The 57671-nt window shown below is 74.3% G+C and carries 28 protein-coding genes (2 of these 28 running past the window's edge); 15 read left to right on the top strand and 13 right to left on the bottom strand.

Features of this window, described 5'->3' with window-relative positions:
• The 7 genes from ACZ60J_RS05755 to ACZ60J_RS05785 form a co-directional block, all read left to right on the top strand.
• Window positions 1-499: the 3' portion of a DUF6286 domain-containing protein gene (locus tag ACZ60J_RS05755; protein ID WP_469679179.1), read on the top strand. It extends 20 nt beyond the left edge of the window; only the last 499 of its 519 coding nucleotides appear in the window; the start codon falls outside the window, past its left edge; its stop codon occupies window positions 497-499.
• Window positions 492-1016, top strand: coding sequence for a hypothetical protein (locus ACZ60J_RS05760; protein ID WP_469679180.1), 525 nt, complete (start codon window positions 492-494; stop codon window positions 1014-1016). The genes ACZ60J_RS05755 and ACZ60J_RS05760 overlap by 8 nt, the downstream gene beginning before the upstream one ends.
• 442 nt (window positions 1017-1458) lie before the next feature.
• Window positions 1459-2304 carry an SAM hydroxide adenosyltransferase gene (locus tag ACZ60J_RS05765; protein ID WP_469679181.1) on the top strand — a complete coding sequence of 282 codons (846 nt, stop codon included), beginning with the start codon at window positions 1459-1461 and terminating at the stop codon, window positions 2302-2304.
• A 220-nt stretch (window positions 2305-2524) separates the two neighbouring features.
• Window positions 2525-3403: an ABC transporter substrate-binding protein gene (locus tag ACZ60J_RS05770; RefSeq protein ID WP_469679182.1), complete on the top strand. Its 879-nt coding sequence runs from the start codon at window positions 2525-2527 to the stop codon at window positions 3401-3403.
• Window positions 3404-3413: 10 nt separating this feature from the next.
• Window positions 3414-4316 carry an amino acid ABC transporter permease gene (locus ACZ60J_RS05775; RefSeq protein ID WP_469679183.1) on the top strand — a complete coding sequence of 301 codons (903 nt, stop codon included), beginning with the start codon at window positions 3414-3416 and terminating at the stop codon, window positions 4314-4316.
• Window positions 4313-5056 (top strand): amino acid ABC transporter ATP-binding protein, encoded by a 744-nt coding sequence (locus tag ACZ60J_RS05780; protein ID WP_469679184.1) that lies wholly within the window; start codon window positions 4313-4315, stop codon window positions 5054-5056. The genes ACZ60J_RS05775 and ACZ60J_RS05780 overlap by 4 nt, the downstream gene beginning before the upstream one ends.
• Before the next feature lie 1049 nt (window positions 5057-6105).
• Entirely contained in the window at window positions 6106-7551 is a 1446-nt protein-coding gene (locus ACZ60J_RS05785) for a hypothetical protein (protein WP_469679185.1), read from the top strand.
• A 72-nt stretch (window positions 7552-7623) separates the two neighbouring features.
• On the opposite strand, the gene ACZ60J_RS05790 is transcribed toward ACZ60J_RS05785, so the two are convergent.
• Window positions 7624-9087: a zinc-dependent metalloprotease family protein gene (locus tag ACZ60J_RS05790; protein ID WP_469679186.1), complete on the bottom strand. Its 1464-nt coding sequence runs from the start codon at window positions 9085-9087 to the stop codon at window positions 7624-7626.
• 417 nt (window positions 9088-9504) lie between these two features.
• Between ACZ60J_RS05790 and ACZ60J_RS05795 the strand changes: the two genes are divergently transcribed.
• From ACZ60J_RS05795 to ACZ60J_RS05825, 7 genes are all read left to right on the top strand, one after another.
• A complete protein-coding gene (locus tag ACZ60J_RS05795) occupies window positions 9505-9678 on the top strand; it encodes a CsbD family protein (protein WP_469677549.1) in 174 nt (57 codons plus the stop codon).
• 380 nt (window positions 9679-10058) lie between these two features.
• Window positions 10059-10982, top strand: a complete 924-nt coding sequence (locus tag ACZ60J_RS05800) for an aminoglycoside phosphotransferase family protein (protein WP_469679187.1) — start codon at window positions 10059-10061, stop codon at window positions 10980-10982.
• A 217-nt stretch (window positions 10983-11199) separates the two neighbouring features.
• Window positions 11200-19050, top strand: a complete 7851-nt coding sequence (locus tag ACZ60J_RS05805; protein WP_469679188.1) for an amino acid adenylation domain-containing protein — start codon at window positions 11200-11202, stop codon at window positions 19048-19050.
• A complete protein-coding gene (locus ACZ60J_RS05810) occupies window positions 19047-29561 on the top strand; it encodes a non-ribosomal peptide synthetase (RefSeq protein ID WP_469679189.1) in 10515 nt (3504 codons plus the stop codon). Before ACZ60J_RS05805 ends, ACZ60J_RS05810 begins: the two co-directional genes overlap by 4 nt.
• Window positions 29562-29633: 72 nt before the next feature.
• On the top strand, window positions 29634-29834 hold the full coding sequence (locus ACZ60J_RS05815; RefSeq protein ID WP_469679190.1) for an MbtH family protein: 201 nt from the start codon (window positions 29634-29636) through the stop codon (window positions 29832-29834).
• An 84-nt stretch (window positions 29835-29918) separates the two neighbouring features.
• Window positions 29919-31241 (top strand): MFS transporter, encoded by a 1323-nt coding sequence (locus tag ACZ60J_RS05820; protein ID WP_469679191.1) that lies wholly within the window; start codon window positions 29919-29921, stop codon window positions 31239-31241.
• Between the two features lie 175 nt (window positions 31242-31416).
• A complete protein-coding gene (locus ACZ60J_RS05825) occupies window positions 31417-31665 on the top strand; it encodes a hypothetical protein (RefSeq protein ID WP_469679192.1) in 249 nt (82 codons plus the stop codon).
• A gap of 92 nt (window positions 31666-31757) precedes the next feature.
• On the opposite strand, the gene ACZ60J_RS05830 is transcribed toward ACZ60J_RS05825, so the two are convergent.
• Window positions 31758-32366 (bottom strand): hypothetical protein, encoded by a 609-nt coding sequence (locus ACZ60J_RS05830; protein WP_469679193.1) that lies wholly within the window; start codon window positions 32364-32366, stop codon window positions 31758-31760.
• Between the two features lie 97 nt (window positions 32367-32463).
• A complete protein-coding gene (locus tag ACZ60J_RS05835) occupies window positions 32464-33498 on the bottom strand; it encodes a LuxR C-terminal-related transcriptional regulator (protein WP_469679194.1) in 1035 nt (344 codons plus the stop codon).
• A gap of 260 nt (window positions 33499-33758) precedes the next feature.
• On the opposite strand from ACZ60J_RS05835, the gene ACZ60J_RS05840 reads away from it, so the two are divergent.
• Window positions 33759-33986: a response regulator transcription factor gene (locus tag ACZ60J_RS05840; protein ID WP_469679195.1), complete on the top strand. Its 228-nt coding sequence runs from the start codon at window positions 33759-33761 to the stop codon at window positions 33984-33986.
• Here ACZ60J_RS05840 and ACZ60J_RS05845 read toward each other — a convergent pair.
• The 10 genes from ACZ60J_RS05845 to ACZ60J_RS05890 form a co-directional block, all read right to left on the bottom strand.
• Entirely contained in the window at window positions 33980-35287 is a 1308-nt protein-coding gene (locus tag ACZ60J_RS05845) for an MFS transporter (protein WP_469679196.1), read from the bottom strand. The genes ACZ60J_RS05840 and ACZ60J_RS05845 overlap by 7 nt on opposite strands.
• Window positions 35288-35334: 47 nt before the next feature.
• Window positions 35335-36873: an amino acid adenylation domain-containing protein gene (locus tag ACZ60J_RS05850; RefSeq protein ID WP_469679197.1), complete on the bottom strand. Its 1539-nt coding sequence runs from the start codon at window positions 36871-36873 to the stop codon at window positions 35335-35337.
• Window positions 36874-36980: 107 nt separating this feature from the next.
• A complete protein-coding gene (locus ACZ60J_RS05855; RefSeq protein ID WP_469679198.1) occupies window positions 36981-40232 on the bottom strand; it encodes a non-ribosomal peptide synthetase in 3252 nt (1083 codons plus the stop codon).
• A 19-nt stretch (window positions 40233-40251) separates the two neighbouring features.
• Entirely contained in the window at window positions 40252-43461 is a 3210-nt protein-coding gene (locus ACZ60J_RS05860; protein WP_469679199.1) for a non-ribosomal peptide synthetase, read from the bottom strand.
• Window positions 43458-45284, bottom strand: a complete 1827-nt coding sequence (locus ACZ60J_RS05865; protein WP_469679200.1) for a condensation domain-containing protein — start codon at window positions 45282-45284, stop codon at window positions 43458-43460. Before ACZ60J_RS05865 ends, ACZ60J_RS05860 begins: the two co-directional genes overlap by 4 nt.
• A complete protein-coding gene (locus tag ACZ60J_RS05870) occupies window positions 45277-45501 on the bottom strand; it encodes an MbtH family protein (protein WP_469679201.1) in 225 nt (74 codons plus the stop codon). The genes ACZ60J_RS05865 and ACZ60J_RS05870 overlap by 8 nt, the downstream gene beginning before the upstream one ends.
• Window positions 45502-45612: 111 nt before the next feature.
• Window positions 45613-47880: a pyridoxal-phosphate dependent enzyme gene (locus tag ACZ60J_RS05875; protein WP_469679202.1), complete on the bottom strand. Its 2268-nt coding sequence runs from the start codon at window positions 47878-47880 to the stop codon at window positions 45613-45615.
• A 2-nt stretch (window positions 47881-47882) separates the two neighbouring features.
• A complete protein-coding gene (locus ACZ60J_RS05880; protein ID WP_469679203.1) occupies window positions 47883-48863 on the bottom strand; it encodes a GHMP family kinase ATP-binding protein in 981 nt (326 codons plus the stop codon).
• On the bottom strand, window positions 48829-50397 hold the full coding sequence (locus tag ACZ60J_RS05885) for a lyase family protein (protein ID WP_469679204.1): 1569 nt from the start codon (window positions 50395-50397) through the stop codon (window positions 48829-48831). Before ACZ60J_RS05885 ends, ACZ60J_RS05880 begins: the two co-directional genes overlap by 35 nt.
• Before the next feature lie 187 nt (window positions 50398-50584).
• Window positions 50585-57671 carry the 3' portion of an amino acid adenylation domain-containing protein gene (locus ACZ60J_RS05890; RefSeq protein WP_469679205.1) on the bottom strand. It continues 281 nt past the right edge of the window, so 7087 of the gene's 7368 nt are visible here — the last part of the coding sequence; its start codon lies beyond the right edge, outside the window — the gene reads right to left on this strand; it ends in the stop codon at window positions 50585-50587.

Consider the following 57671-nt stretch of genomic DNA (forward strand, 5'->3'; position numbering starts at 1 on the left):
GTTGCTGTGGACCGTCCTGCGGCAGCACACACCGGGGAACGCCGCGCCGCCCTGGCGGCAGGTTGCCGAATGGACGCCGGGATTCGGCAAGCGGTCCCCCGTGCGCCTGGCGGCGCCGGCGGCCGCCGCCGGGGTATGGCTCATCCTCCTGGCGCTCACCCCCGGCCACCGCCGTGTACTGGCCTTGGGCTGCCCGCCACAGGCCCGTGCACGGACCACACGCACCCATGCCGCACGGCTGGTACGTGCCGCCCTCTCCGACGTACCCGGACTGCGGGCGCGTGCCGTCCGCTTCACGGCCCGCCAGGTCACCGTGCACGCGGAAGCAGCCTTCGGAACTCCGCAGGACATCCGTGACAAGGCAACCGAAGCCATCGAACGCACCGTGGAGAGCATGGCTCTGAGGCGGAAACCGAAGGTGCGGCTCACCCTGCGCGACAACCCCGATCCACGGGCCGCCGCGCCACGGGGGCCGGCTGAGGAGAGTGCGGATGCGTAGCCGTGCCGTGGCCAACAGGATGGTGCTCGCCCTCGCCGGACTCGCCCTCCTCGCCGTCGGCGTGGCCGCAGCCCGGTGGGGCGAGGGCCAGGTCGTCCACGCTTGCCTCGGACGCCTCGAGGAAGCAGAACACGGCCTGCTGCTCGCCGCGGGTTGTACGGGCCTTGTCTGCTCGCTGGCCCTCCTCACCGCGCAGATCTCGCGCAGGGCGCCGCGCCGCCTGAGCCTTGCCACCCCGCGATGCCTGCTCGACAGCCGGGCTGTCCGCCACGCTGTCCGAGCGGGATGCTCCGCCGTGCCGGGGGTCGTAGGGGTGCGCTGCCGTCTGAGCGGCCGGGGGCACACGATGAGCCTGGTCATCGCTCTCACCATGGACGGTGCGGCACGTCCGGGTGATGTCCTGACGGCGGTGTCGGATGGTGTCCTCCCGCAGATCGCGCCCCTGCTCACTCCCCGGCGGCTCCAGACCCAGATCCGCCTGCGCGTCCCACGCCGCCGTCAGCAGCGAGCCCTCTGAAGGATGCCCCGTCCGGCCTCCGGCAGCCCGTCCCGGGACGGGAGCCTGGAGGCCGGCGGCGCGCAGGGCGGAGCAGACCCGGCAGCCCCGTAGAACCATGCGAGGGCTGCGGCTCCGTGTGCGAGTCGTGCACCGGCACCCGGAAGGTCGTACGGGAAACTGCTCGTGGCCGGAGCTCTGAGCGGCCTGGGGCCGAGCCGCCGTTTCGCATTCTGGACGGCTGTTCCAGGATGCAAGCCCGCACTGCTAGGGTCGCGGCCATGCAGCACACCTTCCACCTCGCCATGATGCGAATGATGCCCCCGCCTTCGGAGGCGCTTCGCTAGCGAAGCCGTGTGCGCACGAGATGCGACGGACCCTCCGGAAACGGAGGGTCCTTTTTTGTTGCCCGGATCCGTCGTCCGGCACCCCAACAGACCTCGACAGAAGGCGAACAACCGCCATGACCCGTGTACCGGTCGTCTCCCTCACCGACTGCGCGGACCCCAACGCGCTGGCCCGGCAGTCCGCGCGGATCGCCGCGCTCTTCGGGGCCACTCCCACCGTCGTCCCGCTGGACGGGCCCGACCCGGAGGGCGCCGCCGCCCTCACCCTGCTGGACCTGCTCCGCTCCACGGACCTGACCGGCGGGCCGACGCAGCCCCTGGTGGTGCTGGTCAACATCGCCCCGCGTGACGGCCACTGGCCCAACGGCGTGCCGTTCTGCTTCTTCCGCCACGGGCAGCACCTGATCATCTCCACACTCAACCACCGGGTCCTCGCCCCGCTCGCGAGCTACCTGGGGCTGACGGAGGTCCAGGTCACCGATGTGCGCGAGGTGCTCGAGGCGGGCGCCGCCGGATGGGCCGAGCTGGCTCCGGCCGAGGTGGAGGAGATGGTGCGGACCCAGTTCCGCAGCCTCTGGTACGTGCCGCTGCTGGCCCGCTGGCTGGCGGACGGCCGCCCGGTTCCCTCCGAGCCGGCACCGGTGCGGGCCCTCGCCGCGCAGGAGGTGCGGGTCGCCGTCGTGGACAACTTCGGCAACTGCAAGCTGGACCGCCCCGCTGCCGAGTTGCCGGGCTACGGCGGGGTCGGCGCCACGGCCGGCCTGACCGTTCACAATCGGCGCGCGGGCCGCGCCGTCACGGTCCGCTGCTACGACAGGCTCCCGGACGTCCCGCTGGGCGAGCCCGGGATCACCGTCGGGAGCTCCGGTGTCGGTTTCGCCGAACTGGTGGTTCGGGGCGGTTCCGCGGCCGAGCTGTTCGGGCTGAGCCAGGGGGACCGGGTTTTCCACCTCACCACCTGACGTAGCGTCACACACCCTGTCCAGCAGTCGCCCCGGAAACACGGGCCGCATTGACACCGATACCCACGACCCGGAATACTGAATACATGTTCGGAAATATTCCCCTGGTACGCCGCCGCCACGTGGACAACGTGCGCTGTGCCGCCGACCTGTGTCGTTGACACGCGACGCCTCCACTTCCCCGTACCCATTTTCCGAACATTTTCCCGAAGGACCTCAGATGTCCCGCACTCGTATAGCCCTGGTGTTCTCCGCTGCCGTCGTGCTGACGGCGGGCGCCTGCGCGCCGCAGCCCGGAAGCACCGCCTCCGGGGCCCCTTCCTCCGACAGCTCCACCGCTCCCACCTGCACCGTTGAGGGACTCGCGGTCCACGAGAAGGGCAAGCTGACGGTCGCGACGGATTCCCCGGCCTACGCCCCCTGGTTCGAGGACAACACCCCCGCCAACGGAAAGGGATTCGAAAGTGCCGTCGCCTATGCAGTGGCCGATAAACTCGGATTCCAGAAGGATCAGGTGAAGTGGGTCGTCGAACCCTTCGCCCATTCCTACGCACCCGGCGCAAAGAACTTCGATTTCGACATCAACCAGATTTCCATCACCCCGCAGCGGGCGCAGGCCGTCGATTTCTCCAGCAGCTACTACAAGGCCGACCAGGCCATCCTGACACTGGACAAGTCGAAATTCGCGAACGCCACCTCGCTGGCCGCACTCAAGGACGCCAAGATCGGCGTGCAGGTGGCCACCACCAGCTACCAGGCCGTGCTCGACCAGCTGAAGCCGTCCCAGCAGCCGAGCGTCTTCAACACCACCAACGACGAGGTCAACGCGCTGAAGAACGGCCAGATCGACGCGATCGTCACCGACCTGCCGACCGTGTTCTACCTGGCCGGCGCAGAGCTGAACAACGCAAAGATCGTCGGCCAGTTCGGGTACGCGGGCGGCACCCCGGAGGAATTCGGACTGCTCCTGTCCAAGGGCAGCAAGCTCACCCCGTGCGTGAACAAGGCCCTGGACGCCCTCAAGGCCGACGGGACCCTCGCCAAGCTGACCTCGCAGTGGCTGTCCGCCTCGGCGAACGTTCCTGCGCTGAAGCCGTAGCGGGCCCGCCGTGGACCTCACGAAGACGAGCGCACCGCAGGAAGCGGACGCCGCCCCCGCTGACGACACCTACCTGCCCAGCGAGCGCGAACTGGAGCGCCGCCGCTTCCGCCGAGCCCGCAAGCGGCGGCACACCTGGATCTCCGCCGCATGCACCCTGCTCTTCCTGATCGCGGTGGGAGCAGCCACGGTCTCCTCGCCCGGCTGGGAGCGCGTCGACTCCCTCTTCCTGGACGGCGCCGAACTGCGCGACGCCTTCCCCGACCTGCTGCGCGGATTCTGGCTCAACATCCGGATGTTCGTGATCGCCGAGGTGCTGATCCTGCTGCTCGGGCTGCTGATCGCCTTGGTGCGCGTGACCCGAGCGCCGGGCCTCCAGCCCCTGAGGCTGGCCGCGACGATCTACGTCGACGTCTTCCGCGGCATACCGACGCTGCTGCTGGTGTTCCTGGTCGGATTCGGTCTGCCCGCGCTTCAGTTGCAGGGCACCCCCTCCGAGCCCTGGGTGCTCGGCGTGATCGCCCTGGTCCTCTCCTACGGCGCGTACGTCGGCGAGGTCCTGCGGGCCGGGCTGAACTCCGTCCACCCCTCGCAGCGCTCCGCCGCGCGTGCGCTGGGGCTCAGCGAACGCCAGACCCTGCGGCACGTGGTGCTGCCGCAGGCGGTGCGCAACGTGGTCCCGCCGCTCCTCAACGACTTCATCGCGCTGCAGAAGGACACCGCGCTGGTGGCGGTCCTCGGCCCGCTGGAGGCGCTGCGGCAGGCGCAGATCAAGGCCGACTACGACTTCAACTACACCCCGTACCTGGGAGCAGCCCTCTTGTTCATCGCCGTGACCATCCCGCTCACCCGCTTCGCCGACCGGCTCCAGAAGCGGGCGGCGCAGCGCACCTGGGCGGAGGCCGGCCGATGAGCGAGCCCCTGCTGCGGGTCCGGGGCCTGCGCAAGCAGTACGGGCCGCGGGTGGTCCTGCGCTCCATCGACCTGGACGTCTCCGAGCACCAGGTCGTCTGCCTCATCGGCGGTTCGGGATCGGGCAAGTCCACCCTGCTGCGGTGCGTGGACATGCTGGACGTCGTCGACGACGGCACCATCCACCTGGCCGGGAGCGAGCTGACCGACCCCAGGCTGGACACCGATGCCGCCCGCAAGCGGATCGGCATCGTCTTCCAGGCCTACAACCTGTTCCCCCACCTGAGCGTGCTGGACAACATCACCCTGGCGCCCCGCCGGGTCCACGGTGTCCCCCGCAGGCAGGCGGAGGAAACGGCCCGCGAGCTGCTGGCCCGGTTCGGGCTCGCGGACAAGGCCCGCGAGCACCCCGACCGGCTGTCCGGCGGCCAGCAGCAGCGCGCCGCCATCGCCCGCGCGCTCGCCACCGACCCGGAACTGCTGCTCTTCGACGAGATCACCTCGGCCCTCGACCCCGAGCTGGTCGGCGAGGTACTGGACGTGGTCGCGGACCTCAAGCAGCGCGGCCTGACCATCCTGATGGCCACGCACGAGATGGACTTCGCCCGCCAGGTCGCCGATCAGGTCTGCTTCCTGGAGAACGGCGTGATCGTCGAACAGGGCACCGCTGAGCAGGTCTTCACCGCCCCCCGGGAACAGGCCACACGGCGCTTCCTGTCCCGGGTCCTCAACCTCCCGTGACAGGACGCGACGGAAGCGGGCTCGTGCGCGCTGCCGCCGGCGCCTGATGTCCTGGCCTGACGGTTCGGCGTTGCCCCTCCACGATCACTCGCTCGAGGACGAGGCGGATCTTCGGCGACGCCGCCGACCTCCCGCACCCAGGAAACCGCGCCGGCCATCCGAGTGGGTGCGCGGGTTCGCTCGGAGCTGGTCGGACATGGTTGCGGGTACCTTTCCGGTCGGGTCTCGCGTGGAAGTCGGTTGTGGTGGTCAGGTGAATTGGGGGCGGCCGAAGAGGAGGTGGTAGACGGGTGGGAGCCGGAGCAGGATCTCCCCGGTGAGGGTGTCGCCGCCGAACTCGCCGAACGCATCGACGCCATGACCCGCCGCACCGACCAACTCCGCCGGGACACCCGCGACCAATGCAGCACATGACCCCCAACCCGGCACCGTGGCGGCCTGTCCCGAAAGCGCGTCCCGGTTCACCGTGACCGCCCTGCGTTCCGGGACTATCCCCCGATCCCTGGCCGAAAACGCCGCCGCCACAGTCTCGTTGAGAGTCCCCGCACTCACACAACGGCCTGAACCACTCCTGTAACCATGGAAAGGGCGCGGGGTCGCTGCGCCCGACATCAGGCGGCCATCCACCGGATTCGTCACAGAGCGGTCCGGCCGCGGGACCGGGCTGGGTGGTGGAGCCTGCGGTGGAACTGACCAGGGGCCCCGGCACGCGTTACCGGGCCCGCGGCGGCCGACAGCGACACCGTCGGAGGCGCGTTCGCCCCCGCCGCACGTTGCCCGCATGCTGCGGGAACGTGAACTGCGTGAACATGCTGTAGCCGGCCGCCACAGAAGGATCAGTACCGCGGGAAGAGCGGATAGTGTCCCGGTCAGAGCCGTTCCGGGGAGCAACCGCCACACGGAAGCACGGGCCGGGCCGCACCATCGGCAGCCGCCCGCAGGCCGTTCTCACTGCGTCGGCCGACCCCTTGGTGCCCCGGCACCCGGAACGGCCGCCGGCCTCTCGGTCCGCGGCCGTCGACTCCCCCTCCAGTCACGAGGAACACCTGATGCCTTTCTCCCTGCCCGCGGGCGGGCGCCTCGCCGTGCTCGCCCTCTCCCTCACCATGGCGCTCGGCAGCGCCCCTGCCTCAGCCGACCCGTCTTCGCCGTTCGGCCCGCAGTCGCCGCAGAACCCGGCCACCGCGGCCAACGGCGCCGCGACCATGCACGGCGACAGTGCCTCGAGCGGTACCACGCCCCACCCCGGGCCCGGTACGTCCCCCATCGACTACTCCCGCACCGCACTGGCTTCCGCCTGCCCTACGGTGGTCGTGGGCAGCGACGGCTACGTGATCGCCCTTTGCACCACCATTTTCGGCCAGACGCCGACCGTGCACCTCCTCGACCCCGTCTCCGGGGCCGACCTCGCCTCTTTGACGCTACCCAAGGGCAGCCTCTTCGGCGGCGTGTACGCCTACCTCGACAACGGCGACCGACTGGTCGTCGTCGACGGCAACAACAACCTCGTGCGCATAGGCCACCGCCGGTCCGGCTCCGAATGGGCTCTCCAGATCGAGCAGTCCACCCCGCTCGGCAACGCCGTCCCCTCCGGGGACAACATCGTCGGCCTGACCCCCGACTGGCAGGGCCGGGTCTGGTTCGCCACCAGCGGCGGTGTGATCGGCACCGTGGACACCAGCACCGGGGCCGTGCGCAGCATCACCACCGGCGAGGGCGTCCAGAACAGCATCTCCACCATCCCCGGCCGGACCGCCGTCGCCACCGACCACGCGCTCTACCTCCTGTCGGCCGGCCCGGACGGTACCCCCGTGGTGGACTGGCGGGCGCCGTACGACCGGGGCCCGGCCCGCAAGCCCGGCCAGCTCAGCTGGGGCACCGGTACGACCCCGAGCTTCTTCGGACCGGGCAGCGGCACCGAATACGTCGCCATCGTCGACAACGCCGCCCCGCACGGGAACCTGCTCGTCTACCGGGCGGCCGGTGGACCGGACCCGATCTGCCGGATCCCCGTGCTCACCCAGTACGCCCGCAGCGGCACCGAGGACGCTGTCATCGCCTCTGGGCGCAGCATCTTCGTCACCAACACGTACGGCTACCCCTACCCGGCCCTGCCCGCGGGTGCTCCCGCGAGCCAGCCCGCCTCCGCGAACTTCGAGGGCGGCCTCAGCCGCATCGACGTCAACACCGAAGGCACGGGCTGCTCGGTGGTGTGGAACAGCCCGGTGAAGTCCGCCGCACTGCCCCGGCTGTCCCTGGCCGACGGGAAGATCTACACCGTTTCGGTGACAGGACCGACGGGCAGCGCCGGGCTCAACACCTTCGCCCAGTACCACCACTCGGTCATCGACCCTGCCACGGGCGCCCAGCTCACCAGTTCCTTCCTGGGCATCGGGCTGGTCTACAACCCGCTCCAGATGCGGGGGACGGCCACTGCGGACGGCACCCTCTACCAGGGCACCGAAACCGGAGTGGTCCGCGTCTCCAAGCGCTGAGACGGGGAACCGCGTCCCTGACGGGACCCTCGGGACCGCGCGTCGCGCTGTCGGGGCAGTGCGGCCCCTTGGTCACGCCTTGGGGGTGCGGTAGGCGGCGATGACGGGTGCGGTCTGGTTCAGGGCGGCGGCCGCGTCCGCGCTGTTGCGTTCCCCGAGGGGGGTGCTGCCGGCGCTGAGGCGGGGCGTGGAGTAGGTGTTGGTGTACTGGCAGCTGGGGTCTTCGGTGTTGATCTGCTGGGCGTACGGCTGGCAGGTGATCTTGTAGGCCATCGTGGTGAACCACTTGGCGTCGGGAGTGATGTAGCCCTGGCCGCCGGGGACCGCGGGGATGTTCAGGTAGCGCTTGACGTAGTCGACGGAGACGTCGTTGGCGTCGGCGATCGACTTCAGCTGGCCGTACATGGTGCGTTCGTCGTGCATGAGGCCGAGGTTGTGCCCGAGTTCGTGGGCGAAGCCCGGTTCGCCGTCGATGGCGCTGAAGACGTCGATGCTGCTGTAGGCGGCGTTGCTGGTGCGTGCGGAGGGGGAGGTGTAGGAGCCGTCGTCGTTCTGGGGGAGGTCGCCCTGGCCGGCGGTGTATTCGCCGTCGCCCTTGGTGACGTTGGTCAGGACGGAGACGAGGTCGGCTCCGGACTGGTCGCGGACCTGGCGGGCGAGGCGGCCGATGGGGCCGGTGCCGGAGTCCATCTGCTTGAGGGCCTCGCCGGGGTCCTCGCTGCCGTAGAAGGCCGGGATCTCGAAGATGCGTACGAGACGGACCTCGGCGTTGACGTCGCTGACGGCGAAGGCGCGGTTCATCTGGGCGACCGTGGCACGGATCTCGTCGGCGACCTGGCGGGGGCGCCAGTACCAGGACGGGTAGCCGGACCCTTCGCCGGTCTGCAGGCCCCGCTTGGCCGACTGCGTGTAGCCGACCGCCACGTCGATCACGGCCCGGGTGGCGGCCTTGCCGGTGGGCATCGCCGAGCGGGCAGCGGGCGGCGTGGCGGGCAGGGTCTGGGGGAGGTTGAGGGAGTCGGGCTGCGGGGCCGGGAGCGCGTCGGGGTCGACGTCGGTGACGGTGACCTGGGTGTGGTCGTGGGGATCGGTGCCGATCAGGTACTTGTGACCGGGCACCCGCAGGAAGCCCTGCACGCGGGCATCCGAGGAGGGTGCGCAGGCGCCCTTGACGGTGAGGTACGTCGTGGAGCCGGGTGAGCCGACGACCTCCCCGGCCCAGGCCAGCGTCCGGTCGGCGGTCTCCTGCACCGGCGCGACCTGTCCGGTGATCCGCAGGGAGGCGGTGTACGCGCGTGTTCCCGCGGCCGTCGGCTTCAGGTCCATGGTCAGCACCCTCGCCAGGGCCCGTGCCCCCTTCGGCGCCGGTGCGCAGAAGTCCTCGAAGTCGGCTGCCGCCAGCCGCGCGGTGCCCTGCCCCAGGACGACCGGGCGCCCTGGAGCGGCCGGATCCGGTGTGTCGGCGACAGCGGCGGTGGGCAGCGCCGTCGCGGCGAGTGCCGTGGCGATCGCGACGTTGCGGAAGAGATGGCGCACGTAGGTCTCCCAGTACGGGGTGGTGTGGACGCGGCCGGTGGTCCGACCGCGGACCGGGGACCGCAGGCCTGGTCCCGGAACAAACAGAAGATCGCCTCCTGCGATCAGAAGATCACCGGATGTGATGCCCTTTCACCTGGCCGCGCCTGCGAAGACCCCGAACGGCGCGTACGACTCGCCGACATGCGACACCGTCAGGTAGGGCGGAACCTCCAGCCGTCTCGGGGCGCCTGGACCTGGGACCGATGGATGGCCCGGCCGGCGGGCCCGAGCCCGTGACGGTTCCTGCGGTCGGGGCGACAACGTGCGGCTGGTTGCCCTTGAGGAGGTGGAAAGTCGTGGGCAGTGGGGTTTGAGGTCCGAGATCGGGAGCAGTAGCGGGCTACGACCAATCCGGTACATCACGAGGAGGTCCCGATGTCGGGCACGGAGAAGACCAAGGCCACCGTCGAACAGGCCAAGGGCAAGGCCAAGGAAGCCATGGGCCGCATCGCCGGCAGCAGGCGAATGACCGCCGAAGGCCACGCCGACCAGGTCAAGGGCAAGACCCGGCAGACCAAGGAAGACATCAAGGACACCCTCCGCCCCTGAAAAGCCCGCGCACGGCCAACGGCCGTCGCACCCCATGCTGGGCCCCGACCTACCCCCCAGGTCGGGGCCCAGCCACATTCCGCACCTCCGACCCGACCGGCAGTTGAACTGTCGCGTCGGAGCCTGCCCCTCGACCGGGAGTGCCGGCTGCGCGACCGCGGCTACGGTCCTGGCGCCATGGGCGGCGAGCTGGGGACCAGCAGCTGGAGGGCTGCGCAGGGGTTCCTCAACTCCCCTGGCCGCCATGCCGGAACCGTCGACGGTGAGGCCGGTCCGGCCGACGGAGACGGCCCGCCGTCCTCGTCCTGCGTGCGGCAGGCGGTTCGCCGGCCTTCGGTAGGTTGCGGCAGGAGCCGGATTCCCCGCGTAGGAGGTCTGATGTGAGCACGTTACGAGCGGACGAGGTCCCGGAGCGTCTGGCCGCGTCGTACGCCACCGGCTTCGGCGACGAGGGGAGGGCCTGGCTCGCCGGTCTGCCCGCGCTCGCCGCGGACCTGCTGGAACGCTGGGAGCTGGAACGGGACGGTCCTGCGGCCGCCGGAGAAGCCTCCCTGGTCCTGCCGGTGCTGCGCCGGGACGCCACACCCGCGGTCCTCAGGCTCCAACTGCCCCGGCAGGAGACCACCGCCGCCCTGATCGGCCTGCGTACCTGGAACGGCAGGGGCACGGTGCGCCTGCTCGATCACGATCCCGTGAGCAGCAGCATGCTCCTGGAGCGCCTGGACGGAACCCACACGCTGGCCTCGGTCGAGGACGACGACACGGCGATGAGCATCCTCGCCGGGCTTCAGGCGCGGCTGGTCGCCGTACCCGCACCACCGGGGCTGCGAGGTCTCGGCGACGTCGCCGCCGAGATGCTGCAGCAGGCCCCTTGGGCGGTCACGCGGCTGGCCGACCCGGCCGACCGCCGTGTCCTGCGTACCTGGGCGTCGGCGGTCGCCGAACTGGCCGGCGAGCCCGGGGACCGGATGCTGCACTGGGACCTGCACTACGGCAATGTCCTGGCGGCGCGGCGCGAGCCGTGGATCGCCATCGACCCCGAACCGCTCGCCGGTGACCCGGGCTTCGATCTGTGGCCCGCCCTGGACAGCAGGTGGGAGGACCTCGTCGCGAAGGGCGACACCCGGCGCATCGTGCAGCGGCGCTTCGACCTGCTCACCGAAGTCCTCGGCCTGGACCGTGCACGCGCGACCGGCTGGACGCTGGGGCGGCTGCTGCAGAACGCGCTCTGGGACATCGAGGACGGCGCGACCCGCCTCGCTCCGTCCTCCCTCACGCTCGCGCGGTCACTGCGCACGGTGTGACACGGGGGCCCTCGGCCGGCCGCACCCGCTCGGGGCGCGCCGGCCGCAGCGGCCCCCATCCGCCTGTCACGGAACCGCGGTACCGGGCTTTTCTCCCGATGGATCGGGCCTCGTCAAGAGGCGAATAGGTGGGACTTCCGGGACCGTCCGGCCGTCGCGGACAGTGGCCTCACGTCGTCGTTGATCGACCGATCCGACTGAGGAGACTGACCACCGCATGGCCACTCACGACCGCGGGCCGCTGCCCCTGACCCCGCCGCAGAACGGCGTCTGGTTCGCGCAGCAGCTCGACCCCACCCGCCTCGACTACACCATCGCCGAGTACCTGGAGATCCGCGGGGCGGTGGATCCGGAGCTGCTCGCCCAGGCGGTGCGCACGACGGTGGCCGGAACCGAGACGCTGTGCGTCCGCTTCGCCGAGACGGACGGCGTGGTGCACCAGATACCCGCCGGTCCGCCCGCGCTGCGGATGGAGACGGTCGACGTCAGCGACCACCCGGACCCGGACGCCGAGTCCGAGCGGCTGATGCGCGCCGAGCTCGCCCGGCCGACGGACCTGGCGTCCGGGGACGTGTGCCGGCACCTGCTGGTGCGGACCGGTCCGGCGACCTACCGCTGGATGCAGGGCTACCACCACCTCGTCGCGGACGGGGTCACCGGCTCGATCCTGGCCCGGCGTACCGCGCAGGTCTACTCGGCGCTGGTCGCGGGCGAGCCCGTGCCGGCCTTCGAGGGCGCGCCGTGGCAGCGGATCGTGGCCGAGGAGGAGGAGTACGCGGGCTCCGAACGGTGCGCGGCCGACGGGGAGTTCTGGCGGGCCCGGCTGGACGGCGCCCCCGAGCCCGTCTCCTTCACCGGCAGCCTTCCGGCGCCCGCCTCGGGTGCGACGGTGCGGGTGAGCGGCGACCTCGACCCCGCCGACGCCCGCACCCTGCGGGAGGCGGCGCGCCGGCACGGTACGCGTTGGTCGGCGCTGGTGATGGCCGCGGCCGCCGCCCACCTGCACCGGGCGGGCGGGACCGAGGACGTGGTCCTGGGGCTGCCGGTCACCGGCCGCACCACCCCGGACGCCCGTCGGACGCCGGGCATGTTCTCCAAGGTGCTGCCGCTGCGGCTGACGGTCACGGCGGACACGACGGTCGGCGAGCTGGTGCGCACCACCTCGGCCGGCATCAAGGACGCCCTGCGCCACCAGCGCTACCGCATAGAGGAGTTCACCGGGACCGGCCCCCGGCTGTGGGACGCCGCCGTCAACCTCATGTCCTTCGACTACGAGCTGTCCTTCGCCGGTGCTCCCGCCTCCGCGCACAACCTCTCGGTCGGCCCCGTCGAGCACGCCTCCCTCAACGTCTACGACCGCGGCGGCGACAGCCCGCTGACCGTGCAGGCCGAGGGTGACGCCGCCGACCTCGGCTGGGACGAACTCGACGCGCTGCGGGTGCGGTTCACCCGCTTCCTCGTCGCCCTCGCCTCGGCCGAGGCCACGGCGCCGGTCGGCTCGCTGCCCTTCCTGACCGCCGAGGACGAGGAGCGGCTCGCCGTCCTCGCCGAGGGAGGCGCCGGCCCCGTGGCAGGGGACGCGTCGCTGCACGCGCTCTTCGAGGAGGCGGCGGCGCGCACCCCCGAGCGGACCGCCGTGATCTGTGCGGGCCAGGAGGTCACCTACCGTGAGCTCGATGCCTGGGCCGAGGGCATCGCGGACCGGCTGCGGCCGGACGTCGAACCGGGCACCCCCGTCGGTGTGTGCGTGGAGCGCTCCCCGGCCATGGTCGCGGCCCTGCTGGGCGTCCTGAAGGCGGGCGGCTGCTACGTACCGCTCGACCCCGGACTGCCGGCCGAGCGCATCGCGTACATCGTGGGGGACGCCGGACTGCGCACGGTCGTCGCCGGGCCGGGCGACCGCGATCGGCTGCCGCTCGACCTGACGGACGTGGTCGACGCGAGCGCGCCGGCCGACGGCTCCCGCTCCGGCCGGAGATCCGTACCGGTGCCGGGCGCGTCCGCCGCGTACCTGCTGTACACCTCGGGCAGTACGGGCGAGCCGAAGGGCGTCGTCGTCCCGCACGCGGCGGCCGTCGACTTCGTACGCGGCCACCTCGCGCTGTGCGGCGCGGGTGACGGCCCCGGGGCCGGTGACCGGGGCGGATGCGGAGGCACCGAGCGGTTCCTCGGATTCGCCTCGCTGTCGTTCGACGTGTCGGTCCTGGACCTGTTCGGTGCCCTGCTGAGCGGTTCGACCCTGGTCCTCGCCACCGACAGCGAACGGGTCGACGTCGACCGGCTCCAGGCATTGCTCGCCGAGCACGCGGTGACGGTCGCCGACCTGCCGCCGGCGCTCCTGCCGCTGCTGGACCCCGCGGGGCTCCCGGCGCTGCGGTTCCTGTCCACGGGTGGTGAGGCCCCGTCCGGGGACGCCGTGGACCGCTGGGCCACGGGCGGCCGCGAGGTCTGGAACGCGTACGGGCCCACCGAGGCGGCCGTGTCCGTGACCATGCACCGGGTGGTTCCGCCCTCGCACGGCCGGATCCCGCCGATCGGGCGCCCGATGGTCAACCACCGTGCGTACGTGGTCGACCGGGGGCTGCGGCTGCTGCCGCCGGGTGCGACCGGCGAGCTGTGCGTGGCCGGTGCGGGTCTCGCCCAGGGGTACGCGGGGCGCGCGGCCATGACCGCCGACCGTTTCGTGCCGGATCCCTTCTCCGGCGTACCCGGCGCGCGGATGTACCGGACGGGCGACCTCGTGCGCTGGACGGCAGGGGGCGAACTGGAGTTCCTGGGGCGGGTGGACCGCCAGGTCAAGATCAACGGCCACCGGATCGAACTGGGCGAGATCGAGGCGGTGCTCGGCCGGCAGCCCTCGGTCGGGCAGGCCGCGGTCGTCGTGCACTCCCCCGCGGACGGGGCCCGCCGACTCGTCGCCTTCGTGGCACCGCCGGCCGACGGCGGACCGGCGCCCGAACCGGACGTGCTGACGGCCGAGTTGGGCCGGGTCCTGCCGGGCTACATGGTGCCCCGCACCTTCGTGGCGGTGGACCGGCTGCCCCTCACCCCGGGCGGCAAGGTCGACCGCGCGCGGCTGCACGTGCCCGAGGTCGCGGCGCGCACGGAGCACCCCGTGCGTGCGTACGGCGCCACCGAGCTGGCGCTCGCGGAGCTGTTCTCCGAGGCCCTCGGCACCCCCGCCACCCCGGACGACAACTTCTTCGAGCTCGGCGGCGACAGCATCACCGCCCTCGGCCTCACCAGCCGGGCACGGGCCCGGGGCTTCTCCTTCACCCTGCGCGAGGTGTTCGCGCACAAGACACCGGCCGCCCTCGCCGCGGCCGTCGGCGAGCCCGGCCACGGGGCCGCCGCGGACGCCACCGGTCCGGCCGTCGAGGCGTGCGGTCCGCTCCCCGCGACTCCGGTCATGCGCTGGCTCCTCGACGGGCCGGGCACCATCGGACGGTTCAGCCAGTCCATGGTGCTGACCCTGCCCGAGGGCGCGGACGACGCGACGCTCGTACGGGTCCTGCAGTCGGTCGTGGACCGGCACGGGGCGCTGCGCCTCGGGGTGACCGCCGGGCCCGAGGGCCGGCGGTGCACGGTCGGCGAGCCGGGTTCGGTCGACGTGGCCGGGCTGTACCGCACCGTCGACGTGGCCGGGTCGGACGGATCCGCCCGCGCCGCGGTCATGGCGGAGGCGGCCGGAGAGGCCGCCGGACAGCTGGACCCCGCGGCCTCGGTGATGCTGCGGGCCGTGCGCTTCACCACCGGTGGGGCGGTGCCGGACCGGCTGCTGCTGTGCGTGCACCATCTGGCGGTGGACGGGGTGTCGTGGCGCATCCTGACGGCCGACCTGGCCGCGGCCTGGGAGGCCGCCGCCGCCGGCCTGCCGCTTCCGGCCGCGGACGGGGAGGTCTCGTTCCGCGCGTGGGCCCACCACCTCGAACTCCAGGCCGTCTCCCCGGACGTGCAGGCCGAGCTCCCGTTCTGGCGCTCGACGCTGGAGGACGCCGGGGACGCCGCGGGCCGGCCGGAGCCGTGGCAGCGGATCCCCGACCCGGTGCGGGACACCGCCGGGGCCACGCGCACGCTGACGCTCGGCCTGCCTGCCGAGGTCGCCGGCCCGCTGCTGGCCCGGGTGCCCGGCGTGCTGCGCACCGGTCCGGCCGAGGTGCTGCTCGCGGGACTGGTCCTCGCGGCCCACCGCCTGCGCTCCCCCGGCAGCGCCCCGGGGTCGCTGCTGGTCGACCTGGAGGGCCACGGCCGCGTCGACCGGACCGGCCGGCACGACCTGGCGCGCACCGTGGGCTGGTTCACCACCCAGTACCCGGTCCGCTTCGACCTCGCCGGGATCGACCTGGACGCGGCGGCGAGGGGCGGCGACGCGCTCGCCGAGCTGGTCGCGCGGATCCACGGGACGGTCGCCTCCGTACCGGACCACGGCACCGGCTTCGGGCTGCTGAGCCGGCTCGATCCGCGGACCGCGGCGGAGCTGTCCGGACTCCCGCGCCCCCGGATCCTGTTCAACTACCTGGGCAGGTTCGCCGGCGGGGGTGAGGCGGCGTGGGGCCCCGCCCCGGAGGCGGGCGGCCTGCGGGCCGAGCTGGATCCGGCGATGCCCGTCGAGCACGCCCTGCAGATCGACGCCATGGCGGTGGACGGGGCCGCCGGTCCCGTCTTCACCGCGGTCGTCACCCATCCCGCGGACCTGGTGACCGAGGCGGAGGCGGATGCCCTGGTGGCGGCCTGGGGCGAGGCCCTGCGCCTGTTGGCCGGCTGGACGGGCGCCCCCCGACCGCGCCGTCTCACCCCCCGTGACCTGCCGCTGGTCCGGCTGACGCAGCCGGAGACGGACGCCCTGGCCGCGCGCTACGCCGGGCTCTGCGACGTGCTGCCGCTCTCGCCGCTCCAGGAGGGGCTCTTCTTCCACTCCGCCTTCGACACGGGCGCGATGGACGCCTACACCGGCCAGATCGTCCTCACTCTGGAGGGCGCCGTGGACGAGGACACCCTGCGGGCTTCCTGCGACCGGCTGCTGCGTCGCCACACCGCGCTGCGCTCCGCCTTCACCGACCAGGGTCTGGACGGTCCGGCCCAAGTCGTCGTCGAGTCCGTCGAGGTGCCGTGGGAGGCCGTGGACCTGGGCGGACTCGGTGCCGCGGACCGGGAGCGGGAGTGGCAGCGGCTGCTCGCGGCCGACCGGGCCCGCCGCTTCGACCTGGAGCGCCCGCCGCTGGTGCGCTTCACCCTGGTCCGGTTCGGGGCCGCCGAACACCGCCTCGTCATGACGAACCACCACATCGTCTGGGACGGCTGGTCCTCGGCCGTCCTGCTGCGCGAACTCCTCACCGGATACGCGGAGTGCGGCGCCCCCGGAAACCCCGACGGCCCGGGCGCGACCCGTCCCGCCGCCGAAGGGGTCCCGTACCGCTCGCACCTGGACTGGCTGGCCCGCCAGGACGACACAGCCGCCGAGACCGCGTGGAGCACCGCGCTGGCCGGGCTGGAGGAGCCGACCCTGCTGGGCGCGGCCGATCCGAACCGGATCGACGCGCTGCCCGGGCGGGTCCCGGTGGAGCTGTCGGCCGAGCTGACGGCCCGGCTCACCGCTCGGGCCCGTTCCGCGGGCGTGACCCTCAACAGCGTGGTCCAGGGTGTCTGGGCGATGCTGCTGGGGCGGGTGACCGGGCGGGACGACGTGGTGTTCGGCGGGACCGTCTCCGGGCGGACCGCGGACGTCGCGGGCATCGAGGACATGGTCGGCCTGCTGATCAACACCCTGCCCGTGCGGTTCCGGATCCGCGAGGACGAACCGCTGCTGGCCGCGCTCGCCCGGTTCCAGGACGAGCAGGCGGAGCTGATGGACCACCAGCACGTCGGGCTCGCCGGCATCCAGCGGGCGGCCGGGCTGGGCGCCCTCTTCGACACCACGGTCGTCGTCGAGAACTACCCGCTGGACCTCGAGTCGATGCGGGAGCTGGCCGGCGGACCGCGGCTGACCGGGGTGGAGGGCTCCGACGCCACCCACTACACCGTCAACCTCATCGTGCTGCCCGGGGAGCGGCTGCGGCTGCACCTCGACCACCGTACGGACGTCCTCGACGTGCGGACGGCGCGCAGCCTGGGCGAGGCGCTGGAGCGGCTGCTCACGGCCGTCGCCGACGCCCCCGCCACCGCGGTCGGCACGGTGGACCTGCTGTCGGCCGAGCAGCACCGCCTGATCCGGGAGTGGAACGCCACCGCCGTGCCCGTCCCGGACACCACGCTGGTGGAGCTGTTCGAGCAGCAGGTGGCCAGGACGCCCGAGGCCCCGGCGACCGTCTTCCGCGGGGAGCGCCTGACGTACGGCGAACTCGACGCCCGGGCCGAACGGTTGGCGCGCGCTCTGCGCGCCCGGGGCGCCGGTCCGGAGGAGATCGTCGCGGTCGCCCTGCACCGTTCCACCGAGATGGTGGTCTCGCTGCTGGCCGTACTGAAGTCGGGGGCGGCCTACCTGCCCGTGGACCCCTCGCTGCCGGCGGACCGGATCGCCTACCTGCTGTCCGACGCCGCACCGGTGCTGCTGCTCGCCGACGACGAGGCGGCTGCGGCGCTGCCGGTCTCCGCGGAGGTGCCCCGGCTGGATCCGGGGGCCGTCCACGACGGGGACCCCGGCGCGGCGGGGCCGGCACCGCTGCCCGCGCACCCCGCGTACGTGATCTACACGTCCGGGTCGACGGGCCGGCCCAAGGCCGTCGTCGTGGAGCACTCGGCCATCGTCAACCGGCTGCTGTGGATGCAGGACCGGTACCGGCTCGGCGCGGACGACCGGGTGCTCCAGAAGACCCCGTTCGGCTTCGACGTGTCGGTGTGGGAGTTCTTCTGGCCGCTGATCACCGGCGCGGCCCTGGTGGTCGCCGAGCCCGGCGGGCACAAGGACCCGGCCTACCTCACCCGGGTGATCCAGGAGCAGGCGATCACCACGGTCCACTTCGTCCCGTCCATGCTGGCGGCGTTCGTCGAGGATCCCGAGGCGGGCCGCTGCCGGTCCCTGCGCCGGGTCGTGTGCAGTGGCGAGGCCCTGCCGGAGGAGCTGAAGAACCGGTTCCTCGATGTGCTCGACGTGCCTCTGCACAACCTGTACGGGCCCACGGAGGCGGCCGTGGACGTCACGCACTTCGACTGCCGCCGCGAGGACACCGGGCCCGTGCCGATCGGCCGGCCCATCTGGAACACCTCGCTGTACGTGCTCGATCCGCGGGGCCGGCCCGTCCCGGTGGGGGTCGCCGGCGAGCTGTTCCTGGCCGGCGCGGGCCTGGCCCGTGGATACCTGCGGCGCCCGGCGCTGACCGCCGAGCGCTTTCCGCTCGACCCCTTCGGCCCGCCGGGCTCGCGCATGTACCGCACCGGGGACCTGGCCCGCCACCGGGCCGACGGCTCGGTGGAGTACCTGGGCCGCACCGACGACCAGGTGAAGATCCACGGCTTCCGGATCGAACTCGGCGAGATCGAGACGGCGCTGGGCCGCCTCGACGGTGTCGGCCGGGCCGCGGTCGTCGTCCGCGAGGACGTCCCGGGCGAGCGCAGGCTCGTCGGGTACCTCGTCCCGGAGGCCGGGGCGGACCCGGCGCCGGACACCGAGCCGATGCGCGCCGAACTGGCCCGCTCCCTGCCGGAGTACATGGTGCCGGTGCTGGTCGTCGTGGACGGGCTGCCGGTCACTGCGAACGGCAAGCTGGACCGCAGGGCGCTCCCGGCGCCCGCCGCGGCCGCCGCGGCCGGGTACGAGCCGCCCGCCGGGGAGACCGAGGAACTGGTCGCCATGGTGTGGGCCTCCGTACTGGACGCGCCGCGGATCGGCCGCCACGACGACTTCTTCGCCCTCGGGGGGCACTCGCTGAGCGCCACCCGGGTGGCGGCCCGGCTGCGCCAGTCCCTCGGCCTGGACCTGCCCCTGCACACCCTCTTCGAGCAGCGGACCGTCGCCGCTCTCGCCATCGCCGTCGAAACGGTGCTGCTGGCCGAACTGGAAGCCGAACCGGCCCCGTTCGCCGCCACCGACGCCGCCGTTCCTTCACTCGTACTTCAGGGAGAGAACTCGTGACCACCCAGGAGAGCCTGCCGGCCACCGGCACGGACAGCCGCCTGGCCGCCGCCCGTGAACTGCTGCGCCGCCGTGTACGCGCCGCGCTGGACGACACGGCGGCCGGTCCGGCCGCCGCACCGGAGCCGGTCCCCGCTCCGGCCGCCGACGGGCCCGACGCCGAGCCCGTCGCCTCGTTCGCCCAGGAGCGGATGTGGCTGGTGGACCGGATGGCGGACGGTACCCCCGGCTATGCGATCCCCGAGGTCGTGCGGCTGCACGGCCCCCTCCGCCCGGAGCCGCTGCGCCACGCCCTGACGGCCGTCGTGGCCCGTCACGCACCGCTGCGCACCGTCTTCGAGGAGCGTGACGGCGCCCCGCACCCGGTGGTACTGCCCGCCCCGGCGGCCGTCCCCCTGCCGGTGCTGGACCTGGGCGACGCCCCCCTCGCCGAACTGGAGGAGCGTGCCCACGCCCTGGCCCGGGAGGAGGTGCGCAGACCCTTCGACCTCGCGGCCGGCCCGCTGCTGCGCGCCCTGCTGATCCGACTCGGCGCCGAGGACCACCTGCTGGTGCTGGTGGTCCACCACATCGCCACCGACGGCTGGTCCATGGGCCTGCTGTGGCGGGAGCTGTCCGAGTCCTACGCGGCCCTGCTCGCGGGCCGGCCGCCGGCGCAGGCACCGCTGCCCCTGGACTACCAGGCGTACGCCCGTGCCCAGCGCGAGCGGTTCGCGAGCGGCGCGATGGAGGGCCGGCTGCGCTGGTGGGAGAGCTCCCTCGCCGGACTGGAGGCACTCGAACTCCCCGCGGACCGGCCCCGCCCCACCCGTCGCAGCGGCGACGGCGCGAGCCTGGAGTTCACCCTCGACGCACGCCTCACCTCCCGCCTGCGCGAGATCGCCGAGGGGGCCGGCGCCACCCTCTTCATGACGCTCCTGGCCGGCTTCCAGGCCACCCTGGCCCGCTACTGCGGCAGCACGGACATCGCCGTCGGCACCCCGGTGGCGGGGCGCGACCGGGTGGAACTGGAGCCCCTCGTCGGGTTCTTCGTCAACACCCTGGTGCTGCGCGCCGACCTGTCGGGCGAGGTCGGGTTCCGCGAGCTGCTCGGCCGGGTCCGGCGGACGACGGTGGACGCGTACGACCACCAGGAGGTGCCCTTCGACCGGCTGGTGGAGCACCTGAGCCCCGAGCGGGTCGGCGACCGCAACCCGCTCGTACAGGTGATGTTCGCGTCGGCCCCGGACGAGACGGCCGGGCTGCGACTGCCGGGTCTGGACGCGCGGCCCGTGCGGACCGACTTCGGCGGTTCCCTCTTCGACCTGAGCGTCTTCGTCTCCGAGGGCGCCGCGACCTGCTCCGGCTCGCTGGTCTTCGACACCGACCTGTTCGACCGGGCCACGGCCGAACTCGTCCTCGGCCACTACGTGGAGCTGCTGGCCTCCGCCGCCGAGGAGCCGGACCGCCCCGTTGCCGAGCTGCTGCCCTCCGCCCCGACCGCGGCCCGGCTCGCGGCCGAGGGGCACGGCACGGTCCGTACGGACCTGGCCCCGGCCTCCCTCGTGGAGCTGTTCGCCGAGCAGGTCCGGCGCGCCCCCGGCGCCGAGGCCGTGGTCTGCGGCACCGACCGCATGAGCTACGCCGAACTCGACTCCCGGTCCGACCTGCTGGCGGCCAGGCTTGGCGCAGCCGGGGTGGGGCGCGAAACCCCGGTCGCCCTGCTGATGGAGCGCTCGGTCCACCTCCCCGTGGCGATCCTGGCCGTCCTGAAGGCCGGCGGACTCTACGTCCCGCTCGGCGAGGGATTCCCCGTCGCCCGGCTGCACTGGATGCTGGAGCGGACCGGCGCCCGCCTGCTGCTCGCCGATCCTGCGACGGCCGGGCACGAGGCGGTCCGCACCTCGCCCCTGCCGGTGCTCGACGCGACGGACGCGGCGGGCGCGGCGGGCGGGGCTCCGGCCGCCGCACCGGCCCCGTACCCGCCGTGCTCACCGGACCAGTTGGCGTACGTGATGTACACCTCCGGTTCCACGGGCGAGCCGAAGGGCATCGGCGTCACCCACGCCAACGTCGCGGCGCTCGCCCGTGACTCCGCCTTCGGCGCCGCGCACCGGCGGGTGCTGGCCCACTCGCCGCTGTCGTTCGACGCCTCGACGTACGAACTGTGGGCGCCGCTGCTGTCGGGCGGGCTCGTGGTCATGGCGCCGCCCGGCCGGGTGGACACCGCCGCCCTGGCCCGGCTGGTGGAGGAGCACCGGATCACCTCGATGTTCCTCACGGCCGCCCTGTTCAACCTGGTGGTCGAGGAGTGCGTGGAGCTGCTGACGCGGGTGCGGGAGGTGTGGACGGGCGGCGAGGCCGCCTCCCCGCACTCCTTCGCCCGGGCCCTGGATCAGGCTCCGGACACCGTCCTCGTCAACGTCTACGGCCCCACCGAGACCACGACCTTCGCCACGGCCCACCGGCTGGACCCCCACGCCGGAGCCGCCGTGGACGGCCGGGTACCGATCGGCACCGCCCTGGACGACACCCGCCTGTACGTCCTGGACGGGCGCGGCCGCCCGGTGCCGCAGGGCGCCGTGGGCGAGCTGTGCGTCGGCGGTACCGGCGTGGCCCGCGGCTACCTCGGCAGGCCCGGCCTGACCGCACGGCAGTTCACCCCCGACCCGTACGGCGCTCCGGGCGCCCGGATGTACCGCACGGGCGACCTCGCCCGGCGGCGCCCAGACGGCACCGTCGACTACCTGGGCCGCAGCGACCAGCAGGTCAAGATCCGCGGCCACCGGATCGAACCGGGCGAGATCGAGGCCGAACTGGCCCGCGGCCCGCGGGTCGGACACGCCGCGGTGGTGGTCCGCGAGGACACCCCCGGCGAGCAGCGTCTGGTCGCCTACGTGGTGCCCTCGGAGGGACAGGTGGTGGACCCGGCCGAGCTGCGCAACGCGCTCGCCGACCGGCTGCCCGCGTACATGCTGCCCTCGGCGATCGTCTGCCTCGCGGCGCTGCCGGTGACGCCGAACGGCAAGCTGGACCGGCGCGCGCTGCCCGCGCCCCCCGAGGAGGGGGTGCTCCGGGCCGAGTTCGCGGCGCCGGCGACCGCGACCGAGGAGCTCGCCGCGGCCGTGTGGGGCGAGGTGCTCGGCACCGGGCGGATCGGCCGGCACGACGACTTCTTCGCCCTCGGCGGCCATTCGCTGCGGGCCACCCGTGCCGTGTCGCGGCTCGGCGCCCGCCTGGGCACGGGCGTGCCGCTGCGGCTGCTGTTCGAACACCCGACGCTGGAGCGGTTCGCGGCGGCGCTGGACGCCCTGCGCGGCGACGGCCGGGTCGCCGCCGCGCAGGCGGCTCCCGTCATCGCGATCGGCGCCCGGCCGGCCGGGGAGAGCGCGCCGCTGTCGTTCGCGCAGCAGCGGCTGTGGTTCCTGGACCAGCTCCAGCCCGGCCGGCCCGACTACAACATTCCCGTCGCGGCCCGGCTGCGGGGCGTGCTGGACGCCGACGCACTGGCCGCCGCGCTGTGTGCGGTGGTGACCCGGCACGAGGTGCTGCGCTCCCGCATCACCGAGGGCCCGTCAGGTCCCGTACAGGTCGTGGAGGCGCCGGAGGTCTTCGTCCCGGTCCGCACCGACCTGGGCGGCCTGCCCCGCGAGGAGGCCCGTTCGCGGGCGCTGGGTCTCGCCCACGCCGACGCCGCCGCCCCCTTCGACCTGGGGTCGGCGCCCCTGCTGCGGGCCCGCCTGGTGCGGGTCGCCGACGACGAGCACCTCCTCGTCCTGGTCCTGCACCACACCGTCGGCGACGGCTGGTCGATGCCGGTGCTGTGGCGGGAGCTCTCCGGGGCCTACGCTGCCCTGCGCCGCGGCGAGCGCCCGACGCTGCCGGAACTTCCCGTCCAGTACGGGGACTTCGCCTACTGGCAGCAGCGCCGACTCGCGGACGGCGAAGCCGATGCGGGCATCGCCCACTGGCGGGCGGCCCTCGGCGGGCTCCCGGCCCTGGAGCTGCCCACCGACCGGCAGCGGCCGCAGGTGCGCTCCGGCGCGGGCGACGCCTTCGTCTTCGAGGTCCCGGCCGAGCTCGCCCAGCGGCTCGGCGCGCTGGCCCGGGAGCGCGGCGCCACCCTGTTCATGGTGCTGCTGGCCGGTTTCCAGGCGCTGCTGGCCCGCTACACGGGTCAGACCGACATCGCGGTGGGCTCGCCCATCGCGGGCCGCGACCGCACCGAGCTGGAACCGCTCGTCGGCTTCTTCGTGAACACCCTCGTGCTGCGCACCGACCTGTCCGGCGATCCGGCCTTCGGCGAACTGCTGGAACGGGTGCGCCGGACCGCGCTGGCCGCGTACGAGCACCAGGACGTTCCCTTCGACCGGCTGGTGGAGGAGCTCCGGCCGGAGCGCGACCTCAGCCGCAACCCGCTCTTCGACGTGCTCTTCCAACTCCATCCCGAGCAGCTCGCCGCCCTGCCGCTGGACGGTGTGGAGGTCGAGAGCCTCGACACCTCCAACGGGACGGCCAAGTTCGACCTCAGTCTCGCGATGACCGAGCACCCCGGCGGTCTGACCGGCACCGTCCAGTACGCGACGGACCTCTTCGACCGGGCCACCGTCGAGCGGTTCGCCGCCCACTACCTGCGGCTGCTGGCCGGTGCCGCCGAGACCCCCGGCGCCCCGCTGTCCCGGCTGGACGTGCTGTCCCCGCGGGAACACGCCGCCCTGCTCGGGGAGGACGCGGGCCCCCCGGCGGACGGACCGGCAGCCCGGACCCTGCACGCCCTCGTGGCGGAGCAGGCCCGGCTGCGGCCGGACGCCCCCGCCGTGACCTGCGAGGGCCGCACCCTCGGCTACGCGGAGCTCGACGCGGCCGCCAACCGGCTGGCCCACCGACTGCGGGAACTCGGCACCGGCCCCGAGACCCGGGTGGCCGTACTGGCCGGCCGGGACCCGCGGATGCTGGTGTGCGTCCTCGCGGTGCTGAAGGCCGGCGGCGCCTACGTGCCGCTCGACGCGGGACACCCGGCCGAGCGGGTCCGTACGGTCCTCGCCGACAGCGGCGCCCACCTGGTGCTGACGGCGGGCCTGCCCGGCGGGCCGTCCACGGACCTGACCGGCGACGTACCGGTCCTGGACCTGGACGCCGAGCAGCACTTGGTGGACGCGCTGCCCGCCACGGAGCCGCCCGCCGCGGCCTCCGCCGCGCACCTGGCCTACCTGCTGTACACCTCCGGGTCCACCGGCCGCCCCAAGGGCGTGGCCGTCACGCACGGCGCGATCACCGGCTACCTGGCGGCGCTGACCGCCACCTTCGGGCTCGGTCCCGAGGACGCGGTGCTCGCCCGTACCGCGCTGACCTTCGACCCCTCGGTGCGTGACCTGTTCGCCCCGCTGACCACCGGCGGACGGATCGTCCTGGCCTCGCAGGACGAGGCCGGGGACCCGGAGGCGCTGGCCCGACTGCTGCACGGCGAGGGTGTGACGGCGCTGCTGTCGATCGTCCCGTCGATGCTGGAACCGCTCGTCGCCGCCGTCACCGCACCCGCGGCCGCGCTGCGGCTGGTGATGACCACCGGCGAGGCACTGACACCCGGCCTGGCGGGCGCCGCCCACGGCCTGGGCCTGCCCGGCCGCCTGCGGCTGGTCAACCAGTACGGTCCGACGGAGTGCACGAACACCACCACCTACCACGTGGTGACGGACGCCGACATCGAGGCGGGCCGCATCCCCATCGGACGGCCGCTGCCCGGCGCCCGGGTCCTCGTCCTCGGCGAGCACCTCGAACCGCTGCCCCGGGGCGCGGTCGGTGAGCTGTTCATCGCCGGGCGCGGTGTGGCCCGCGGCTACCTGGGCGATCCGGCACGCACCGCCGAGGCCTATCCGCCGGACCCGTACGGGCCGCCCGGGGCGCGCATGTACCGCACCGGCGACCTGGTGCGACTGCGGTCCGACGGGGTGCTGGAGTTCCACGGCCGCCGGGACAACCAGGTCAAGGTACGGGGCCACCGCATCGAACTGGGCGAGGTGGAGGCCGCGTTGCTGCGCCACCCGGACGTGGCCCGGGCCGTGGCCGCCGCGCACGGCGAGGGCGCCGACCGGCTGCTCGCCGGGTACGTGGTGTGGCGGGAGGGCGGCGGTGATCCGGCCGCCGTACTGGACTCCGTCCGCGCGGCCCTGCCGGCGGCGATGGTGCCGTCCGCGCTGGTGGTGCTGGACGCGCTGCCGCTGACCCCGAACGGGAAGACCGACCGGCGGGCGCTGCCCGCACCGGAGCCCGGTACGGCCGGCGGGCACCGGGCGCACGTGGCCCCGCGCACCCCGCTGGAGCGGACGGTCGTCGAGGTCTGGGAGGAGGTGCTCGGCGAAGGCCCGATCGGGGTCCGTGACCACTTCTTCGAGCGCGGCGGGCACTCCCTGCGCGCCACCCGGGTCATCTCCCGGCTGCGCGCCCTGCTGGACCGGGACGTCCCGATGCAGCTGATCTTCCGGCACCCGGTGGCCGAGGACCTGGCCCGGGCGCTGGCCTCACCGGTCGCGGCGGACGCGACGGGAGCGGCGATCCCCTCGCTGCCGGAGGGGCCCGGCCCGCTGTCCTTCGGGCAGCAGCGGCTGTGGCTGCTGGACCGGCTCCAGCCGGGCCGGCCCGACTACAACATGCCCGGCGCCCTGCGGCTGACCGGGGAGCTCGACACCGACGCCGCCCTGGGCGCGCTGGCGGACGTCGTCGCCCGGCACGAGGTGCTGCGCTCCCGGATCGAGGAGACCGGGGAAGGCGGCGGCGAGGGGGCTTTCGCTGCCCGCGCCGTGCCCGGTCCGGCCTCCCTGTTCGCCGCCGGCTTCACCGACCTCTCGGAGCTCGGCGCTCCGGCGGCCGGGGAGCGGGCGCGGGAGCTGGCCGCGCAGGACGCCGCGCTGCCCTTCGACCTGACGGCCGCGGGCCCGCTGCGGGCCCGCCTGGTGCGGATCGCGGAGCGGGAGCACCTGCTGGTGATCGTGGCCCACCACATCGCCTTCGACGGCTGGTCCGTGGGGGTGTTCTGGCGGGAGTTCTTCGCCGCCTACCGCGCCCGCACCGTCGAAGGGGCCGATCCCCTTCCGGAACTCACGCTCTCCTACCGCGAGTTCGCCTCCTGGCAGCGCGACCGCCTCGGCGACGACGCCCTCGCGGACACCCTGGGCTACTGGCGCGGACGCCTCGCCGGCCTCGCCCCGCTGGACCTGCCCACCGACCGGCCCCGGCCCGCCACCCCGTCCGGGCGCGGCGAGCAGTTCTCCTTCGAGCTGCCCGAGCCGCTGCTGCGGCAGCTGCGCGACCTGGGGCGCCGGCACGACGCCACGCTGTTCATGGTGCTGCTGGCGGGGTTCCAGGCCCTGCTGGCCCGCTGGTCGGGCGGCGAGGACGTGGCCGTGGGCTCGCCCATCGCCGGCCGCGACCGCACCGAACTGGAGCCGCTCATCGGCTTCTTCGTCAACAACCTGGTGCTGCGTACCGACCTGTCCGGCGACCCGGCCTTCGGCGAGCTGCTGGACCGGGCCCGGGAGACGGCGCTGGGGGCCTACGCCCACCAGGAGGCGCCGTTCGAACGCCTCGTGGAGGAGGTCCGCCCGGAGCGCGACCTGAGCCGCAACCCGCTGTTCCAGGTGATGCTGGTGCTCGACGAGGAGGCCTCCGCCCCGCCCGCGCCGCCCGGCCTGGACATCGAACCGCTCTCGCTGGCCAGCGGTGCCTCGAAGTTCGACCTCTCGCTGTACTTCGTCGAGGAGGAGGGCGCGCTGCGCGGTGAGGCCGTCTTCGCCACCGACCTCTTCGACCGGGCCACCGTCGAGCGCATGACCGCGGCGCTGACCGAACTGCTCACGGCCGCCGCGGCCGATCCCACGACCCCGCTGGGCGCCCTGCCCCTGATGGGTCCGGCCGAGGAACGCCGGATCCTGCGCGCCGGTGCCGGGACCGCCGAGCCCGCCGCCGACCGGCCGCTGCCCGTACTCGTCGGCGAGCAGGCCTCCCGTACGCCGCGGGCGGTCGCCGTGGAGGACGGCGACCGGAGCCTGACGTACGCCGGGCTGTGGGAGGTCTCGGGCCGGCTGGCCCGGGAGCTGGCCCGCCTCGGTGTCGTTCCGGAGGCCGCGGTCGCGGTCTGCGCGGAGCGCTCCGTACTGCTCCCCGCCGCGCTGCTGGGCGTGCTCCGCTCCGGCGGCATGTACGTACCCGTGGACCCCTGCTATCCGGCCGACCGCATCGGCTACATGCTCGCGGACAGCGGCGCCCGCGTCATGGTGGTGTCGGGGCTCTCGGACACCGCGCAGGCTCCGGACGGGGTCGCCGTGGTGGACCTCGACGCCCTGGCCGCGGACGGCGGCGCGCCGGCCGAACTCGCACCCGTGCGGCCGGAGCCGGAGCAGCTGGCGTACGCCCTCTACACCTCCGGCTCGACGGGACGCCCGAAGGGGGTCACCGTCCCGCACCGGGCGCTGGCCAACTTCACCCGGGACATGGTCCGCAGGCTGGAGCTGACGGCCGGTGACACGGTCGCGGCCGTCACCACCGCCTCCTTCGACATCGCCGTGCTGGAGCTGCTCGTCCCGCTCGTGTGCGGAGCGACCGTGCGGGTCGTCGACCGCGAGACCGCCCGGGACGGCACCCTGCTCGCGAAGGAGCTGGACGCCGCGCAGGTCACCGTCGTCCAGGCCACCCCGGCCACCTGGCACCAGCTGATGGAGTCGGGCTGGCAGGCACCGCACGTACGGGCGCTGTGCGGCGGAGAGGCGCTGCCGTCGGCCCTGGCCGAGCGGATGCGTACGGCGCTGGGCACCGTCAGCAACGTGTACGGGCCGACCGAGACCACCGTCTGGTCGACGGCCCACCGCCTGTCGGGCCCCGTCGGCGACGGGCCGGTGCCGATCGGCACGGCGCTCGCCAACACCCGGCTGCACGTACTGGACGCGCGGCTGCGCCCGGTTCCGGTGGGGGTGTTCGGCGAGCTCTACATCGGCGGTGCCGGGGTGGCCCGCGGCTACCACGGGCGCCCGGCCCTGACCGCAGACCGGTTCGTACCCGATCCCCATGGGGCGGGCGAACGGCTGTACCGCACCGGTGACCTCGTACGCCGGCTCGCGGACGGAACGCTGGAGTACCGGGGCCGGGCCGACGGCCAGGTGAAGGTGCGCGGCCACCGCATGGAGCTCGGCGAGATCGAGTCCGCGCTCGCCCGCCACCCGCGGGTGCTGGGGGCGGCCGTGGCCGTCCACGGCAGCGGGGTGGACGCCGTCCTGGCCGGCTACGTGACCTGGCGGGACGAGGAGGGCGACGTGCGCGAGCTCGGCGACTTCCTTCGCCAGGACCTCCCCGAGTACATGGTCCCGGCGGTCCTCTCCGCGCTGGAGAAGCTCCCGCTCACCCCGAACGGCAAGCTCGACCGCAAGGCGCTGCCCGCGCCGTCGGCGGACGCGGCGCGCGGCGGGGGCGCGGAGCGGATCGCCCCGCGCGACACGACCGAGCTGCGGATGGCTCGGCTGTGGGAGCAGACCCTGGGCACGGCCCCGATCGGGGTGCGCGAGGACTTCTTCGCGCTCGGCGGCCACTCGCTCAAGGCCTTCGCCCTGATGGCGGCCGTGCGCCGGGAGTTCGGGGTGGAGCTGCCGCTGAACCTGGTGTTCCGCCGGCGCACCGTGGAGCTGCTCTGCGAGGCGCTGCCGGACGCGGGGGCGGCCGCGGCCAGGCTGCTGGTCCCGCTGGCCGACGGTGACGCCTCACGGCCGCCGCTGGTCCTCGTCCACCCGCGGGGCGGCGACGTGGTCTGCTACCGGGACCTGGTGCGGGACCTGTCCGTCCGTACCGGAGGCGACCGGCGGATCCTCGGCCTGGAGTCGGTGGGGTACAACACCGGCGAGAGGCCGCTGGATACGGTGCCCGAGATGGCCGAGCGCTACCTGGCCGCCCTGCGCGAGGAGCAGCCGCACGGCCCGTACCTGCTGTCCGGCTGGTCGTTCGGCGGGACGGTGGCCTACGAGATGGCCGCCCGTCTGGAGTCCGCCGGCGAGGAGGTCGCCTTCCTCGGCCTGATCGACTCGGCCGCGCCGGGGGCGGCTCCCGGGAACCGTTCCGGTACGGATGCCGGGCCCGGCGACCCCGATCTGCTGCGGTACGGCATCGCCGCCGGGATCGACGCCGACGCGGCGCGCGAACTGGACGAGGAGGAACTGCTCGACGTCCTGGTGCGACGGGGCCGCGCGCAGGGCACCCTCCCCCGTACCGCCCCCACGGAGTCCCTGCGCAGGGTGTTGCGGGTCGCCGAGGCGAACGGAGCGGCCTCCGCCGCCTACCGCACCGACGCAGTCCTCGCCGTCGGCCTCCACCTCTTCACCGTCGACGAGCGGCACCCGGAGCTCGGGACGCCGCTGGTCGACCCGGCGGCCTGGGACGCACGCACCGCGGGCGACGTCGTACGAGCGGCGGTCCCGGGCAACCACCACGACCTGGTGGACCCCCCGCACTGCGCCGCGCTGGCCGAGCGGCTGGCCGCGGTCCTGCCCTCCTGACCCGCTCCGCCCCCTCCCCCTGCTCCACCTCCATCTCCCCTTCCGCAGTGCCGATCCTTCGAGGAGAACACCATGAACGACGCGTCCCCGCAGCAGTACCTGGTCGTGGCCAACGACGAGGAGCAGTACTCCCTCTGGGAGGCCGGTCGGCCCGTGCCGCTCGGCTGGCACGACCAGGACGTACGCGGCACCAAGGAGGAGTGCCTCGCGTACGTCGAGCGGGTGTGGACGGACATGCGCCCGCTCAGCCTCCGCACGAGCATGGCCGGCTGACCCCACCACCCCCGGGCACCACGCCGCCCGGCAGACCCCACCGCGGGCTGCCGGGCGGCGCGGCGGTGCCGGAAGGAACCCCGAATGACCAGCTCGTACCCCGGCGGTCCCGCGTCACCGCGCCGCCGCACCCCGCTCGCCGCCCTGGTGGCTGCCTCCGGGATGTCCTCGCTCGGCATGGCGGCGACCCTGGTCGCCGTGCCCTGGTTCGTCCTGCACAGCACCGGCAGCGGCACCCGCACGGGCCTCGTCGCCACCGCCGAGGTGCTGGGACTGCTGTGTTCCGCCGTGCTCGCGGGTCCGGTGATCGACCGGCTGCCCGTCCGTACGGTCAGCGTCGGGGCGGATCTGCTCACGGCCGCGGCGATCGGCCTGATCCCGCTCCTGCACGCCTGCGACGCGCTGCCGCTGCCCGTCCTGATCGTCCTGGTCTTCCTGGTCGGGGCGGCCCGCGGCCCGTCCGACACCTCCAAGCAGCTGCTCCTGCCCGCCGCGATGGAACGCGCGGGCGTCCCGGCGGAGCGGGCCACCGCAGCGGTCGAGGGGGCCCGCCGGATCGGCATGATGGCGGGCGCGCCGCTGGCCGGCCTGCTCATCTCGACCGCCGGTCCCGTGCGCACCCTGTTCGCGGACCTGGCGGCGATGGCGTCGTGCGCCCTCGTCGTGGCGGCCCTGGTACCGGCGGCGAACCGTCCGCGCCCCGTCGGCTCCGGACGAGCCGGCGGGTCCTACATGCGGGAACTGCGCTTCGGACTCGCACAGTTGCGCGGAGACCGGCTCCTGGGGGCGATGGTGGGCGTCCTGATGCTCACCAATGCCCTGGACGGTGCGCTGAACGGGGTGCTCTATCCGGCGTACGGAACCCAGGTGCTGCGCAGCAGTGCCCTGTTCGGGGCGATGGTGACCGCTCTGGGGGCCGGCGCGCTGCTCGGGGCGGCACTGTACGGCTGGGCCGGGCACCGGATGCCGCGGCGCGCGGTCTTCGTCGGGGCCTTCCTCCTGGTCGGCCCGGTGCGGTGTGCCGCGCTGGCCGCCGAGCCGCGGCCGGCGGTACTGCTGGCGGTGCTGGCCCTGTCCGGCATCGGGTCGGGGATCGTGGGCCCGCTGATGATGTCGGTCGCCTATGAGCGGGTGCCCGAGGCGGTACGGGGGCGGGTGTTCGGTCTACTGGTCGCCGCCGCGCTGGCGGCGACGCCGCTCGGCATGCTCGGTGCGGGGCTGGCCCTGGACGCGGCGGGGCTGTTGCCGGCTCTGCTGGGAACGGGGGCCCTGTACCTCGCGGTCACGCTCGCCCCACTGGTGTTTCGGGTGTGGCGAGAGCTCGACGGGCAGGGTCCGGCGGAGCGCGCGGAGCGGCGGGAGCACGACTCCCTTGCCCCTGTGGGCGCGGGAGTTCTGACCGAATAGCCCCGCTCCATGCGGCTTTGGGGCCCTTCACCATCGCGCCAGGCAGCTTGATGAGCTGCCCGGTCCGCCACCGGGGGGCCTTCCGCACGGCAAGGTTGGTCCTGCACCGACCGGCGCGGACGGCCCACGAAGTGGTCCGCGCCGGGACCAGACCGCTCGTACTCCTGGGGATCCCATGCTCAAGCGTTACGTCTTCGCCCTGTCCGTGGCCGCGTCCGCACTGCTGCTGCCCGCGGCAGGCGCCGCGCAGGCCGCCGACGGCGACACGGCCACGACCACCGTGACGACCACCAGTGGGGCCGAGGGAGACACCAGCACACCGACGGCCCGTCAGATCACGCTGTCCGACGGCCGAGTGGTGACGCTCAACGCGGCCACGGGCAGCCGGAACCGCGACACGACCGACAGCTCCTGGGGCGGCTGACCGCGGCGGCCCGTCAGGGGCCGCCGAAAGGGGGGAGGGGGGATCGCGACGCGATCCCCCCTCCCCCTTTCCCGACTGGCTCACCGTCACTCCTACGTGCCGGCAAGCCAGATGACCGTGTCCCGGGCCTGCGGCGAGCCGGCGCGACCGCGCGTCCACCCGGCCGGTACGTACAGCACCTCACCGGGGAGCAGCCGGCACCGGAAGGACTCCGGCCCGCCGCTCCCGGCCGGTCCGGCCAGCTCCCAGGTCACGGCTCCGGCGAGCTGGTGGATCAGCAGGTGCTCCGGGCTCCCGGACGCCGGTACGGACCCTACGGCGTCCGCACCGGCGTCCGGGTAGGTCACGGCCGTCTCCGTCCGGTCCCACCGCACGGACAGGCCCGTGAACGAGGCCAGTTCCGCGACGAAGCGGTCCATCCGCGCCGGGCACACACCGCGCCCCGCCGCCCCCGGCCCGAGGCCGCCGACGCCCTCGGCCTCAGCGGCCTCCTCGACCCCATCGACCTCGCCGGCTTCTTCGGCGTCCTCGGCGTCCTCGGCTTCGAGGGCGTCGTCACCGGCGGCGCCCTCACAGAACGCCGGGTTGTCGTACTCGGGCCACAGCACACCCGGCGCCCGGTCCAGGTGGACCGAGAGGAACAGGAGGACCTCCCGCAGGTGCGGGGCCTCCCGTTCCCAGGCTTCATCCGGTATTTCCATCACGCGCCCCTCTTGTTCGGCGGCTCCACAGCTCCCGTCACAGCAGCATGTGACACGCCTGCCGACCGCGACAGACACGAAAACGCGTGACATCAGGTCAGGAGGACTGCAAGGGGCCGCCCTCCGCCTCGCCGTCCAGGTCCAGGAGTCCGCGCGCGGCGGCAGCCACACCGGCCTGGAAGCGGCTGCCCGCACCCAGCTCCTGCATGATGTCGGCGATATGGCGCCGGGCGGTGCGCAGCGACATGCCCAGGCGCCGGGCGATGGCCTCGTCCTTCAGGCCCGCCGCCAGCAGCCGGATGATCGTCTCGTGGATCTCCCGGGCCACCTCCTCGAGTCCCTGGCCCGCCGCGGGCGAGAAGGGGGAGGCCAGGTCCCAGGTCTGGTCGAAGATGTTGCACAGGTAGTCGACCGTGGACGGCTCGCGGATCACGACGGCGCCCCAACTGCCGTCGGGAACGGGTATGAAGGCCAGTTCCCGGTCGAAGGCGATGAGCCGGCCGAAGAGTTCGTGCGCGGTGCGGTACTGCGCCCCCAGCGCGGAGGCGGCCGCGACGTAGGCCTGGCTCGGCCCGTTGAAGCGGGCCGTGTGGTGGTAGAGGGTCCGGATCGAGATCCCCCGCTGGAGCATCGCCTCGTCCCGCCGCAGCGCCTCCTGCATCGCCTCCGACACCCTGCTGCCGCCCCCGGGCTGCGAGCTGAGCATTTCGCTCGTGCAGGCGAGCGAGGCCCTGTTCAGCGCCCCGCGCACGTCCTCCAGGCTCTCCAGAACCTCCAGCGACTCCCCCGTGGAGCGGCGGCCCAGGTAGTACGGCAGGAAACGGCCCAGGTCCTCGCGGATCCGGCTGATCGCCTGCTGCTGGTCGCGGATCTGCGCCTCCAGAGGCGCCACGAGCTGCTCGGCCGCCGTGTCCGGGGCGACCGCGAAGGCGACCGCGGGGTCGCCCGGGCTCACGTGCAGCAGGCGGGCGGCGCGCAGGCGGGACACGCTGCGCCGGACCTCGTCCTCTCCGCGCCCCGTGCCGGCGGCCACCGCGTCCACGTCCACCGTGCGGTGCTCGAGGACCCACCCGTAGATATCGATGTCAACGTCTGCGTTGCTCGGATCCGGCTCCACGTCAGATAGCTGCATTGCCCCACTTTGCCTTTTTCGCCCCTGGTCGCTTTACTGCCAGGCACTTTGGTGAAGTGCCTGCCCCCTGGCGCCAGGATAAGCAGGACGAAAGGCTGGGCCCTAGAACAGCAGCGGCTGTCCGGCCACTTCAGGCCCCGGACGTCCGAATCGGTGCGATCACCCCCAAAGCGATCGCACCCGCAGCGATCGCGTCGCCACCGGGGGTGGCGGACTCCGCCGCTCCCCTTTCTCTTTCGATCCGGAATCCGGAGCCCCACATGCCGCACACCACGCTCACCGCCCCCTCCCCGGAACTGCCCGCCCTGACCCCCCGCGAGCAGGAGGTCCTCGCGCACCTCGCGCAGGGGGACACGTACCGGATGATCGCGTTTCGGATGGGGCTGAGCCCGCACACGGTCGACACCTATCTGCGCCGGCTGCGGAGCAAGACCGGCGCGGTGAACCGGACCCAGCTCACCCACATCGCCTTCCGTATGGGCTACTGAGCCGATCGCGCCCCTGCGGCCCCGGACCCGGCCGCCACCGTGTCGTCCTCGAACGTGCGCATCCGACGCAGCGGGGAGCAGAGCAGGACCAGCGGGGCGGCCGACAGGGCCGCGGCGCACACCCACATCGCGTCGCGCACTCCCAGGAGTTCACCGAGGAGACCCGCCAGCAGGCCGCTCAGGGGCAGTACGCCCCACACCAGGAAGCGCATGGTGGCGGTCATCCGGCCGAGGAGGTGCGGCGGGCAGACCGTCTGCCGGTAGGTGACCTGGCAGATGTTGTACAGGGTGACGCCGGCCGACTGGACGAGCGATCCCAGCACGAACAGGCCGATCCGCCAGTCCTTGTCGGCCAGCGGCAGCAGCAGCCCGAACGGCATGGTCACCAGCAGGGACAGCCACGTGAGCCGGGCCGCGCCGACGGCCCGGCTCACCCGGTCGGCGACGGCGGCCGCCAGCACCGATCCGATCGTGGCCGTCGTCAGCACCCAGCCGACGGCCGCGGGCGGCAGGCCCACGGTCCGGGTCAGGAAGAGCACTTCGAGGGCCATGACCGCGCTGAGGAACAGGTTCACGGCGGCCGTGTTCAGGGCGATGAGCCGCAGGATCCGGTGGCTCAGGACGAAGCTCAGCCCTTCGCGGACGTCGCGGAGCAGGTGCCTGCCCGGGGCCGGTTCCGGCTTCTCCTCCCGGGCGCCGATCCGGCCCAGCAGGGCCACCGAGAGCAGCGAGGTGACGGCCTGGCCGGCCAGCGTCCCGGCCGCGCCCAGCAGTTGCACCAGGAAGCCGGCGATGCCGGGTCCGGCGAACTCGGCGCCCGAACGCACGGTCTCCAGCTTGGAGTTGCCGGAGATCAGGCCGTCCTTGCCGATCAGGGCCGGCAGGTAGCTCTGATCGGCCACGTCGCCGAACAGCCGGGCGCAGCCCAGCAGAAGGGCGACCCCGTACAGCAGCGGCATCGAGTGCAGGTCCAGCAGGTAGGCCACCGGCAGCGCCGTCAGCAGGACGGCGCGCAGGAGGTCGGCGGCCATCATCACGCGGCGCTTGCGCATCCGGTCCACCCAGGCCCCTGCGGGCAGGCCCAGCAGCAGGAACGCCGCGTGCTCCGCGGCGGACAGCAGGCCCGCCTGCATCGGCGAGGCGTCGAGGGTGAGCACCGCCATCAGCGGCAGGGCCACGTACGTGATGCTGCCGCCCAGCTCGTTGCAGATGTGCGAGGACATGAAGAGACGGAAGTCCCTGCGCCGACGGCGTTCCACGCCGTGGCCGGTCCCGGTGGGCTCTTCGGTGGTGACGGACACGGGTGCGTTCCTTGTCTGTTCGCGGACGGGGTCCGCGGGGTGCGGGTTCATCGGAGGGCGGGCGCGGGGAGCGCCCGGGGGTCGAGCTTGCCGCCCGGGGTGCGGGGCAGCCGGTCCATCAGCGTGACCACGGCCGGTACCAGGTAGCCGGGCACGGTGGCCAGGAGGTGGCCGCGCAGTCCGTCCGGGGTGAGGGGGCTGTCGGCCGCGAGAACGGCCCAGGCGGCGAGCCGCGGTCCGTCGGCGGCCGCGACGGCGCGCACGACCACGTCGACGACGTCGGGGTGGGCGGCCACGGCCGCCTCCGCCTCCTTGAGTTCGACGCGGTGGCCGCGGATCTTGACCTGGTCGTCTGCGCGTCCGAGGAAGACGAGCGGGCCGCCGGGGGCGCGGGTGACCCGGTCGCCCGTACGGTACATGCGCCCGCCCGGGGCCTCGGCGAAGGGGTCGGCGACGAACCGCTCGGAGGTCGGGCCCGGCCGGCCGTGGTAGCCGCGTGCCAGGCAGGAACCCGCCAGGTACAGCTCGCCCGCGGCGCCGGGGGGCGCCTCGCGCAGTTCCTCGTCGAGGACGTACGCCCGTACCCCGTGCAGGGGTTCGCCGAGCGGGATCAGCTCGTCGCCGGTGAAGCCGGCGAGTTCGGCCGGTGCCGGCTCGTAGGAGGTGGCGGTGATCGTGGACTCGGTGAGGCCGTAACAGCTGATCACCGGAGGGTGGCCGGCCGCCGTCCAGGCCACGAGGTCCGCGGTGCGGCCCGCGTCGCTGCCGATCACCACGCGGCGCAGTGCGGACGGCAGCGGTCGGGGGGCGCGCGCCAGGTCCTTGGCCCACTGCGACCAGTACGGGGTGGGCAGGTTGACGACGCTGATCCGCTCCGCGGCCAGGAAGGGCTCCAGTTCCGCGGGCGACAGGACGTTGTCCTTGACGAAGACGGCCGCGCCGCCCGTGCACCAGGTGGGCAGGGCCTCCTCCAGGCTGACGTCGAAGGCGGGGGCCGCGAACTGCAGGACCGCGTCCTGGTCCGTCAGCCCGTAGCGTCCGGCCAGCGTGGCGACCTGTGCGGCGAGCCCGGCGTGGCCGACGGCCACGGGCTTGGGCTGCCCGGTGGATCCGGAGGTGAAGAGCACGTAGGCGAGGGACTCCGGTGCCACGTCGGCCGGCGGGGCCGCGGACCGGGGGGCCGCGGTGGAGGTGGCGGCCCAGAAGAGCTCCCTGCCGGTGCGGCGTTGCAGCAGCGCGGCGCCCGGGGTGTCCGGGGCGACCGCGTACCGGGTGCCGGCGGCCCGCAGCAGGGTGCGCAGCCGTTCGTCGGGGGCGTCGAGGTCCACGAGGAGGGGCGCCGCGCCGGCGTACCAGATGCCCAGCAGCCCCACCGCCCAGTGGACGCCGCGGCGCACCCCCAGGAGCACGGTGTCCTCCGGACCGGCGCCGGCCGCGCGCAGTTCCTCGGCCACCGCGCGTGCCCGGCGGTCGAACTGGCGGTACGTCAGCTCGCCCTCGGGTGCGCGGACCGCGGTGGCCCCGGGTGTGAGTGACGCCCGGTGCGCGATGCGCAGGGGCACGGGGGTGGTCTCGGTCGGGCTCATGGTGGTGGTGTCTCCTGGGGTGTGCGGTCGTGGCTCTGTGCGGCGCGGGCGTGCCCGGTCGGTGTGATCGGGCCCGGTCAGGTGTGATCGGGCCCGGTCAGGTGGGGTCAGGCCCGGTCGCGGGGGCGCAGTGCGGGGCGGGCGGGGGCGGTGGCGGCCGCGGCGAGGCGGGCGGCGATGCCCGCGGGGGTGGGTGTCTCGAAGAGATCGCGGATGCCCAGTCGTACGCCGAGTTCGGTGCCGATGCGGCCGGTCAGCCGGGTGGCGAGGAGCGAGTGGCCGCCGTGGGCGAAGAAGTCGTCGTCCATCCCGGCCTCCTGGAGGCCGAGGACGGAGGCGAAGATCGCGCAGACCGTCTTCTCGGCGGGGGTGGCGGGCAGCCGTCCGGCGGGGCGGTGCACGGTGGCCGGGTCGGGGAGCGCCTTGCGGTCGAGCTTGCCGTTGACCGTGAGCGGGAACTTCGGCAGGTGCAGGAACAGCGACGGGACCATGTAGTTGGGGAGGCTCCGGCCCAGTTCCGTGCGGACCTCCTCGGCGGTGGGCGTACCGGTGAAGTAGCAGACGAGCCGCTGCTGGCCGGCGTGGTCCCGGTCGACGGCGACGACGGCCTCGCCGACGCCCGGCACGGCGCGCAGTGCGGTCTCCACCTCGCCGAGTTCGATGCGGTTGCCGCGGACCTTGACCTGGTGGTCCTGGCGGCCGAGGAAGTCGAGCTGGCCGTCGGCACGCATCCGGGCGAGGTCGCCGGTTCGGTACATGCGGCTTCCGGGCACGGCGGAGAACGGGTCGGGGACGTAGCGCTCGCTGGAGCGGCGCGGGTCGCGCAGGTAGCCGGGGCCCACGCCGGTGCCGCCGATGAAGAGCTCGCCGGGAACGCCGGGCGGTACGGGGGCGAGCGCGGCGTCCAGGAGGTAGAGGGAGTTGTTGCGCAGCGGACGTCCGACGGGCAGCCGGCCGTGTTCCAGCTGGGCGTGCACGTCGGGGCCGATGAAGGCGTGCGTGTTGTCGTCGGAGCACTCGGTGAGGCCGTAGGCGTTGACGATCGCGGCCTGCGGGTGGCGGGCGTACCAGCGGGTGCACAGTTCGGGCGGCAGCACCTCGCCGTTGACGACGAACCAGCGCAGCGCGGGCAGGGCCGGCGGCAGCACGCCGGTGTCCCACAGGTCGACGGCGGCGCGGACGAAGGAGGGCACGGTCTCCAGGACGGTGATGCCCCGGCGGGCGGCGTCGTCGAAGAGGGCGGCCGGGTCGCGGGCGGTGTCCCGGGTGACCAGGTGGACCTGTCCGCCGGTGATCAGCGGGGCGAGCACCTGCCACACGGAGATGTCGAAGGTGAGCGGGGCGTTCATGACCACGCGGTCGCCGTCGCCGAGGCCGAGGTCCTCCACCTTGGCCAGGAGGTGGTTGTTCATGCCGCGGCGGTGGACCATGGCTCCCTTGGGCTTGCCGGTGGAGCCCGAGGTGAAGCAGACGTAGGCGAGGGCGTCGGGCCCGCCGGCCGGCGCGGGGCGCTCGCCCGGGGCCGCGGCGGCCGCGTCGTCGATGACCAGGACGGGCAGCCCGCCGGGGACGGCTGCGGCGATCTCCTCGGCACGGTCCCGCTGTTCGGGGGCGGCCAGCAGGCGGGCGATCCCGCCGGTCGCCAGGAGTTCGGCGGTACGGGTGACGGGGCCCTCGGGGTCGAGGGGGACGTAGGCCGCGCCGGAGCCGAGGATGCCGAGCATCGCGACGGGGACGCGGGCGGTGGGTTCGCTGAGGACGGCTACCAGGTCGCCGGGGCGCACCCCGTCGGCGAGCAGGGCCAGGGCGAGGGCGTCGGCGCGGGCCACGAGGTCCGCGTAGCTCAGTTCGCGGCCGGTGTCGTCGGTGGTGGCGACGGCGTCGGGGCGGCGCCCGGCCTGCCGGCGGACGCGCTCGACGGCCTCGGCGTACTCCTCGTCGCGGGCCGTGTCGTTCCATTCGACCAGGACGCGGTGGCGTTCGGCGGGCGAGAGCAGGTCGACGGTGCCCACCGGGCACGTGGGGTCCTCGGCGATTGCCTCCAGGAGCCGGGCGAGGCGTTCGATCAGGGCCTGGGCGGTGTCGCGTTCGAAGACGTCCGGCCGGTAGTCGATCTGCAGCCGCAGCCGCTCGCCCGGGATGGCGGTCAACGAGAGCGGGTAGTGGGCGGCGTCGTGCGGGTCCACCGCGGTGACCTGGAGCCCGCCCGCGCCGAGGGCTGCGAGGCCGGCCGCGTCGACGGGGTAGTTCTGGAAGGCCACGCAGGAGTCGAAGAGCTCGCCCGCTCCCGCGAGCCGCTGGATCTCGACCAGTCCCAGGTGGTGGTGGTCGATCAGGCGGGCCTGCTCGTCCTGGAGCCGCTCGAACAGCGCGACGAGCGGCTCGGCCGGGTCGATGCGTACGCGGACCGGCACGGTGTTGATGCACAGGCCCACGATGTCGGCGACGCCGGGCAGTTCGGGGTCGCGTCCGCTGACGATGGCGCCGAAGACCACGTCCTCGGAGCGGATCTGCCGGCCGAGCAGGAGGGCCCACGCGCCCTGGAGCAGGGTTCCGGGGGTGATCCGGTGGCGTCGGGCGAGGGCGCCGAGCCGTTCGGTGAGGGACGCGGGGAGGTGGGTCTCCACGCGGTCGGGCAGCACCGAGCCGGGCGGCGGGGACACGGGCGCGGTACGGGTTCCGCCGGGCAGGCCGTCCAAGGCGCGGGTCCAGGCGTCCTGGGCGGCGGCCGCGTCGCGGCTGTGGAGCCGGCTCAGGAAGGCGGAGTAGGGGGTGACGGGGCCCAGCGGGGCGTCGTCGGCGTCGTGCAGGGCGAGGAGTTCGCGCACCAGAACCGGCCAGGACCAGCCGTCCATCACGATGTGGTGGTAGGTCAGCAGCAGTCGGTGGGACAGCGGACCGGTGCGGACGAGGGTGAAGCGCAGCAGCGGCGGCCGGGCGAGGTCGAAACGGGTGACCCGGTCCTCGGCGAGGAGGGTGTCGACGGCCGCGGTGCGCTCGGTGTCGCCGAGCCCGGACAGGTCCACCTCCTGCCAGGGGGCCCGTACGCCGCGCTGGACGACCTGGGCGGGTTCGCCGGTGGCGCGGCGCAGGAAGCCGGCGCGGAGATTGGCGTGCCTCTCCAGGACGGTGTCGGCGGCGGCGCGCAGCCGCTCCGCGTCGAGGGGGCCGTCGAGGTCGAGGAGCAGCTGGGCCACGTAGACGTCGCGTTCCTCCTCGTCGAAGAGGGCGTGGAAGAGGATCCCGTCCTGGAGCGGGGACAGCGGCAGGACGTCCTCGACCAGGGAGCGGGCGGCCGGGGCGGCGGCGGGTGCGGCCTGGGTGGCGGGGGCGGCGGGGGTGGACGGCGGGTGGTTCACGGCGGTGTTCCTCCGGTGGTCAGGCGGTCTGGGTACGGCGGGCGCGGCGGACGATCGGCGGGTCCTCGGCGCCGGCGGCGGCCGCGGCGGCGGGCAGGGCGGCGGCCAGTTCGGCGACGGTGGGTCCGGTGAAGAACTGGCGGATCGCGATGGCAGCTCCGAAACGGTCCCGGACCTCGGCGAGCAGCTGGGTGGCGAGCAGGGAGTGCCCGCCTAGGTCGAAGAAGCTGTCGTGCACCCCGATGTGCGGCACGCCCAGGACCTTTTCCCACAGGGCGCACAGGGCGCGCTCGTCGTCGGTGCGCGGCTCCTGGCGGGCCCCCGCGGCTGTGCCCGTCGCCGGGCCCGGCACGGGCAGGGCGGCCAGGTCCGTCTTGCCGTTGGCGGTGACGGGGAAGGCGTCGAGCAGGGTGAGGGTGGCGGGCACCATGTAGTCGGGCAGCCGGGCCCGCAGGTGCTCGCGCAGGTCCCGCGGGTCGGGTGCGGGCGCGCCCTCGGCGGGGACGGCGTAGCCCGCGAGCGCGGGGCCGGTGGCCGTGTCCACGACGGTGACGGCGGCCTGGCCCACCGCCGGGTGGCCGGCCAGGACGTGCTCGATCTCGGCGGGTTCGATGCGCAGGCCGCGGATCTTGACCTGCCGGTCGGCGCGGCCGAGGTACTCGACCTGTCCGTCGGCGCGCCGGCGGGCCAGGTCGCCGGTGCGGTACATCCGGCTGCCCGGGGGGCCGTACGGGCAGGCGACGAAGCGTTCGGCGGTGAGCCCGGCCCGGCCGAGGTAGCCCTGGGCGAGTCCGGCGCCCGCGATGTAGAGCTCGCCGATGACCCCGGGGGCCACGAGGCCGAGGCGCTCGTCCAGGACGTGGAGCTGCGTGCCGTCGAGGGGGCGGCCGATCGGGACCTGTCCTTCGGGGGCCTCCTGGCCCGGGCCGACGGCGAAGGTCGCGGCGAAGGTGGTGGTCTCGGTGGGGCCGTAGGCGTTGGTGACGGTGGTGCGGGGGCACGCCTCGCGGACCCGGCGGACCATGGACGGCGAGGCGGCCTCGCCGCCGGTCATCACCTCGTGCAGCGTGCCGAGGGCGGGCAGGCAGCGGTCGGCCAGGACGTTGAAGAGGGTGGCGGTGAGGAAGGTTCCGGTGACCCGCTCTTCGGTCATGAGCCGGGCCAGCGCATCGACGTCGAGTTCGCCGGGAGGCGCGACGACGACCAGGCCGCCGTTCAGGAGCGGCACCCACAGTTCGTAGGTCGAGGCGTCGAAGGCGTGCGGGGAGCGGAACAGCACCCGCTCGTGCGCGCCGCCGCGCCAGCGCCGGTCGGTGGCGAGGGCGACGACCTCGCGGTGGGCGACGGCCACGCCCTTCGGGGTGCCGGTGGAGCCGGAGGTGTACATCAGGTAGGCGAGCGCGTCGGCGTGCCCGGCCCGTCGCGCGGTGTCGGGCGTCGTCGCGGGCTGCGGGGCGGGCCGTCCGTCCGGACGCAGGACACGGAGCGGACCCGCCGGTACGGGTTCCCCCTCCGGGGTGTCGGTGACCAGGACGGCGGCCCCGGCCGCCGCGAGCACGGCCTCGGTACGGGCGCGCGGGGCCCGCGCGTCCAGCGGCAGGTAGGCGGCGCCCGCCTTGAGGATCCCCAGGCAGGCGGCGACGAGCTCGGAGGAGCGGTCCATCAGCACGGCGACGGACTCCCCCGGCCGGACGCCGAGGGCGCGCAGCCGTCCGGCGAACCGTTCGGCCCGGGCGTCCAGTTCGCCGTACGTGGTCTCCCGGCCGGCGCAGAGCACCGCGGGGCGCTCCGGGTGGGCGGCGGCCCGCTCCTCGAAGGCACCGTGGACGGTCCGGGCGTCGGGGGCCGCGGGTGCGCCCTGCCAGTGCTCCAGCAGGTCGGCCCGCTCCCCGGGCAGCAGGACGTCGAGTGCCGAGAGGGGGGCGTCGGGCTCGCGGACGACGGCGCCGATGAAGTGGACGAGGCGGTCCAGCAGGCGGCGGGCCGTGGCCTCGTCGAACAGGTCGCTCGCGTACTCCAGGCCCAGGGCCAGGCCGAGGGGCCGACCGGCGGCCCGGTCGTGGAGCTCCTCCACCTCCAGGGTGAGGTCGAACTTGGCGGTGTCGGTGCGCACCGCCTCCACCTCGGCCCGCAGGCCCGCGAAGGCGGGGGGCCGCGGCTCGCCGCGCTGGGCGGAGACGGCTACCTGGAAGAGCGGGTGGCGGGCGGGCGAGCGGGCCGGGTTGAGGCGTTCGACCAGCGATTCGAAGGGCAGTTCCTGGTGGGCGTACGTGTCCAGGGCCGCGGTGCGCACCCGGCCCAGTACTTCCGTAAAGGCGGGGTCGCCCGAGGTGTCGGCGCGGACGATCAGGGTGTTGACGAAGAGGCCCACGAGGTCGGTGAGGGCTTCGTCGTCGCGGCCGTCGACGGGGCAGCCCAGCGGCAGGTCGGTGCCGGCGCCGAGGCGGGTGAGCAGGGCCGCGAAGGCGGCCTGGACGGCCATGAAGGGGGTGGCACGGGCGTCGCGGGCCAGCGCGGCCAGTCCGGCGTGGGTCTCGGCGTCGGTCCGTGCCTCCACCAGTGCGCCGCGGTGGCCGGCCACGGCCGGGCGCGGCCGGTCGGCGGGCAGGGCCAGCTCCTCGGGCAGGCCGTCGAGGACGCCCGTCCAGTGGGCGAGCAGCCGGCCGTGCAGGGAGTCGGGGTCCTGGGCGGCGCCGAGGAGTTCGCGCTGCCACAGCGCGTAGTCCGGGTACTGCACGGGCAGGTCCGGCCAGTCGGGTGACCGGCCGCCGCACCGGGCGGTGTAGGCGGCGGCGAGGTCGCGGACGAGGATGTTCACGGAGTGGCCGTCGCCCGCGATGTGGTGCAGGACCAGCAGCAGGAAGTGGTCCTCGGCGCCGTCGGTGAACAGGTCGGCGCGCAGCGGTGGTCCGGTGCGCAGGTCGAAGGGCCGCGACGAGGTCTCCGCGGCCAGGCGGGCGCGCCCGGCGGGCGGGCCGTCGGTGACGGTGAGGACCGGGGCTGCGTCCTCGGGGTCCAGGACCTGCTGGTGGGGGCGGCCCGCCACTTCGGGGAAGACGGTGCGCAGCGCCTCGTGGCGTCCGCTCACGTCCGCGAGCGCGGCACGCAGGGCGGGGAGGTCGAGGGCGCCGTACAGCCGCAGCCCGACGGGGATGTGGTACAGCGCGCCGTCGGCGCCGTCCCGGGCGTGGAACCACAGCCGCTGCTGGGCGTGGGACAGAGGGATCACAGCAGGGCTCCGAGCTGGGATTCGAAGGTGTCCAGGTCGGCCTGGCTGACCTGGGCGAGGGGGACGTCGGAGGGGGTCAGCCCGCCGGCGCCGGGGCGGCCGGCGTGGACGACGACGGCGCGCAGCATGGTGAACCACTCCTGCGCGAGGTCGTGGACCCACGACCCGGGGAAGGCGTTGCCCGCCCAGGTCCAGGTGGCGCTCAGGGTGAGGCCGTCCGGGCCTTCGTGCGCGGCCGCGTTGACCTCGACCGCGTGGGCCATCGGGAGGCCCGGTTCGGCATCGTCGAGGGCGAAGTCGTGGCCGGGTGCGGCGTCCCAGGGGGCGTCGCCGCCCATCGGGAACCGGCCGAGGTAGTTGAAGCCGATCTCGGGGACGCCGCGCGCCTCGAGACCGGGCCCCGTACGGGAGTTGAGGTGGCGCAGCAGCCCGAAGCCGATCCCCTTGTCGGGTACGGCGCGCAGTTCCTCCTTGACCAGCCGCAGGGCGGCGCCGACCGCGGGTCCGCCCCGGCGGGCCTCGTCGAGGTCCGGTCGGCCGAGGGCGAGGCGGACGGGGAAGACGGTGGTGAACCAGCCGACGGTGCGGGACAGGTCGGTGTCCTCGGTGAGGTCCTCCCGGCCGTGGCCCTCGACGTCGACGAGGACGGCGCCCTCCTCGTCCGCACCTCCGCCGTCGTCTCCGGCGTCGACGTCCCGCCGGGCGAGCACGGCGAGCGCGAGGGCGGTCAGCAGCACATCGTTGACCGTGCCGTTGACGAGGCCGGGCGCGGTGGTGAGCAGGGGGCCGGTCACCTCCGGCCCGAGCGTCAGGGTGAGGGTGTTCTCCGGGCTCTCCGGGTCGAGCCCACCGGGTGCGCGGACGCCGGCCAGTGGCCGGGGGGCTTCGCGCAGGGCATCGGCCCAGCGCCCGGCCTCGGTGGCCCGGCGGCCCGAGGTGGCGTCCGCGCGCAGCAGGTCGGCCCAGTGCGCGAAGGGGGTGGACGCCGGTTCGAGGACAGGGTCGCGGCCCTCGTCGAGCGCCGTCCAGCAGGCGCGCAGGTCGTCCTGGAGGATCCGCCAGGAGACGCCGTCGACGACGAGGTGGTGGACGACCAGCGCGAGCCTTCCCTGCTGTCCGGCTCCGCGGTCCAGGAGCACGGCGCGCAGCATGTGGCCGTCCCGGGGCGAGAGCAGCCGCCGCGCGGCTCTCATCCGCCGCCGGGTCAGGGCGGGGAGTTCGGCCTCGGTGGCCCCCCGGGCGTCCACGTGCTCCAGCAGGTCCCGGGCGGCGACGGAGCCGGCGGGCGGTACGACCGGTTCGGCGCCGGTGGCCCCGATGCCGTCGGGAAGCCGCAGGCGGAGCATCTCGTGGGTGTCCAGGAGGGCCTGGACGGTGCGTTCGGCGGCGGTCGGCCCGAAGCCCGGCGGGGTGCGCAGGACGAGCGACTGGTTGTAGGTGTCGACGGGACCGCCGAGTCCGGCGAGCCAGCCCATGATGGGGGTGGGTGCCAGCGGTCCCAGGCGGCGCGGGGGCACGGCCGGTGCGGCGTCCTCGCCGGCCCGGCCGTGGGCGCGGGCGGTGGCGGCGAGCGCCCGCAGGCTCCGGGCGCGGAGCACGTCGCGGGTGCTGACGGCCAGGCCCGCCGCGCGGGCGCGGGTGACGACCTGGATCGCCTGGATGCTGTCGCCGCCCAGTCCGGTGAAGCTGTCGTCCGCGTCGGCCTCGGCGCGGCCGAGGACCTCCGCGACGAGGGTGCGCAGGGTCTCGACCGGGTCGGGTCCGGCGGGGTGGCCGGTGCGGTGGACGGTGCGGTGGGCGGTGCGGTGGACGGGCTCAGCCACGGGTGGTGTCCCCGGCGAGGGCGGCCACCAGCGAGGCGGGGCGCATGTCGGTCCAGACCCGCTCGACGTGGTCCAGGCAGGCCTGGCGGCCGTCGGGGCCGTGGACCACGGTCCAGCCGGCGGGGACGGGCTGGGTGGCGGGCCACAGGGAGTGCTGGAGCTCGTCGTTGCGGACCACGACGTAGGAGGCGCTGTCGTTCTCGAAGGGGTTGCTCATGGTGGTTCGCCTTTCAGGGCGGGTGTGGGTGCGGCCGTACGGGGCGTACGGTGCGCCGTCGGGACGGAGGGGCCGGGGGCCGGCAGGGGCGGGGCGGGGGCAGGGGCGGGCTCAGGAGCCGTGCGCGGGCTCGATGCCGAGGCGGATCAGGGCGTGCGCCGCGTCGAGGGCGGCGTGCACGCCGGCGGGCTCCGCGTGGCGGGCGATCACGTGCCCGAGCCGGTCGGAGGCGTTGCGGGGCCGGTGCACGCGCGTGCCGGGGGCGGCGGTGACCAGCACCGACGCCACTGCGTCCACGGCCGCGGCGGCCTCGGCGCCGTGGACGGCCGTGAGGGTGCCGTCGGTTTCGGCGAGCAGGAACTGGATGCCGGCGTGGCCTGCTTCCTCGGCCTTCAGGTTCGGCGGCAGGCCGAGGGCGGCGCGCAGCTGGGCGTCGAGGAGGTCGACGCCGGTGGCGAGCCGGATCAGTTCGGGGATCATGCCGCCGGCCGGGCGCGGGTTGATCTCGACGAGGGCGGGCCCGTCGGCGGTCATTTTGACCTCGGTGTGGGTGGCCCCCAGCCGGATCCCGGCCGCGTCCAGGGCCGCGGTCACCGTGTCGGTGATCAGCTGGGCGGTGGCGGCGGGCAGGGGGGCGGGGAAGAGGTGGCGGTGCTCGACGAAGTGCGGTCCCTCCGTGACGGACTTGGCGGTGATGCCGACGCACACGGCCTGCCCGTCCCCGCCGAACATCTCGACGCTGTACTCGGGCCCGTCCAGGTACTCCTCGACGAGGACGGTGCGGGCGGTGGGCATGCCCCGCACGTTGGTGCCGATCGCGAGGATCCGCTCGGTGTGGGCGCGGACCTCGGCCTCGTCGGCGCAGAGCAGGACGTTGGTGGAGCCCGATTCGTCGGCCGGCTTGACCACGCACGGCAGTCCGGTGCGGGCGACGGCCTCCGCGGCGCCGGCCGGGTCGCGGACGAGGGCGTAGCGGGGCTGGCGGACGCCCGCGGCCCGCAGCCGCTCGCGCAGGGCGGACTTGTCGCGGCAGACGGCCACCGCCTCGGGCGGGTTGCCGGGCAGGCCGAGCCACTGGGCGATCCGGGCGGCGGCCGGTACGTAGAAGTCGCTCGTGGTGGTGACCCCGGCGATCTCCTCGCGGCGGAACCGCTCCTGTACGGCGGCGCGCAGGGCGGCGTCGGAGTTGGTGTCGCAGCGCAGCACCTCGGCGCCGGTCCCCGCGAGTCCCCGGTAGCGGTCGGGATCGCCGGTCAGCAGGACGGGTACGGTGCCCAGTTCGCGGGCCCGCTCCAGCGCGAGCATGCCGGTGCCGGTGGTGTTGGACTCCACGAACAGCAGGTGCCGGCCGATCCCGGCGGGCGGACGGTAGGCGACGGTGGACCAGGTGCGGGCGGTCCCGCCGGGTCCGAGGACGGCCGGCGCGGCGGCGGTGGGCACCTCGCGCAGCCGGTTGGCGTCCCAGTGCCCGTCGTCGTAGACGGTGTCCGCGTAGCGGTCGCCGCGGTCGGGGAGGATGCCCACGATCCGGGTTCCGGGTTCGGCGCGCAGGGCGAGGCCGGTGAGGACCCGGTAGACGGAGCCGGAGGTGTTGCCGCCGAAGATCTGCTGCTCGCGGGCGAGGTCCCAGGTCGCGGCGAAGGCCTCGTGGTCGTTGAGCCAGTGCACCTCGTCGACGAGGGTGCGGTCCAGGTTCTTGGGCAGCAGGCTGTTGCCCAGCCCGCTCTGCAGCCGCTGCGGCACGTCGGGCTGGCCGAAGAGGGCGCTGCCCACGCAGTCGACGCCGACGACGTGCAGGGCGGGCAGTCGCTCGCGCAGGGCCCGGGCGGTCCCGCACAGGGAGCCGCCGCTGCCGACGGCTCCGACGAGGGTGTCGAACCGGTCGAGGTCCGCGAGGAGTTCACCGGCGAGGGTGCGGTAGGCACCGGGGTTGTCGGGGTTGGTGTACTGCTGCGGCCAGAAGGCGCCGGGCAGTTCGCCCTGCAGCTCGGCGAGCCTTTCCAGGCGGGCGCTCTGCCAGCCGTGGCTGGTCATGGCCTCGACGACGTGCACCCGGCAGCCCAGGGCGCGGAGTTTGGCGAGGGTGACGGGGTCGATCCGCGGGTCGGTGACGATGTGCACCTCGTGGCCGAGGGAGCGGCCGACCAGGGCGACGCCGAGGGCCATGGTCCCCGAGGAGCTCTCGATGACGGGGGCGCCCGGGCGCAGGGTGCCCAGCCGCCGGGCCTCCAGCAGGATGTTGCGGGCGACGCGGTCCTTCATGGCGAAGAGGTTCTGCAGTTCCAGTTTGGCGTAGACCTCCACGCCCCGGGCCTCGCCCAGGCGCAGCCGGACCAGCGGGGTTCCGCCGATCGCGTCCGTCACGGTGTCGAACAGCATGCTCAGCTCTCCAGCTCGGTGGGGTGGGCGGGCGGGGTCTTCGGGCTCCAGCTGTCGTCGGCGCCCAGGGAGCGGTGCACGGACACTTCGCCCCCGAGGGCGGCGCAGCCGGCCCGGATGTGGTCGCTCTTGGCGGCGAGCGCCGGGTCGTCCGCGTGCAGGAGGACGCCGAGCATGGTTCCGCTGTGGGCGAGGACCAGGCCCAGTCCGTCGACCTCGCGGCACAGGGCGCGCAGTTGTGAGAATCCGGCGCGCCGGCGGCGGTGGGCGTTCATCTCGGCGCTGCGGGTGGCGACGGCGCCGACCTCGGCCAGGTCGCCGCGGGCCACGGCGTCGGTGAGCCGGTCCAGCAGGCGTGCGTACTCCTCCCGGTCGGCGGTCCCGATGGCCCGGGCCGCCCGGTTGTGCGCGACGGTGTCGACCTGGCCGCCCTCGTCGTGGGCGACGACGGTGAGGGGCGGCAGCACCCCGAGGCGGCGGCCGAGGCGCACCTCCCGGTGGTGGAAGGCGACGATCTCGTCGTACATGACCCCGTCTGCCGGTTCGATGCCGCGCAGGAAGTCCTCCGTCTCGTCCGGGGTGAAGGAGCGCCCGTGGGCGGCGCCGACGGCCCGTACGGTGGCGACCAGGTCGGCGGAGGAACTGGCGAGGCCCTTGCCCTCGGGCAGGTCCCCGGCGACCTCCAGCAGGCCGCCGTCCGCCGTGCCGAGGGCGGCCAGGACCGCTTCGGCGACGCGGCGGGACTTGGCCTTGTGCGCCGGGTGCACCCGGACCTCGCGACGGCCGGGTTCGGGGTGGAACACGGCGGTGGCCCAGCGGGCGAGGGGGAAGGTGACCAGGAAGTCCCCCTGCGGGTGGGGCAGGGCGCCCTGGAGCAGTTCCCCGAAGGTGCCGAAGGCGCTGCCGGAACCGGGGCCGACGGGGGCGGCGGCGGTCGCCGCGCCGGTGTCAGCGGGCGTGCTGTACGCGGGTGCGGGTGCCATCGCCGTCCTCCTCGTGGTTCGGGCCGGCCTTCGCCCCGTACAGGACGCGGTCGCTTTCCTCCGCGCCCGCGCGGAGCGCTGCGGCGCGCGCCTGCCAGTCGGCGCGCAGGTGTGCGTACGTCTCCTGCTGGCCGCGCAGGACGGCGCGGACGGCGTCGGGCCGGGCCGATCCGGCGGACACCGTGCGCTCCAGGCCCCGGTCGACGTCGAAGGCCTCGTCGAGGAGGCGGGCGGGGTCGTGGAGCGTGATGCCGTGTCCGGCGGCCGCCTCGGCGAGCAGAGCGGGTTCGCCCGGGGCGGGGGCGGCGCCCGCCGTCGCGGCGAGCACGACGTACTTCCCCGCGACGACCTGGGCGGTGCGCCAGGGCACCCCTTCGGTGAGGCAGAGGGCGTTGGCGAGGCTGAAGCCGCCGAGGAACTCGCGTTCGCAGACCTGCCGCATGCGGTCGGCGCGGAAGGTCAGTCTGCGCAGGACCTCGGTGAGGAGGCGGACGGTGCCGTGGGCCGAGTCGAAGGCGTTCAGCAGGTGGGTACCGGCTTCCTTGGACACCTCGACGAGGTTGCAGAAGGGGGTGTTGCGCTGGCCCAGGAGCACGTCGAAGTGGAAGGCCGTCAGGTGGGCGGTGCGCCCGCGGATGCGCTCAAGGACGGGGTAGTTCTTCTTCTGCGGCATGGCGGAGGAGATGCCGGACAGTTCGTCGGGCAGTTCGATGAACCCGTACTCGCTGCCGCCCCAGGTGAGCAGGTCGGTGGTGAAGCGGCTCAGTGCGGTGCCCAGCAGGCTGAGCTCCGCGGTCAGTTCGGCGCTCCAGCGGCGCGAGGCCACGGCGGTCAGGGCGTGGGGCTGGGGCCGGGAGAAGCCGAGCAGCCGGGCCATCCGGTCGCGGTCCCAAGGGAGTTCCTGTCCGGCCATGGCGCCGGCGCCGAGCGGGCAGGCGTCGATGCCGTCGTACGCGTTGAGCAGCCGGGTGTGCGTGTGGAGCAGGTGTTCGGAGAGCGCCGCGAGGTGGAAGCCGGGGGTGATGATCTGGGCGGCCTGGAAGTGGGTGTACCCCGGCATGGGAAGGTCGCAGGTCTCCTCGGCCAGTGCGGCCACGACGGAGCCGAGTTCGAGGAGGGCGTCCGCGAAGCGGGCGAGCTGGTCGCGGCCGTACATCACCTGGGCGCAGGCCTGGAGGTCGTTGCGGCTGCGGTCCGCGTGCCAGTGCGTGACCGGGGCGGGCAGGCCGGCCTCGACGTGCCGTTCGAGGGCGAAGGCGATGTCCGACATGTTGGCGCCGGGCTGCGCGCTGAGGGTGTCGGACCCGACGGCGTCCAGCAGGGCGGCGATCCGGCGGGCCTCCTCGCCGGTGATCAGGTCCATGCGGACGTATTCGGCGGCCAGGGTCTTCTCGATGGCGACGTAGTGGCGCAGCAGGTGGCGGGACTCGAACCCGAACTGCGGGGCGAGCACTTCGTCGTGGAGGAGTTCGGCGGGGCCGCCGCGGATCCGGCCGCTCAGCTCGGGGGCGGGCCCCGGGGTGTCACTCGTCACGTGGTGTGTTCCGTTTCCTGTTCTGGTGCGGGGCGCGCGGGCGTGCCGGGGCACGCCTCGTCGGCGCACGGTGCGCGAAGGGCTGGTGGGGGGGGTGGAGGGGCCGGGGTGTCCTGCCGGTCAGGGGCGGATCCGTCCGGACCGGCGGGACGTCCCTACGGGTGCCCCGGGCGGGCCGGGGTGCCCGTCAGTGGCGGCCGGCCTCGGCGAGGGCGGTGCGCAGCAGGGCGGCGGCCGCGGTGCTGTGCGGTGGCCGCATCAGCCCGTAGTGGTCGGTGGCGGCGTCGTGGCGGGTCAGGCCCGTCCCGATCCGGCCCGCCCATCGGTCGGCGGCGTGCTCCCGGGCCCCGGTCGTGCTCTGGAGGAACAGGACGGGACAGGGCGCGGTCGGGGGCCGGTACGCGGCGGCGGCCCGGAGTCCGGTGCGGAACACCGCGTAGTGCCGGGCGAGGTCCCGCGGGTCGAGGCCGGGGGCGAAGCCCGCGCGTTCCACGTGCTCGGCGAGGACGGCGAGCCGGGCGGGGGTGTCGGCGGCGGCCCGCAGGGCGCTCCGCAGCGCGGACAGGCTCTCGTCGGCGGGGTCGGACCCCGCGGAGCGGGCGAGGTCCTCGTGGAACCACTCCAGCAGCTCGCTCTCGTCGTCGGGGACGCGGCCGGGGTCCGGGTAGCCGGTGTCCAGCAGGGCGAGGGTCGCCACCTCCTCTCCGGCGGCGCGCAGCTGGACCGCCATCTCGTAGGCGAGGAGCCCGCCGAAGGACCAGCCCGCCAGGTGGTAGGGGCCGCTGGGGCGGATCCGGCGTACGGCCTCCAGGTGGGCGGCGGCCAACTCCTCAACGGTGGCGACGGTGGCGTCGGTGGCGTCGGGGGCTCCTGCCGGGGCCGTCAGCCCGGGCGCCGCGAGGCCGAACACCGGTCGCCCTGTGCCCAGTTCGGCGGCCAGGGTGCGGTAGCAGAAGACGTTCCCGCCGATCGGGTGGACGAGGAGGAGCGGGTCGAGGGTGCCCTCGGGCCGGAGGCGGACCACCGGGTCGGGGGCCACGCCGGCGTGGGGGCCGCGGAGCAGTGCGGCCTGCCGTGCGACGGTCGGGTGTTCCAGGACGGCCGATACGCCGAGGCGTCCGCCGAAGGCCCGGTTGATCCGGCCGATCAGGCGCAGGGCGTCGATGGAGTGCCCGCCGGAGGCGAAGAAGTCGTCGTGGACGCCGACCGGACCGGCGGCCAGCAGGTCCTCCCAGATCCCGGCGAGGCGGGATTCGAGTGCGTCGCGGGGCGGGACCGGCCGGGCGCTGCCCCGCAGGCCGGCGGGGTCCGGATCGGGCAGCGCGGCACGGTCCAGTTTGCCGTTGGCGGTCAGCGGGAGGGCCGCCAGGCGCACCCAGGCGGAGGGGACCATGTACGCGGGGAGCCGTTCCCCGGCGTGGCGGGCCAGTTCCTCCGGTTCCGGCGCGGAGGCGGGGGCCGGGGCGGCGTCCGGAGCGGAATCCGGGGCGGTCTCGGGCTCGGCCTGCGGGGCGGCCGTCTCGGGGACGAAGTAGCCGATCAGGCGTTCCCCGCGGGGCAGGACCGCGCAGTCGCGGACGCCTGGGTGTTCGGCGAGGACGGCCTCGATCTCCCCGGGCTCCACGCGGAATCCCCGGATCTTGAGCTGGTGGTCGGTGCGGCCGGCGTACTCCAGGGCTCCGTCGGGGCGGTGCCGGGCGAGGTCGCCGGTCCGGTAGAGGCGCCGGGCGGTGCCGTCCGGGCCGGTGTGCTCGACGAACCGCTCGGCCGTCAGCTCGGGGCGTCCGTGGTAGCCGTCGGCGAGGCCGATCCCTTCGAGGTAGAGCTCGCCGGTGACGCCGAGGGGGACCTCGGCGAGGCGGCGGTCCAGGACGTGGACGCGCATGTTGGCGATGGGCCGGCCGATGGGCACGGTGTCGCCGCCGTCCGGCCGGCACTGCCATGAGGTGACGTCGACGGCCGCCTCGGTGGGGCCGTAGAGGTTGTGCAGCTCGACGCCGGGCAGCCGCTCGAAGAACCTGCGCTGGACCTCGTACGGAAGGGCCTCGCCGCTGCAGACCACCCGGGTGAGGCCGGCCGCGCCGGCCACGGCCTCGGGGTCGTCGAGGAACACGCTGAGCATCGACGGGACGAAGTGGACCGTGCTGACGCCGTCGGCCTGAATCAGTCCGCCCAGATAGCCGGGGTCGCGCTGGCCGCCGGGGCGTGCGAGGACCAGGGTGGCGCCGGTCAGCAGCGGCCAGAACAGCTCCCACACGGAGACGTCGAAGGTGTAGGGCGTCTTGTGCAGCACCCGCTCCCCCGGGGTCAGCCCGTAAGCGTCCTGCATCCACAGCAGCCGGTTGACGATGGCGCGGTGCGGGACCACGACCCCCTTGGGCTTGCCGGTGGAGCCCGAGGTGAAGATCATGTACGCCGGGTCGGACGGTCCGGGCGCCCGGGCCGGGGCCGCGGTGCCCGTCGCGGCCGCCTCCGGCCGCAGGACGGTCACCCCGGAACCCTCCAGCCGCTCGGCCCACGCGCCTTCGGCGACCACCAGGCCGATGCCGGACTCGGCGAGCAGCGACCGTACCCGCGACTCCGGGTGCTCCGGGTCCAGCGGGACGTAGGCGGCGCCGGACTTGAGGACGGCGAGGAGGGCGACGGGCAGGGCCGGGGAGCGCTCCAGCAGCAGGCCCACGAAGGTGCCGGGCCCGGCGCCCCGTTCCCGCAGGGCCGCGCTCAGCCGCTCGGCCTCGGTGTCGAGGGCTCGGTAGGTCAGCTCCTGGCCCTCGAAGCGGACGGCGGGGGCGTCGGGCGTCAGGTCCCGCTGTTCCTCGATCAGCCGGGTCAGGACGTGCGTCCGCCGGTACTCCACGGCCGTGCGGTTCCACTCGGCGTAGCGGTGGTGTTCGGCCTGCGGGAGCAGGTCGGCGGCCGTGCAGTCGCGGTCCGGGGACGCGGCCAGGTCGTGCAGGGCGGCCGTGTAGGAGGCGTGGGCGCTCGCCATCTGCTCCTCGGAGAACTGGGACGCGTCGAACCGCAGGCCGAGTTCGAGCAGGGACCCGTCGGGGCTGCGGGAGAACTCCGCGCCGAAGGCGAAGTCGGTGCCGGCCTCTCCGGTCTCCTCCAGCACGGTGAACGCGCCGTCCGCCGGCCCGTCCCGCTCCACGTGGAAGTGGGTGTAGTTGAAGAAGGTCTCGAAGAGCGGGCCGCCTCCCGCCAGGCGCTGGATCTCGGCGAGCGGGAAGCGGCGGTGGGCGTGCAGTTCCGCCTCCGCGGCGGCGACACGCCCGACGAGGCCTCGCCAGCTGAGCCCGGTGACCGTGACGCTGAGCGGCAGCGTGTTCAGGAAGACACCGACGGCCTTGTCTCCGTCGGTCTCCTCGGTGCGGCCGTTGTGGACCACTCCGGTGGTGACCGAGTCGCCGCCGCTCAGCAGGGCCGTGGTCCGCAGGTGGGCGGCGAGCAAGACGGTGCGCAGCGGTACCCCGCACGCGGCGGCCAGGGCGGTGAGCCGGGCGTGGAGTTCCTCGGGGAGGGGGGCGAGGTACCAGGACATCCGGGCGGGTCCGCCGGTGGCCGCCGGGCGGGCCAGCCTGGTCGCGGGGGCGTCGGCGGCCTTGCGGGTCCAGAACGCGCGCTGGCCGGGGTCGGCCAGGGCGGCCCGTTCGAGTGCGACGAAGGAGGCGAACCGGGAGCGGGGGCCGGCCTGCGGGGAGGGGCCGTCCGCGGGGGTCCGGGCGGCGAGTGCCTCGGTGTAGCAGGAGGCGAGTTCGGTGAGGAGCGAGCGTTCGCTCCAGCCGTCGAGGACGGCGTGGTGCTCGGCGACGAACAGCTGGAGGCGGGTGTCGGAGAGGCGTTGGACGTGGAACCGGATCAGCGGGGGCCGGTCCCAGTCGAAGGGCCGGTCGCGCTCGGCGGCGTAGCGGGCCCGGACGGCGGTGCGCTGCGCCTCGGCGTCGAGGCCGTGCAGGTCCTCGAAGGTGAGTTCCGGGCGGGCGCCGCGGTGGACGAGCTGGAGGGGCTCGGTGAATCCGTGCGGGTCGAAGGAGGTGCGCAGCATCTCGTGCCGGGCCGCGAGGACCTCGACGGTGGTCCGCCAGGCGTCTTCGGAGAAGGGCGCTTCGACCAGGTAGGAGGCCACGTTGTGGTAGACGCGTCCGCCGGCCGACGGGAGGTCGCTGTGGTAGAGCATCCCGGCCTGGAGCCGGGTCATCGGGTAGGCGTCCTCCAGTCCCCCGGGCAGGGCTGCACGGTCCGCGGGGGTCAGGAGGGCGAACGGTTCGTACGGGGCTGCGGCAGCGGCCGCGGCGGGGTCGCGCGGGGTGACGTGCGGAGCGAGGGCGCGGGCCGTCGGGGAGCTCATGAGGTCGGCGACGGTCAGGTCGAGGCCGCGTTCGCGGACCCGGGCGAGCACCTGGAGGGAGCGGATGGAGTCCCCGCCGAGGGCGAACCAGTTGTCCAGGGCGCCGACCCGTTCGTGTCCGAGGACCTGGGCGAAGACCTCGGTGAGCGCGGTCTCGACCGGCCCGCGGGGTGCCTCGTGGGCGGCGGTGGGGGTACGGGCCGCCGAGCCGGGGGCGGGCAGGCGGCGCCGGTCGGTCTTGCCGTTGGCGGTCAGCGGGAAGGCGGGCAGGGTGACGAACGCGCCGGGGATCATGTAGCCGGGCAGGCGTCGCGCGAGGTGCTCGCGCATCTCCTCGACGGTGGGGCCCGCCCCGTCGTCGGCACCGGCCACGGCGAGGTAGCCGACCAGGACGTCGTGCCCCGCGGGATCCGGTGCGACGAGCGCGACCGCCGCGTCGACGAGGGGGTGGGCGGCGAGGGCGGCCTCGACCTCGCCGAGTTCGATCCGGAATCCGCGCAGTTTGACCTGGTGGTCGATGCGGCCCAGGTACTCCAGGTCCCCGTCGGGCAGGGCCCGGGCCAGGTCGCCGGTCCGGTACAGGCGCTCGCCCCGGGCAAGGCCCGCGGGTGCGTCGGCGACGCCGTCGGCGACCGCGGTGGGGAAGCGCTCGGCGGTGAGTGCGGGCCGGCGCAGGTAGCCGCGGGCCAGGCCCGCTCCGGCGACGTACAGCTCGCCGACGGCACCGCGCGGGACGGTGCGGCCGCGTGCGTCGAGCAGGTGCAGGCGCAGGTCGGGGATGGGCACGCCGATGACGCTGCCGCGGCCTTCCTCGGCGTCGCGGGCGGTCAGCGGCCGGTAGGTGACGTGCACGGTCGTCTCGGTGATGCCGTACATGTTGACCAGGCGGGGTGCGGTGTCGCCGTGCCGGGCGAACCACCCGGCGAGGGCGGCGACGTCGAGGGCCTCCCCGCCGAAGACGACGTGGCGCAGCGCGAGACCGGCGGGGGCCGGGCCGGCCGTGCGGTGGTGTTCCTCGTCGGCGCGGGCCAGCTGGTAGAAGGCGGAGGGGGTCTGGTTGAGGACGGTGACCTGCTCGGCGCGCAGCAGCCGGTGGAATTCCTCGGGTGAACGGCTGGTCCCGTACGGGACCACGACGAGGCGGCCGCCGTGGGCGAGGGCGCCCCACAGTTCCCAGACGGAGAAGTCGAAGGCGATGGAGTGGAAGAGGGTCCACACGTCGTCCGGACCGAAGCCGAACCAGTGGTCGGTGGCGGAGAACAGCCGGGTGACGTTGGCATGGGGCACCAGGGTGCCCTTGGGGAGGCCGGTGGAGCCGGAGGTGTAGATGACGTAGGCCAGGTGGTCCGGGGTCACGCCGGTGGTGGGGGCGGTGTCCGGTTCGGCGGCCAGCAGCGGGGCGTCGGCGAGCAGGTCGACGGTGCGCAGGCCGGGGGCGTCCCACAGGGCCCGCGTGGCGGTGGTGCCGACGACGTGCTCCAGGCGTGCGTCCTGGACGATGTGGCGCAGCCGCTCGGGCGGGTTGTCGGGGTCGAGGGGCAGGTAGGCGCCGCCGGCCTTGAGGATGCCGAGCAGGGCGACGACGAGGTCGGCCGAGCGGGGCAGGCACAGTCCGACGAGGGTGTCGGGGCCCACTCCGAGGGCGCGCAGCCGGTGCGCGAGCCGGTTGGCGCGGGTGTCGAGTTCGCGGTAGGTGAGGGTGGTGCCCTCGTGGACGAGGGCGACCGCGTCGGGCGTGCGGGCGGCGTGTCCGGCAAAGATCTCGTGGACGCAGCCCGGTTCGCCCGGGGTGTGCGGGAGGGACTCGCGGTCCGGGAGCGGCGAGCCCGTGCCGTTCCGCTCGCCGGGAGACAGCATCGGCAGGGCGCCGAGGGGCAGTTCGGGGTTCTCGGTGGCGGCGTCCAGGAGGCGGGCGAAGTGCCGGCCGAACTGCCGGACGGTGGCGGCGTCGAACAGGTCCGCCCGGTACTCCAGCCGGCAGCTCAGTGCGCCGCCGGTCCGTACGACGTCGAAGGTCAGGTCGAACTTGGCGGTTCCGGCCGGGCCTTCGAGCAGCGTGGCCTTCGGGCCGGGCAGGCCTTCGGTCATCGCGTCCTCGTCGTGCAGGCCGAACATGACCCGGAAGGGGGCGGCGTCCTCGCCGGTGCGGGCGGCGCCGATCCGGTCGACGACGCGTTCGAAGGGCAGGTCCTGGTGGTCCTGCGCGTCGAGCACGGTGTCCCGTACGCGTTCCAGGTGGGTCCGGAAGGAGGGGTCGTCGGACAGGTCCGCGCGGATCACGAGCGTGTTGACGAACAGGCCGACGGTGTCCTGGAACTCCTTGCGGCCCCGGCCCGCCACCGGTGTCCCGACGAGTACGTCGTCGGTTGCCGTGTAGCGGCCCAGCACGATCTGGAAGGCCGCCAGCATCAGCGTGTACGGAGTGCTGCGGGTGTCGCGGCACAGACGTTCCACGCGGGCGAGCACCGGCGCGGGCACCTCGAAGGAGTGCAGCGCCGCCGCGCCGCGGGCCGCTCCCGCCGCGGGCCGGCCGTCGCGGGGCAGGGCCGCGTCGGGCAGTTCGCCGTCCAACTGCTTCTCCCAGTAGGTGAGCTGGCGCCGGGCGGCGGTGCCCCGGAGCCATTCCTCCTGCCAGTCGGAGAAGTCGGCGTACTGGTACTCGGGCGCCTGCGGGGAACCGGTCCCGGCCGGGCCGCCGGGACCGGCGGCGTGTTCGGCGTACGTGGTGAGGAGCTCCCGGGCGAGGATCCCGACGGACCAGCCGTCGGCGACGATGTGGTGCATGGCGAGGGCCAGGACCGCGCCCTCGGGGGTGTGCAGCAGGGCTGCCCGGAAGAGGGGCCCGGACTCCAGGTCGAAGGGCCGGTGGTGCTCGGCGGCCATCCACTCCTCGACGTCCCCGGCTCCGTGCGCCGCGGCGGAGGAC

The organism is Streptomyces sp. NPDC104226 (assembly GCF_055584085.1).

Coding starts and splice junctions, on each gene's coding strand:
- ACZ60J_RS05780 (WP_469679184.1), top strand. CDS start 4,313: ATGAGCGAGCCCCTGCTGCGGGTCCGGGGCCTGCGCAAGCAGTACGGG.
- ACZ60J_RS05820 (WP_469679191.1), top strand. CDS start 29,919: ATGACCAGCTCGTACCCCGGCGGTCCCGCGTCACCGCGCCGCCGCACC.
- ACZ60J_RS05815 (WP_469679190.1), top strand. CDS start 29,634: ATGAACGACGCGTCCCCGCAGCAGTACCTGGTCGTGGCCAACGACGAG.
- ACZ60J_RS05875 (WP_469679202.1), bottom strand. CDS start 47,880: ATGCTGTTCGACACCGTGACGGACGCGATCGGCGGAACCCCGCTGGTC.
- ACZ60J_RS05785 (WP_469679185.1), top strand. CDS start 6,106: ATGCCTTTCTCCCTGCCCGCGGGCGGGCGCCTCGCCGTGCTCGCCCTC.
- ACZ60J_RS05880 (WP_469679203.1), bottom strand. CDS start 48,863: ATGGCACCCGCACCCGCGTACAGCACGCCCGCTGACACCGGCGCGGCG.
- ACZ60J_RS05825 (WP_469679192.1), top strand. CDS start 31,417: ATGCTCAAGCGTTACGTCTTCGCCCTGTCCGTGGCCGCGTCCGCACTG.
- ACZ60J_RS05765 (WP_469679181.1), top strand. CDS start 1,459: ATGACCCGTGTACCGGTCGTCTCCCTCACCGACTGCGCGGACCCCAAC.
- ACZ60J_RS05770 (WP_469679182.1), top strand. CDS start 2,525: ATGTCCCGCACTCGTATAGCCCTGGTGTTCTCCGCTGCCGTCGTGCTG.
- ACZ60J_RS05760 (WP_469679180.1), top strand. CDS start 492: ATGCGTAGCCGTGCCGTGGCCAACAGGATGGTGCTCGCCCTCGCCGGA.
- ACZ60J_RS05870 (WP_469679201.1), bottom strand. CDS start 45,501: ATGAGCAACCCCTTCGAGAACGACAGCGCCTCCTACGTCGTGGTCCGC.
- ACZ60J_RS05835 (WP_469679194.1), bottom strand. CDS start 33,498: ATGCAGCTATCTGACGTGGAGCCGGATCCGAGCAACGCAGACGTTGAC.
- ACZ60J_RS05795 (WP_469677549.1), top strand. CDS start 9,505: ATGTCGGGCACGGAGAAGACCAAGGCCACCGTCGAACAGGCCAAGGGC.
- ACZ60J_RS05805 (WP_469679188.1), top strand. CDS start 11,200: ATGGCCACTCACGACCGCGGGCCGCTGCCCCTGACCCCGCCGCAGAAC.
- ACZ60J_RS05840 (WP_469679195.1), top strand. CDS start 33,759: ATGCCGCACACCACGCTCACCGCCCCCTCCCCGGAACTGCCCGCCCTG.
- ACZ60J_RS05830 (WP_469679193.1), bottom strand. CDS start 32,366: ATGGAAATACCGGATGAAGCCTGGGAACGGGAGGCCCCGCACCTGCGG.
- ACZ60J_RS05850 (WP_469679197.1), bottom strand. CDS start 36,873: ATGAGCCCGACCGAGACCACCCCCGTGCCCCTGCGCATCGCGCACCGG.